A 55,865-nucleotide genomic window follows, 5' to 3' on the forward strand; every position below is an offset into this window, starting at 1 on the left:
CATCTACCGGCTGCTCGCCTGGGGACCGCTTCCGCTGGGCTCGCTGCTGGGGGGCCTCGTCGTCACCCTGTCCGCCCACCTGTCGACCCGGGAGACCGGCCTGCGCACCCCGCTGATCGTCGCCGCGCTGATCGCCGGAACCCTCACCGTGCTGGCGTTCAGCCGGCTCCGCGACGGCATCTGGTCGCCCGACTACCAAGCAGGCAATGGAGAAGAGACCTCATGACACTCCCCCTCCCGCCCCACCGCGACACCGGCTCAGGCGAGCCGGTGCTGCTGCTCGCCCCGGCCGCGACCCGGTCCGCGATCTGGAGCCTGCACCAGGAGCCCGCGCTGCGGGCGGCCGGGTACCGGGTCCTGGCGTTCGACCACCGGGGCAGCACCGAGGCGTACTGCCCCGAGGGGCCGGAACGCCTCGGCGACCTGGTCGCCGACGCCGCCCGGGTGGTCCAGGAGGTCGCGGGACGCCCCTGCCACGTCGTGGGCGCCTCGCTGGGGGCGATGGTGGCGCAGCGGCTGGCGATCGTCCGGCCGGACCTGGTCCGCTCGATCTCGCTGCTGGGCACCCGGGCCCGTACCCCCGCCTTCACGGCCGCGACGGTGCGGGAGGTGATCGACGCGGCCCGTTCCGGGGCGGTGCCCGCCGGGTACGCGGCGGCCTGCACCATGGCCCAGCTCTTCGCGCCGGAGAGGCTGCTGGACGACCGGTTCGCCCGGGAGTGGCTCGACCTGATGGCGATGAGTCCGGTACGGGGCGAGGGGGCCGCCCGCCAGTACCTCGCCACGCTGGCCGTGGACGGCTGGGCGGCCGAACTCGCCGCCGTCGACTGCCCGGCGCTGGTGGTCGGCTTCCACTTCGACACGCAGATGCCGCCGTCCCTCGTCCGGGAGGTGGCGGAGCTCATCGAGGGGGCCCGTTTCGAAGAGGTCGCGGACTGCGGCCACTTCGGCTTCCTGGAGCGGCCCGAGGTGGTCAACGACCTCCTGCTGGACTTCCTCGCCAAGGCGTCGCTCACTCCTCGACGCTGATCAGCCCCCGGTTGACCGCGGCCATCACGGCAGCGGTGCGGTCGTCCACCTTGAGTTTGCCGAAGATCCGCAGCATGTGCGTCTTGACCGTGGCCTCGCTGATGAACAGCGCCTCCCCGATCGCCGCGTTGGTCAGCCCCCGCGCCACCAGGCCCAGCACCTGGGTCTCGCGGGCGGAGAGGCTGTCGCGCTTGGGGGTGAGGACGCGCCGGCTGAGGCGGGCGGCGACCGAGGGGGCCAGGACGGTCTCCCCCCGGGAGGCGCTCCGGATCGCCTGGAGCAGGTCGGCGCGGTCCGCGTGCTTGAGCAGGTAGCCGGTGGCGCCGGCCTCCACGGCGCGCAGGATCTGGTCGTCGGTGCCGTAGGTGGTGAGCACGAGGACCCGGCTGTCCGGCTTCTCCACGGAGAGCCGGGCGGTGGCCTCGACGCCGCCGCCCGGCATCCGCAGGTCCATCAGCACGACGGCGGGGTCGAGGCGGTGGGTCATCTCGACGGCCTGGTCGGCGCTGCCCGCCTCGCCCACCACCTCGATGTCCTTCTCGTTGGCCAGCATGCCGCACAGCCCGGCGCGCACGACGGGGTGGTCGTCCACGATGAGCACGGTGATGGGCTGCGTCATCTCGGTACCTCCACGAGAACGGTGGTCCCCTCGCCGGGGGCGCTGTGCAACCGCCGGCTTCCGCCGACCTGTTCGACCCGCCTGCCCATGCCGACCAGTCCGTATCCATGGGGCCGGGCCGTGAGGTCCATGCCCCTCCCGTCGTCCCGCACGCGCACCACGACGCTCTCGTCCCGGTAGTCGAGCAGCACGTCGGCGCGGGAGGCGTGCGCGTGTTTGCGTACGTTCGCCAGCGCCTCCTGGGTGGCGCGCAGGATGACCACCTCGACGGCGACCGGCAGTGCCTCGGCCTCGCCGCGCAGGGCGAAACCGGTCCGGAGTCCGGTCCCCTCGGCGGCCCGTTCGGTGAGCCGCCGCAGCGCCTCGGGGAGCGAGGCGGCGTCGAGCGCGGTCGGCCGCAGGGCTTCGACCAGGGCGCCCGCCTCGGCGAGACTCTCCCTGGCGGTGCGGGCGACGAGGTCGAGCTGCTGCCTGGCCCGGTCCATCGACACGCTCTGCTCGGGGGGCACTGCGGTCACCTGGTCCAGGGTGGAACCGGTGGCCTGGACCAGCATCACGATGCTGCTCAGCCCCTGGGCGATGGCGTCGTGGATCTCGCCGGCCAGCCGCTCGCGCTCCGCGCCGATGCCGGCCCTTCGGGAAGCCTCGGCCAACTCTGCTCGGGTGGAGGCCAGTTGGTGGATGAGGACGGCGCGTTCCCGGCTCTGGTCGATGATCCGGTGGGTCCACGTCCCGAAGAGGGCGGAGAAGATGATGATCATCAGGGCCGTCGGGCCCTGGTCCGCGACGCTGCGGACGACCGCGCCGGTACGGAAGGTGTCGACCACCACCGGCACGGCGGCGAACACCACGACCGCCCCCGTCGCGTGGAGCGGCCGCAGCGTCCAGTACGCCTGCGGGATGATCATGACCAGGGCGATCGAGCTGGCCGAGGCGAAGGTGTCCGCCAGGGTGAAGAAGACCAGCAGGACGCCGAGGTAGAGCGTGCCGCGCCAGCTCTCGTCGTCGGCGCGCATCAGCCCCCTGCCGTATCCCGCGTACCAGGCGGCGCAGCAGACCAGCATGACCACGGCCAGCGACTGGCTCTTGGCGGTGGCGTCGTCGAGCGTCAGGACGAAGGCGATCGTCGCGCAGAACGCGATGGCGTAGTAGCAGTCCCAGGTCGCGTAACCGCGCAGCCACTCGTGGCCGGGGCGGCCTACCCCTGGCGGCTGTTCTTCCACCGGAAGGTCAGCAGACACAGCACCAGGCCCCCGACGCACCACGCCGCCAGAATCAATGCGGTCCGACCCAACTCCCATGAACCTGCTACCTCCTGGAAGGTCATCGAGTCCGGCAGGAAGACGGAGCGGAATCCCTGCGCCATCCACTTGAGCGGGAAGGCCGAACCGATCTCCACCAGCGGTGAGGACAGTTCACTGATCGGATTGAACAGGACGCCGGACACGAACTGTAGACCAATGAACGGCAGCATGATGACTGCGGAAGCGCTCTTGGCGGTGCGCGGCAGACTGCTGATCGCGATGCCCAGCAGCGCGCAGGAGACGACGCCGAGGACGAACACCCAGCCGAAGGTGAACCACTTGGCCGGGTCGGTCGGGAGCCGCAGGCCGAAGATGCCCCGGCCGATGGCGAGCAGCACCACGACCTCGGCGAAGCTCACCACCAGGACCATCAGCACCTTGCCGATGAAGTACGAGGCCATCGGGGTCGGGGTTCCCCGCAGCCGCTTGAGCGTGCCGTCGTCCCGGTCCTGGGCGATCCCGGTGCCCAGACTGACGAACGTGGTCGACATGATGCCGGCCGCGATCATGCTGGCGGCGAAGATCTGACTGGCCTTGACCCCGGTCTCCGGAACGGTGCCGCTGAAGATGCTGGCCAGCAGGAGCAGCAGCACCACGGGGAGCGCGAAGGTGAAGACGACCGCGTCGCGCTCGCGGAAGAACTGCTTGAGCTCCAGCGCGCCGCGGGCGACACCGACCTTGACCACGCCCGGGGGCGCGGGCCTCGCCTGCCGGGCGGGGGTGACCTGAGTGGTCATGCCGTTTCCTTCCGAAGCTCCGCGCCGTCCGCGGATTCACCGATCATCTGCAGGTAGACGTCTTCGAGGCTGGGCCGCTGTACGGAGAGTTCGGCCACGCCGCCCGGGTTCCGGCTGACCAGCCGGGCCACGTACTCCTCGGGGTTGGCCGTGGTCTCCTCCCGCAGCCGGCCGTCCTCGCGCCAGCTGACCACCGCGCCCGCGGTGGCCCGGCCGCCGAGCGTCGCCGGGTCGCCGACCACCTTCAGCCGGCCGCGGGCGATCACCGCGACCCGGTTGGCCAGCGCCTCCACCTCGTCCAGGTAGTGGGTGGTCAGCACGATCGTGGTGCCCTCCGCCGAGAGCTGGCGGACGAGGTGCCAGAAGCGCACCCGGGCCTCCGGGTCGAAACCGGTGGTGGGCTCGTCGAGGAAGAGGAGGTCGGGGTCGCCGATGATGCCCAGCGCCACGTCCACCCGGCGGCGCTGGCCGCCGGACAGCCTGCCGACCCGCTTCTTGGCGTGCTCCCCGAGGCCGACCTGGGTGATGACGGCCTCCGGGTCGCGGTGGCGGGGGTAGTAGGTGGCGAAGTGGCTCACCACCTCCCGCACCGTGAGCTCCGAGGCGTCCGTCGCCGTCTGGGCCACGATGCCGATCCGGCTGCGCCAGGCGCGCCCCGCCTTCCCCGGGTCCTCCCCCAGGACGGAGACGGTCCCGGCGTCCCGTGTGCGGTACCCCTCCAGGATCTCGACCGTCGTCGTCTTGCCCGCGCCGTTGGGCCCGAGCAGTGCGAAGACCTCGCCCTGGGCGATGTCGAGGTCCAGGCCGTCCACGACGGGGGCGCCGCCGTACCTCTTCACCAGTCCCCTGATGTGCACCGCTGCTTCGTTCATACCGCAAACCCTGGCAGCCGGGGGCTCCGGGCAGTAGCGACCGGAGGAAGGACCCGGCTGTCCACCGGTCGGTGGACAGTCAGCCCGAATCCCTCCCGGGAAGAATGTCGGGCACGCCTGATTCCTGCCGCCCGCAATTCACTCCGCAGCCGGATTCACCCATGATCGAGAGTGGCAATAACTCGCCATCCGCCTTCCCGACCCAGCCCCCGGGATGAAAATATGAAACTGGTGAAAAATTTGTACGCGACCCGGGAGAATTCTCTTGTTGCAGCGAATGGAAGAGCTGCGCGCCGCCATTGCGGAAACACCTGTTTCGGGTGTTGTCGTCGAATACCGCGGTCGCGTACACGAATTGTTGATCAAGCAGGAGAGCCTCAACCCCACCGGCTCCATCAAGGACCGGACCGCCACCGGCCTCCTGGCCGAGATCGACCGGAAGGAGCCGCTCGTCCCGGGAACGGTCCTCGTCGAGTCCACCTCGGGCAACCTCGGTCTCGCGCTGGCCAGGCTGGCCCGCCTCCTGGACTGCCGCTTCATCGCCGTCATCGACGAGAAGACGCCGCACCCGACGCGCCGGTCGCTGGTGGCGAGCGGGGTGGAGCTGAAGTTCGTGGACGAGCCCGACGGCCAGGGCGGCTACCTGCTCAGCCGGCTCAGGGCGGTCCGGGAGCTCTGCAGGGAGAACTCGGGCCACCGGTGGACGAACCAGTACGAGAACACGGCCAATCCGCGCATCCACCGGGAGACGACCGGCCCGGAGATCGCCCGCCAGGGCGGCGCCGAGCTGGACGCCGTGTACATCGCGGTCTCCACCGGCGGCACCCTGGCCGGCATCTCCGCCCATCTGCGCACGGTCCGCCCGGACGTCCGGATCGTGGCGGTGGACGCCACCGGATCGCTGGTCACGGGCGGCGCGGGGGGCGAGCGGCTGATCGCCGGGCTCGGGGCGAGCAGGGCCTCGACCTTCCTCGACAGCGCCTCCTACGACGCCGCCGCGCAGATCGACGCCGCACGCACGGTGGCGGCCTGCCGCATGTTCCTGGAGGACACCGGGATCGCCCTGGGCGGCTCCAGCGGCAGCGTCCTGTGCGGGTACCTGGGCGATCTGGACCGGGGGCGCCACCCCCGCCGGGCGCTGTGCGTGTGCCCGGACGGCGGGGGCAAGTACCTCGGCACCGTCTTCGACGACACCTGGCTGAACACCGTGAACATCGCCGGGGACGTGAAGCACGCCATCGACCTGTTCCGCGGCGACGGACTGCGCTTCCGCCTCGGCTGAACCGGGGGGTCCGGCACCGGAACTCTCCGGAGCCGCACACACCGAACCGATCACGCGAGTAGGGTGACCGCATGAAATCAAACGTGGGTACGTCACGCGTTCTGGCATCGCTGAGCATTCTGGCGAGCGCCGGCCTGGGGGCATTCGGATTGACCGTCCTGGTCCCCGGGACAGAAATCTCCGGGGGCCTGGAATTCTCCATTCCGGCAGCCGTCGCCATTGCCGCCATGCTCGGCGTGCATTACGTCGCCGATCCCCTCCTCACACGAAAGCGCGAGCTGTCGCCGCGCAACGTCTCCCGGCTCCTCAGCTCCATGACGCTGTCCCGTGTCGTGGCGGCCCAGTCCGCCACGGTCACGGGGCTCCTCGCCGGCGCGGCCTTCCAGTCCGATCCGGCGGTGCTGGTCGGCTGCGGGGCATCGGCGGTGATGCTCGCGCACTGGTGGCCGGGCAAGCAGTTCGTGAACACGGTCAGGGCGCGGCTTGCCCCGCGGGGACAGGCACACCTGGTCGACCCGGCGCCCCGGCCGATCGGCTAGCCGCCGGCCGCGCCCCGACCGGGCCGGGCTCCCCCTGCTGGGTGGTGATCCACCCCCGGTCGTGCGCCTCGGCCCCCGCCTGGAACCGGGTGGCGACGCCGAGGTAGTCGAGCAGCTCGGACACCCTCCTGCTGAAGGTGCGCGAGGAGAGTCCGAGCCGCCGGCTCGCCGTGGTGTCCGTGGCGCCGATCAGCAACTGCTCCAGGATGGGCTCCAGATGGGCCGGCGGCCGGTCGCGGCCGGCCCTCCGGCCGACCGGGCCGACGAGCCCGGGCCCGAAGGGCAGCGGCAGCGTCCGCACCACCTCGCTCCGGTCGTCCGTGCCCCGCTCCCGCCGCGCGACGGCCTCGCCGGGGCCCGCGCCCTCCGGGCCCGCCCCGTGCTCTCCGGCCCCGGTGCGCGAGGCCGCTTCCGTCTGCTCCGGCGCCCCGACGAGCAGGAGCCGGTACGCCTCCTTGAGTTCGGGGCTCAGGTCGAGGCCCAGCTCCTCCACGAGGATGCGGTACCCCTCGCGGTAGACCCGCACGGCCTCCTGGCGGCCGCCGGCCCGCCCCAGCGCACGGATGAGGTGCAACCTCAGCCGTTCGCGCAGCGGGTGACGCCCCACCAGCTCCCGCAGCTCGGGTATGACCTCGTGGTGCCGGCCGAGGATCAGATCGACTCCGATGCGTTCCTCGGTGACGGCGATGTGCCGGTCCTCCAGCTTGATGGCCTCAGCCCGGACACCGGGCGCCGACGCGTCCTTCAGCGGTATCCCGGCGAAGGCCGGTCCCTTCCAGAGGGAGAGGGCCGCATCGTAGTCACGGGCCGCGGCCGCGAACTCGCCCTCCGCGGAGGTCTGTCGGGCCTTGCGCGCATAGTGCTCGAAGAGCACCAGGTCGATCGAGCGCGGTTCGACGAACAGCAGGTACCCGCCGGCCTGGTCGAGCAGTTGGGGCCGCTGCTGGGCCGCACACCCGGCGAACGCCTGGCCGAGCAGTTCGCGGAGCTTCCAGATCTGCGTCTGGACCTGACGCAGCGCGGTCCTCGGCGGGGTCTCCCACAGTGCCGCCGCGAGCGCCTCCGCGCCGACCCGGCTGTTCGCCCGTACGGCCAGCGCCGCCAAAAGACCGCACTGCAGCGGATCACCGGCCGGAAACCGCTGTGCGCCGTTGACCAGCTCAGCACTTCCGAGAAGACGCAACTTCACCTCGGTCGGGGTGATCGCACCTCTCGGACGTCCACAATCCTTCAATTTTCCCCCATGTGCATACCGGAGAGCACGCCACGGCCCCCCGACCGTCCCCATTGACACACCACACGACGCGGCTACGGTTCCCGGCCACATCGCGGCATCGAAATTCTCAGGTGTCGCCCACACATCACCGCGTCCCCGTGTGGGCTCTCAGCGGCGCCGGCGCTTTGCTTGGCCTATACCCGCCCTTTGCTCCACCAAGTCCCTGACCACATGTTTCACATAGCCACCACAGACACGCAATATCAAGCCGTGAACTGACCGGAAATCACCCTCCGATCACCACGGTCCGAACCGCGGTTCCGCACCCCCCACCGCTCTAATCGGAGGCGGAAAAGGGGGCTTGCCCCGGAGACGGGAGACGCTTCGGAGCCCCAAGAGGAGGGCGCGCCCCGACCGGACGGAAGCGCCGGTGGGCGATACGAGAGTTTTCAGCCACCCCGCCCCCAGGTGGAGTTGGCCGAAACACCGCACTGACGGCCCATCAGCCACACGCGGCCGTCGGGGTGCCCGGGACACGGTCCCCCAACTCGTCGGTAACAGTGGCGAGTTAGCGCCAAGGCCCTTGCGGGCGATCGGCGCCGGGTGATTCTGTCGCGGCGCTGAAGCCCCGGACGGCCCGGCCCGCGGGGTCGCCCCGCCCACTCCCGAACGGCCGAGAACGAGCCCCGAGCGGTTGGACTGATCACTGAATGCTGCAATTCGAGGAATACCCGGATACGGAACTGGTCTACCTGTCGCGCGCCGACGTACGACTCGGCTCGACCGGCATCGACGTCGTCGGCGTGGTACGTGAGGCGATCACGCAGCACGCGAAGGGGCTCACCCTGCTGCCCGACGAGGCCTACATGGGCTGGCGGACCAGCGACGGCTTCGACGCCCGGTCGCTCGCGATGCCGGGCGGCATCCGGACCGAGCACGGTCTCGAACTGGGCTTGAAGGTCATCAACGGCTCGCTCGGCAACCCCGCTCGCGGCGTGGCCCGGTCGCAGGGGCTCATGATGCTCTTCGACCCGGAGCTGGCCTGGCCGCGCGTGGTGATGGAGGCCGCCTGGGTCAGCGCGTTCCGCACCGCCGCCGTGACCGCGGTCGGCGCGCTGGCGCTGGGGGTCCGCCCGCTGCGCCGACTGGCCGTGCTGGGCTGCGGAACGCTCGCCCGCGCCCACCTGCAACTGCTCTCCGAGGTCCTGGGCGACCTGGAGGCGATCACCCTGTACGACATCGACCCGGAGCGGAGCCGGGCGCTGGCCGCGACGCTCACCGCCGACCCGGACTTCGCCGGCCGGGAGATCGCGGTCGCCCCCGACGCCGAGCTGTCCGTGAAGGACGCCGAGCTCGTGGTGACGGCGACCGTCACCACGCAGGGCTACCTCCGGCCGGAGTGGTTCGCGCCCGGGGCGCTGATCGCACACGTCTCGCTCGACGACCTGCTGCCGGAGGCGGTGGCGGCGGCCGGTCTCGTGGTCGTGGACGACTGGGGCCTGGTCAGCCACGATCACCGCAGGCTGCTGGGCCGGATGTACCGCGAAGGCACGCTGCGCGCACCGGACGGGTCGTACTGCGGGACCGCGACCCCCGACCCCGCCGCCCGGCAGGTCGACGGCACGCTCGGGGACGTCCTGCTCGGCACGGCGCCGGGGCGGACCTCGGACAGCGAGCTGGTGGTCTGCAACCCGTTCGGCATGTCGATCCTCGACGTCGCCCTGGGCGGCGCCATCGCGAAGGCGGCCCAGGCCCAGGGCCTGGGCGCCCGCCTGGCGCGCTGACGCCGGGCCCTGCGCGGCCGCCCGGTCGGGCGACCGGACGACCGCGTCCCGCTTCCCACCCTCCGACCCGATCCAGGAGTGGCACCCCATGCGCAGATCCCGCGCCCTCATACCCACCGCCCTGCTCGCCCTGGCGCTGGGCACGACGCCCGCGGGCGCGGCCCCCGCGCCCGGCGCCGGCTCACCGTCGCCCGCCGAGCGGTCCTCCCGCACGCAGCCGGTCAGCCCCGTCTTCCGCTCCCAGCAGCTCGTCTGGCAGCCCTGCTTCCCCGGCCCCGGGGAGGGGCTGCCGCCCGGCGGGGAGCGGCTGGAGTGCTCGACCATGAAGGCCCCCCTCGACTGGAACGACCAGGGGCGGGGCAGCATCGATCTCGCGGTGAGCAGGCTGCGTCCGGTGGACGGCGAGCCGAAGAACCTGTTGCTGACCAACCCGGGCGGCCCCGGCGAGCCGGGGGTGGTCGTTCCCCTGCTGTTCCTCGACCCCGCGCACCGGGCGGTGGCCGACTCCTCGGAGATCGTGGGGATGGACGTCCGGGGCACCGGCGACAGCACGTCGGTCTCCTGCGGCGGCCGGACCATCGGCCGCGACCGGGACGTCCGCGACCGCAGCCGGGCCAACGTGGACGCCATGCTCGACTCGGCGCAGTCCATGGCCCGTGCCTGCCAGCAGGCTTCGGCGCCGCTGGGCGACTTCGTCAACACGGCGCAGACCGTACGGGACTTCGATCTGCTGCGCGCCCTGCTGGGCCACGAGCGCACCAACTGGTTCGGCTTCTCCGCGGGCACCTGGCTGGGGGCGCACTACGCGACGGCGTTCCCGGCGCGGACCGGCCGGTTCGTCCTCGACTCCAGCGTCCCGTTCACCAGGACCTGGCAGCACCACTACGCCTTGCAGCCCATGGGGTTCGAGCGCAGGTTCCGCCAGGACTTCCTGCCCTGGGTCGCCCGTTACGAGCAGGTCTACGGCCTCGGCGGCTCCGCCTCGTCCGTGCGGTCGGGGTACGAGCGCGTCCGGGCCTTTCTGGCCGGACAGCCGCTGCCCCTGGAGGACGGCACCGTCCTGACCGCGACGACGCTCGACTCGCTGATCGCCGGGAGCCTGTACAGCAAGGGGCTCTTCCCCCGGGGCGCCGAGCTGCTCGCCGGCCTGAACGCCGCGATCGGCGGGCCCTCGCCCGAGGCCGCCGGAAAGGGGCTGACGGCCGGGGTCTCCGCGCTGCGGTCGGCCGCCCGGATGCCCGGCGCACCGGCCGGGGCGCCGGACGCCGTCGACGCCACGTTCTACACCGTGGGCTGCAACGACACCCCCTGGTACGGCAACCGGCAGACCCTGGCGGCCACCTCCGCCGCCCAGGGGCGGCTGTTCCCGCTGATCGGCTGGCGCAGCATCGCCGAGCCCTGCGTCTTCTGGAAGCGTCCCGCCGTCCATCTCCCGAAGCCGACGGGGCGCGGCCTCCCGCCGGTGCTGATGGTGCAGTCGGAGCACGACCCGGCGACGCCGATGGAAGGCGCGAAGCTGGCCGCCTCCGAGTTCGCGAACGCACGTCTGCTGCGGGTCACCGACGAGGGCGACCACATGCTGTACGGCAACGGCAACGCGTGCGTCGACGAGGCCGTCAACGCCTACCTGGCCGACGGCGTCCTGCCCCGCCGCGACGCGACGTGCGCGGGCCGGCCCCTGCCGGCGCCCGGGGCCCCGGCCGCGGCGACGGCGGCGCCGGGCGAGCGGCACACCACCGAGCGGCTGGCCGGGTTCGCCGACCGGCTGTCCCGCTGAGGCGGGCCGGCCGGCGGCCCGCCCGCCGACGGCACTGTCCATCGATCGTCTGAATCTTCCGCCGATCTCGCACGAACCATTGCGAGCGGGCCGAGTCGAAGGGATACGCTGCACACGTGAGCGCATCAACTCCGAATTCACCTGGCCGTATTCCTTCCGAACGATTGGGAGTTGACAACGCAGAAATCGCCGGAGCGCTGGACGCCCGGAGATCTCTGGGTATCGAAGCGGAATCGGACATCATCGACAGTTTCATGGAGCGCGCTTCCGCCGCCATCGACGCTCGCGTCGATCAGCGCATCGCGGAATACTCTCCGGCGAGCAACGAGGGTTCGACGGACAGCGGCGGTTTCTGGCTGGCCGCCGTCTCCATCGGTATGGGAATTCCGATCACGGGCGTCGCCACGTCTTTCTCGGATTCCGGCAGCACGCTCGTGGCGGCCATCGCCTGGGCCGGTATCGCGGTGGTCAACGTCGCGTACAACTTCCGCCGGAACCGCTGATCCGGAGCGGTCCGCCCGGAGGCGCCGGGGCGGCGCCGGGCGCCGCTCCCGCCGGGCGGACGCCCCGCCGGCCTGCCCACGTGCACCGGGCGCCCCGGCCGGGGAACACTGTGCGGATGACCTCCGCACAGTGTTCCCCGGCACAGGAACGGGCCCTCCGGCATGTCACGGAGGCGGCGTCGGGTCCTCCGATGGACCCGGATCTGCGGGTGACGCTGAACTTCCACCCGGACCGCCTGCTGGGTACCCGGGCGATCCTGGACGCCACGGCCGCGGACGGCGTCTACCGTTCACAGTTCGTCACCCGGACCGGCAACGGCGGGTTGACCGCCCGTCCGGGCGGTGACCGGTGGCGTTGGGAGAGCCGGATCTTCGGTGGGGCGTACGACCGGGCGGCCGCAGAGGAGCGGCCCGTCTACGGGGCGTTGAACTTCCGCCGCAAGCCGGCCGGCGCGGCGCCGCGGTTCGGCTCGGCCCATTTCCGGCTCGCCGCCGAGACGCTGGCGCGCACCACGTTCTGCTACCCGGACAGCTTTCTGGAGCCCGCGGATTTCGGTGTCGCGGCCCGCATGGGGCTGATCGAACTCGCCCTGGCCGACCGGCAGGACGACCTCGACGACTACGTCGAGGCGCACGTCCACGGCCCGGTCCGGTTGCGGAGCGACGTGGAAGCGCTGGTCCTGGACCCCTGTTACCGGGGCACGGCGGTCGAGGCCGCGGCATCGCGCCTCGGCTGCGCGGTCGAGTGGCACCCCGGTTTCCGGCTCGGGGTCGAGGAACTCCGCCGCCACCCCGGCTACCGGGGCCAGGAGTACGTCGACCTGGGTGTGCGGATCGCGGTCGGAGGCGCGCTCGATCCGCACGTCCTCGGGAACGCCGCACACGCCGGGGACCTCGATCCGCAGGCGCTCAAGAAGGTGTGGCACTGTCTCGCGCGCTTCGGCGCGCCTCGGCCGGGGGCCGCGGCCTCCTGAGGCGTCGCCCTTTCCGGCGGAGGGGCCCCGGCCCGCTCAGCTCGGGCTCGGTGAGGCAGACCTCCGGCTCGCCCTCCCTTCATGAAGGCGCCGCACCCACCGCCTCGCGGCGCGGCCGCGAGGAGAGCCGGTACCGGCCGGTGAGCCGACGATCACGACGGTCGATATCCGCAGGTCAGCGATGCACCGGAGGCGCACGGCCCTGCCATCGCCCCGGTGCGCCCGGCCTGATGCGCCGCCCGGACCGCTTCACCTTTTGTCCCCTATCGCGCATTTTCTCCGTCTTTGCAACCATTGAGGAGATGTCCAGGAGGCGACACGACACACCTCCCCAGCAGGGCCGACCTAGGAGGAGCTTTGAGCGACTTCGAAAGTTCGAGCCGTCCGGACGACGGAACGACGGCGCAGACCGCACGGGACAAGGCCGGTGAAGGCGCCGGTCTGGTGGCCGCCAAGGCCGAGGACGTGGCAGGCACCGCCAGGGAACAGGCAGCCGACGTGGTGGGCGAGGCCACGGCACGGGCCCAGGACGTGCTGGGCGAGTTGCGGAGCCGGCTGGAGGAACAGGCGCGCTCGCAGACACAGCGCCTAGCGGACAACGTGCGGCGGTGGGCCGACGACCTGCACGACATGAGCCGCGACAGCGACAGCGACTCCTCCGCCGTCGGTGCGGTGAAGCAGATAGCGGACCGCGGGCACCAGGCCGCCGCCCGGCTGGAGGAGAGGGGGCCGGACGGACTGCTCAGCGATCTCCAGGACTTCGCCCGCCGCCGCCCCGGCGTCTTCCTGGCGGGCGCGGCGCTGGCGGGCTTCGCCACCGCCCGGCTCGCCAAAGGCGCCAAGGGCGCGGACGGCGGAGGCGGACGGCCTGCGGGCACGGGGGACGACCGGGCGGGCCGGGACGCGCCGCAGGACGGCGCGGGAGGGGCCCGGGGCCTCCGCCCGGCACCGGCCTCGCCGCCTCTCGGGCCGTCCCACGAAGGGGACGGCGTACCGGGACCGGTCCCGGTGAGCGGCCCGCGTTCGGACCTCCGTCAGCCGTAGGCAGAGAGGAACCCAGCCGTGGTCACATCATTTTCGGCACACACCACCGCCCAGCCGCACGCCCCGGCCGCCGGGTCCACCCGGACACCGTCGGCGGACCCTTCCGTCGGGGAGCTGGTCGGTGAAATCAGCGAGGACCTGACGCAGTTGGTGCGCAAGGAGGTCGAACTGGCCAAGGCCGAGGTCAAGGAGAGCGCGACCCGAGCGGGCAAGGCGGGGGGCATGCTCGCCGGCTCCGGGTATGCCGGCCACCTGATGCTGCTGATGGGCAGCCTGGCGGCCGTGTTCGGCCTCGCGCACGTGGTCGATCCGGCCTGGGCCGCGCTCATCGTGACCGGCTTCTGGGCGCTCCTGGCGGCTGTTCTCTTCGTGGTCGGCCGCAAACGCCTCAAGACGGTCAGCGCAAAGCCGGAACGCACTGTGGAAACGCTGAAGGAGGACGTGCAATGGGCACGCAACCCGACGAGTTGAAGTCCGAGGTGGAGGACGTCCGGGCCCACCTCACCCGCAACGTGGACCGTCTCGCGGACAAGGTCTCCCCGGGAAAGGCGGCCCGGCGCAAGGCGGATGCCACGCAGCGGCGGATCACCCGTGTGAAGGAGCGTGTGATGGGTGCGGCGAGCGATACCACGACTTCGGGCAGGCAAGGCGTCGCGGACACGGCCGAACAGGCGGGGGACGCGGTCCGGCACACCGCCGACCAGGTGGGCCGGTCCGTACGCCGGGCCCCCGACCGGATCACGAGCCAGACGCAGGGCAGCCCCGTCGCGGCGGGCCTCATCGCCTTCGGCGCCGGCATGCTCGCGGCCGCGTTGCTCCCCGCCACGGACGCCGAGGAACGCGTCGGCGCACGGCTCCGCGACCACTCCGACGAACTCCTCGAACCCGTGAAGCAGACCGCCCAGGACATCAAGGAGGAGATGCGCGAGCCTGCCGCGGAAGCCGTGGACGCGGTGAAGACCACGGCGCAGGACGCGGCGCAGACCACCGGACAGAAGGCACAGGACGCGGGGCAGGAGGCGGGGGCGGGGCTGCGTGAGGTCGGCCAGGACGCCGCCCGGCAAGCCCGGAGCTGACTCGTCCGCCCCACAGACCGGTCCCGCGAAAGAGGGCCCGGCCGGCGGCCCTTCGCCCCCCGGCCCCGGCCGACGGTCGTCCCGTCCGCTGGGCGGCATGAAGCGGCCGCGCGGTCGCCGGTCGTACACCGTTGAGGTGGTGTGATGCGCATGGTGAACGAACAGCATGGTCAGGGCGGCCCGGGCCCGGAGGGAAGCCGGCCGGGCGCCGGCTCGTCCGTGCGGGCGGACTCCGACCCGCCCGAATCGCCCACGAAGCTCGGCAAGAGGTCGTGGGGCGCGGTGCTGAAACGCACGGTGAGCGAGTTCAAGCGGGACGAGCTGACCGACCGGGCAGCGGCGCTGACGTACTACGGCATCCTGGCCCTTTTCCCGGCCCTGCTGGTCCTGGTCTCCCTGCTCGGCATCGCGGGCGAGGAGACCACCCGGACCGTCCTGGACAACATGCAGAAGCTCGCCCCGGGTGCGGCCCGCGACGTCCTCACCAACGCCGTGACCCAACTGCAGTCCAGCAGTGGAACCGGCTGGGTGATGGCCGTCGTGGGTCTGCTGGCCGCCCTGTGGTCCGCGTCCGGCTACGTGGCCGCGTTCATCCGGACGTCGAACGCCGTGTACGACGTGCCCGAGGGCCGTCCGGCCTGGAAAGTGCTCCCGGTCCGGGTCGGCCTGACGCTGGTGCTGATGGTCCTGGCCTGTGCCAGCGCGCTGATCGTCGTGCTGTCGGGGGGCATCGCCCGCCAGATCGGCACCGCCCTGGGCGTCGGCGACACGGCCATGACCGTCTGGTCGATCGCCAAATGGCCCGTCCTGGTGGTCCTGGTGACCATCATGCTGGCGCTCCTGTACTGGGCGGCGCCGAACGCCAGGGGCCGGGGCTTCACCTTCGTGTCCCTGGGCAGCCTGCTGGCGCTGCTGATCTGGATGGCGGTCTCGGCCGCCTTCGCCTTCTACGTCGCCAACTTCGGTTCCTACAACAAGACCTACGGCGCCCTGGCAGGCGTGATCATCTTCCTGGTCTGGCTGTGGATCACCAACCTGGCGATTCTGCTCGGATTGGAGTTCGACGCGGAAATGACCCGCGAACGGGCGGTCGTCGGAGGACACCCGCAGACGGAGGAGCCGTACGTCGACCCCCGCGACACCCGCAAGTGGACCGACGAGGACCGAAGGTCCATGGGCGACACCGGCCCCGCCGACCCGCGCTCGGACAGGGGCGGCCCCCGCTCGGACGGTAAGGACGACGGCGGCTGAGCCCGCCGGGCCTCCCGCCGCGGGGCCGGGCCGGACCCGGCAGAAGGTAGGTCTAGACCTTTCTGGGGCGGGTAAGCGGAGGAAGGGCCCCGGGGCGGCCCCCCTGAGAAGTCCGGCCGGTCCGCCCTCCGGCAGGACACCCGCCCCGGGGCTCCACCATCCGCGACCACCGCGGAGCGCTCGTCAGGCACAGGCCGGAGGAGCGCACCGCCGGCCGACTGTTCCGAATATCTGACCAAAACCCACGACGCAACGCCCGGCCGAATTTCCGATGGGATATTTTTCAGCGTCCCCGGAGCTCCTGACGCGTTGATTTCTGGATGCAATGCGCCCGCGTGCGCTGGTGGTGAAAAAGGAAGCCTTCCCTCTTCCCTTACTTACTTTCGAGCATGCATGCCTGCGAGTGGATTCCCCGGGGGATACCAAGCGGTTCCGGCCACCTGGCTTGATCGGAGGCGGACCCGCCGGGAACGCCGAACCGTGGAACTTTCAGAGCAACAGGAGCTGTCGAAGGGGCGGTTGACGCTGCACCACGGCAGGGGGGAGCCCTCCTCCCCCTCCTCCCGTAGAGGGTTGCCCGGACGCATGTCGAGGGGCCAAAACGGTGATTGCACTCCTCTGGTGCAGATGAATACCGTCATGCAACGCCACTTTTGTGCACCGGTATTCGCATTCCTATATCGGGGTTTGCATCCGCATGCAGGCTGCTACGGGCAGTGCGACGGGCATTTTTCGAGTGGCGCCCCCACGGCCTGCGGTCCCGCGTTATGCCGGGCCGCATTTCCTTCAGGAGTGGTCCGCTGATGACCATCACCGAACAACCCTTCCTCGGCTGGTCCCCCGAAGCCGTCGTCTTCGACTGCGACGGCACGCTCATGGACACCGAACAGCACTGGCAGGACGCCAGGGTCCGGGCATTGCGGGATTTCGGCCTCCGGCCGGCCCCGGGATTCGCCGAACGCGCCAAAGGCGTCCACTACCTCGCCTGCGGCCGGATGATGGCCGAGGAGGCCGACAAGCCGGAGCTGGCGCCGGAGCTCACCCGGTCCCTGCTCTCCCATTTCCTGGACCGCGTCGCCGACGACCCGGTGACCATGCCCGGCGCGGCCGAGTTCGTCCGGCGCCTGTCCGGCCGGCTTCCCCTGGCAGTGGCGAGCAACTGCCCTCTGGAAGTGGTGGAGCAGTGCCTGGAACAGGCCGGGCTGCTGGCGCACTTCCGCCACATCGTCGTCCCCGACGTTCCCGACGCATACGGTGCGACGCCGCAGAGCGGGGCCCCGGCGGACGCCGTCAGGCCCAAGCCGTGGCCGGACGTCTACGTCACCGCGGCGCTGCTCTGCGGGGCCCGGTGCGAACGGACGCTGGCGGTGGAGGACTCGCTGACGGGGATCGAGTCCGCCCGCCGGGCCGGGCTGCGCGTGGTCGGGGTCGGCCCCCGGCCCGCGGACGGCGGGGGTCCGGTCGACTTGTGGGTGCCCACACTGCGCGCCCCCCAACTGCTGGAGGTGCACTGGGTGCCCCCCGCGTAGCGGCCGCCCGCAAGCCCGGGCGGGCGGCGCACCGCGTCCAGGGGTGCGCCGGGGCCGGGCGCCCCTCGGTGGGCACAGGGCGGCAGGAGCCGCCGGCCTCCCCCGGTACCGGTACCGCCCCCGGTACCGGTACCGCCCCCGGTACCGCCGCAGTGCGGCGGTACCGGGGGCGGGGTACCGGTCACAACCCCCTGCCGCTCCGCGGCAGGCTGGTCGCTCGCGCGGTGGCGTCGTCCGGCCTCCGGCCCCGGGCCAGGGCGAGCGTGGCGGCCAGGACCAGCAGGCAGACCAGCGTGGCCAGTGCTGCGGCGAGGGTCGCGAGGACCCCTCCGCCGTGCAGCGCGGTGGCCAGGGTGGTGGCGGAGGCCTTGGGGATGATCACGTGTGCCGCTGCCAGCAGGCCCGTGAAGAGCACCCCGAGGACCAGGGCGGGCACGGCGTTGCGCAGCAGCATGCCCAGAGCCAGGAGGAGGCAGAGAGCCGCCGTGCCCGCGGAGAGCACGAGGCCGGCCGTGGAGAGGTCGGCGGGGTGGAGCGGGAAGTGCGCGGCGCCGCAGAGCACCAGGACGGCGGCGGCCGCCAGTCGGAGCCAGGGAAGGGTCGACGGACCGGGACGCGTCTCCGGGACGTCCTGGGGATCGGCGGACCTGCGGTCGCGGCCCGGGCGGGAGGAGCGCGCGGGGCCGGAGCCGGGCGGCGCTGCCGGCCGGTTCGCGGTGTGCTCCGGCGCGGCGGGCGCGGGAGCGGCGGCCCCCGGTGCGGGGCTCTGGCGCTCGGAAAGCGCGTCGGCGGCGCCGGCCGGGGACAGGGGCTGCTGATCCCGTGGGGCGGTCGTCGTGCGGTCGGACTGCAACTTACCGATAAGTTCCGCCAGTTCCTCGACCGTGAGCTCGGTGGCGGCGGCGTGCACCGCCTCCTCCCCGGCGTGCTGGTCGTGCGGCGGACGGTGGAGCAGGGCCATGAGCCGGCTGATGTCGCTGATCGGACGGAGTGCGGCTGCGGCGTGGATGGCCTGGTCGGCGCGGTCGACTTCCCGGGGGGCTTCGGAGAGGCGTGCCACCAGTTCGGCGACGTCGTCCACGGGGCGCTCGACGGCGGCGGTGCGTACGGTCTCCCCGGCGGCCTCGTCGCCTTCGGGGGCCTGCTCCAGCAGCCGTATCAGGGCGAGGACCTCGTCCAGGGACCTGATGGTGGCGGCGGTGTGCACGAGTCCGTCGACGGGGTCGGCGCAGACGGCGCAGTCCGGCCGGTCACAGGGGTCGTGCTCCGGCTCGGCGGGGGTGTCGCTCTCGGCTCCCGTCTCGTCTTCGGCCGGGGCCTGGCCGTCGGATTCGGCCTGCGCTGCTGCATCAGCACGGGCCTGGAGGCGGGCGTCGAGAGTTTCGACGGAGTCAGCGGCGGGGTGGACCGGCTGTATCGCCCCCAGGTCGTCGTCTTCTCCGGATGGGTGGATCGGAGAGGGAGTGGCTTCGCGAGGAGTCGTCATGATGACCTTCCGGTTCGCGTCTCCTCCCACCGGCGGCGAGAGGCGGGCATATGCACCCGAAACCTTCCTAAGGGGTGCGCCCGGAGACGGCCATCGGGCAGGGACCACCCGAGTGGCGAGAGCCCGGCGGGGACCGCGCGGCCGACGACCCGGCACAGGGGGAGGCGGCCCTCGGCGCCGGCGACCCCGCCGAAATCCTTCCCCCCCCGGGAGCTCCCCCGCTCGGCGTGCGACCACGGCCGCGCGGTGCGCGGCGCCGCGCCCCGCGCGGCCGGCGGGACGCGTCCGAAGCCCGTGCGAAAGCCCCGGACCCCGCATCGGTACGACGGGGCGCCCGGCCGGTCAGCCCAGGTACTGGCAGAGACCCCGGGGCAGGAACACCCCCCGGCCCGCCCGGCCCGCGTACGTGCGCCGGTCGATGACGACCTCGCCCCGGGAGAGGACGGTCTCGACCTGCCCGGTCACCGTCTTCCCCTCGTACGCCGAGTAGTCGACGTCCATGTGGTGGGTCTCGGCCGACAGCACCTGCGTGGCATGCGGGTCGTAGACGACGATGTCCGCGTCCGAGCCGGGCGCGATGGTGCCCTTGCGCGGGTAGAGGCCGAACATCCGGGCCGGGGACGCGCAGGCGATCTCGATCCAGCGGCGCCGGGAGATGTGCCCGTCCACCACCGCCTGGTGGAGGAGGTCCATGCGGTTCTCCACCCCCGGCAGCCCGTTGGGGATCTTGGAGAAGTCGCCCCGGCCCAGCTCCTTCTGTCCGGTGAAGCAGAAGGGGCAGTGGTCGGTGGAGACCACCTGGAGATCGTCGGTCCGCAGGCCCCGCCACAGCGCCGCCTGGTGCTCCTTCGGCCGCAGCGGGGTCGAGCAGACGTACTTGGCGCCCTCGAACTCCGGCTCGGCGAGGTTGTCGGTGGAGAGGAAGAGGTACTGGGGGCAGGTCTCGCCGAAGACCGGCAGCCCCCTGTCGCGGGCCGTCGCCAGCTCCGCCACCGCCTCCTCGGCCGACACGTGCACGACGTACAGCGGGGATCCGGCGACCCGGGCCAGCTGGATCGCCCGGTGGGTCGCCTCCGCCTCCAGGAGGGCCTTGCGGACCTCACCGTGGTGGCGGGGACCGGTCTCGCCCCGGGCGAGCGCCTGTTCGACGAGGACGTCGATCGCGATGCCGTTCTCGGCGTGCATCATGATCAGCCCGCCGGTCTCCCCGGCCACCTGCATCGCCCGCAGGATCTGGCCGTCGTCCGAGTAGAAGACGCCCGGATACGCCATGAACAGTTTGAACGAGGAGACCCCCGTCTCGATCAGCTTCGGCATCTCCCGCAGCGTGGACTCGTTCACGTCCGACATGATCATGTGGAAGGCGTAGTCGATCGCGCAGTTCCCCTCCGCCTTCTCCATCCAGGCGTCCAGGCCGGCCCGGAGCGCCTGCCCCTTCGCCTGCACCGCGAAGTCGACGATCGTCGTCGTCCCGCCCCACGCGGCCGCCCGCGTCCCCGTCTCGAACGTGTCCGACGCGAACGTGCCGCCGAAAGGCAGCTCCATGTGCGTGTGCGCGTCGACGCCGCCGGGGATCACGTACTTCTGCGACGCGTCGATCACCCGGTCCGCCGTCCATTCCTGCGTCCCCGGCGCCGCCAGCGCCACCACCCGGCCGTGCTCGATCAGCACGTCCGCGTGCACCTCGTCCGCTGCGGTGATCACCAGGCCGCCGGTCACCAGAGTCCGAGTCATTTTCCAGCATTCCCTTCACGCCGGCCACGGACCGGGCCACCGGGGGTGACGGTGCGGCTCATGGCGGCTCCTCGTCTGCGGGGCCGCTCCCGCCGGCCCGGTGGGCGCGGCACGGGGCGGCCCCGCGCGGTTGGTGTGCGTACGGACCGGCGGGGGAGGTCAGCCCGCCGCGTGCAGGGCGCCCGCGAGGATCGCCGCGCCTTCCTCCGCCTCCGCTACGGTCAGGGTCAGCGGCGGGGCGATCCTGAGGACGCTGGTGCCGTGTCCACCGCCCTTGCCGATGAGCAGTCCGCCCGCGCGGGCCGCTTCGAGGACGGCCGCCGCCGCCTCGGGGTCGGCCTCGTCGGTGCCGGGCTTCACCAGCTCGACGCCGATCATCAGGCCCCGGCCGCGCACCTCCCGTACGGCGGGGAACGCGGCGGTGATGCCGCGCAGCCGTTCGATGAGGAGTCCGCCGACGCGCCGGGCGTTGCCCTGGAGGTCGTGTTCCAGCAGGTACGAGAGGTTGGCGAGCGAGGCGGCCATGGTGACGGGCGAACCGCCGAAGGTGGAGATGGAGTTGGCGTCGAGGCAGTTCATCACCTCGGCGCGGGCCACCACACCCCCGACCGACATGCCGTTGCCGATGCCCTTGGCGAAGGTGAGGATGTCCGGCGGGCCGTGCTCGGCGTGTGCCTGCCAGCCCCAGAAGTGGTCGCCCGTGCGGCCCCAGCCGGTCTGCACCTCGTCCGAGATCCACAGCACCCCGTGGCGGTCCAGGACCTGCCGGAACGCGGCGTACAGCCCGTCGGGCGGAGAGGTGAACCCGCCGACCCCCTGAACGGGTTCGGCGATCAGGGCGGCGGGGCCGCGGGTGTGGCCGAGGAGGTCCTCCAGGTCGGCGACGCACGCCTCGATGAACCGGTCGTCGCTCAACTCGGCGTACGGTCCCCGGGTGCGGACGCCGCCGTGGACGTACAGCGTCTGGAGGGGGGACAGACTCGTGGGCGACCACGCCTGGTTGCCGGTGATGGAGACCGTGGAGAACGAGCGCCCGTGGTAGCTGTTGCGCATCGCGAGGATCTGGTTGGACCGGCGGTAGGCGGTGGCGAGCAGCAGGGCCGTGTCGTTGGCCTCGGTGCCGGAGGTGGTGAAGAAGACCCGGGCGTCGGGGATGCCGGAGAGGGCGGCGACCCGTTCGGCCATCTCCACCATGGGCCGGTTGAGGTAGAGGGTGGAGGAGTGGATGATCCGTCCGGCCTGCTCGGCGACCGCCTTGGTGACCTCGGGCAGGGCGTGGGCGGTCATGGTGGTGAGGATGCCACCGAAGAAGTCGAGGTAGCGGTTGCCGTCCGCGTCCCTGACGTACCGGCCTTCGCCGTGGGTGAGTTCGATGGGGTGGCGGTAGTAGAGGGTCAGCCACTCGGGGCTGACGGCGCGGTGGCGCCCGTACAGTCCGCTCACGGCTCCACCAGCCCCCCGTAGGCGTCGGGTCGTCGGTCCCGGTAGAAGGCCCACTGCGCGCGGACCTCCTCGATCAGGTCGAAGTCCAGGTCCCGGACGAGGAGTTCCTCCTCCTTGTCGCTGGCGACCTCCCCGACGAACCGGCCGCGCGGGTCGACGAAGTAACTGGTGCCGTAGAAGTCGTTGTCGCCGTACTCCTCCTGGCCGACGCGGTTGATCGCGGCGACGAAGTACTCGTTGGCGACGGCGGAGGCGGGCTGCTCCAACTGCCAGAGGTGGCTGGAGAGCCCACGCGACGTGGCCGAGGGGTTGTACACCAACTGGGCTCCCCCAAGCCCGAGTTGCCGCCACCCTTCGGGGAAGTGCCGGTCGTAGCAGATGTAGACGCCCACCTTGCCGACGGCGGTGTCGAAGACCGGCCACCCGGCGTTGCCGGGTTTGAAGTAGTACTTCTCCCAGAACCCTTTGACCTGCGGGATGTGGTGCTTGCGGTACTTGCCGAGGTAGGAGCCGTCGGCGTCGATCACGGCGGCGGTGTTGTAGTAGAAGCCGGACCGCTCGATCTCGAAGACCGGGACGACGATCACCATGCCGGTCTCGCGGGCCAGGTCCCGCATGCGGCGGACGGTCGGCCCGTCCGGGACCGGCTCGGCCCAGCGGTAGTGCTCGGGTTCCTGCACCTGGCAGAAGTAGGGGGCGTTGAACACCTCCTGGAACCCGATGATCCTCGCACCCTGCCGGGCGGCCTCGCGCGCGTGCTCCTCGTGCTTGGCGATCATGGACTCGGTGTCGCCGGTCCAGGTGGCCTGGACGAGGGCGGCGCGTACGACGTGGGACATGGGCTGCTCCTTCGACGCGGCGTCAGAGAGCCCTCGGCGTCTCTACGCACGTAGACCGGTGCATGGAGGGAGAACGTAAGCCCGTCCGTCCGGCGGGGCAAGACCATCGCCGTGAACCGGTGGAGTCGATCATGTTTCGCACCCGACCGGTCCACAACGGACACGCGCCCCCGTCGCCCGGCCCCTCCCGCCCCCGTGCGACGGCACGCCCCCGCGCAGCGGCACGCCCCCCGCGCGACGGCCGTCGCGCGGACCCGCGCCGCAGCGCTCCGGCCCTCTCGTCCCGCGCCCGGATCAGAAGGTGACGGCGATCCCGGTGTGCGGGCGCTTGCCGAGGCGGGCGATCGTGGACGGCCAGTCGACGAGCCGGAACTTCCAGGTGTACTTGCGGGCCAGAAGCTTGCGCACCGCGCGGGTGCCGTCCTCGTCGAGCAGCTTCGCCGTGCCCTCCGCGCTGGGGGCCCCGTCGGCGATCCTGCCGCGTACGTCGCAGACGGTGACGACGACCCTGTCGTTGGCGCGCAGCCGCTTGACCTTCCACGAGTCGGAGCGGGTCCAGACGTACAGCACACCGTCCTCGGCCGCGGCCCAGACCGGCGTCGCGACCGGGGTGCCGTTCTTCCGGTACGTGGTCAGGCTGACGTACTCGCTGCGGGCGAAGTCCTGGAGGGTCACGGCGCGACCCTACGCGCCCTCGGCGGCGCGGCGCGCACGGACCCCCGCCGCCCGCCTAGGCGATCAGCGGCTCGGCGGCCCGTTCCGGGGCGCAGCGGCCGAGGATGTCGTCCATGGAGAGGCCCAGCGCGCCGGCGAGGGCGGCCACCGTGAAGAAGGCGGGGGTGGGGGCGCGACCGGTCTCGATCTTCCGGAGGGTCTCCGCGGAGATGCCGGCGCTCGCGGCGACGGCCGCCATGCTGCGCTCCCCGCGCGCCGCGCGGAGCAGCGCGCCGAGCCGTTCGCCGCGCAAGCGCTCTTCGGGTGTCAGAGGGGTGCGGACCATGCTCCCACCCTACTACGGAACACCTTTTCTTATACCGTCATTACTATACCGCTTCGACCGGTATAGTAATGGGCATGGTGCACATCAAGACGGACACAGACATCGCGGCGATGCGCGAGGCCGGCCGGGTCGTCGCGCGGATCCTCGCCCGGGCGCGCGAGGTGGCGGCGGTCGGCGTGACCCCGCGCCGACTGGACGAGGCCGCCCGCGAGGTGCTGAGCGAGGCCGGCGCCTCCTCCCCCTTCCTGAACTACAAGCCGCACTTCGCGCCCACCCCCTTCCCTGCCGTGATCTGCGTCTCGGTCAACGACGCGGTCGTGCACGGCATCCCCTCCGCCGAGCCGCTGCGCGACGGGGACCTGGTGAGCGTGGACGCGGGCGCGCTCCTCGGCGGCTGGGCCGGCGACTCCGCGGTCAGCTTCACCGTGGGCGAGCCCCGCCCCGAGGACACCCGGCTCATCGCCACCGCCGAGGAGGCGCTGGCGGCCGGGATCGGCGCGGCCGTGGTGGGCAACCGGATCGGCGACATCGCCCACGCGATCGGCACGGTCTGCCGCGACGCGGGCTACGGCATCCTGGAGGGCTACGGCGGGCACGGCATCGGCCGGTCCATGCACGAGGACCCGTCGGTGCCGAACGAGGGACGGCCGGGCCGGGGCATGGTCCTGCGGCACGGGATGGTCCTGGCCGTCGAGCCCATGCTGCTCGCCGGGGGCCTCGACGAGTTCCGCCACGACGAGGACGGCTGGACGCTGCGGACCACCGACGGCAGCCGGGCCTCGCACGCCGAGCACACGGTGGCGATCACCGACGAGGGCCCGCGCGTCCTCACCGCGCTGTAGGCGGTCCGGGCGGGACGCGGTACGTGGCGTCGCACGCGGCGCGGACGGTGGATGCGGCGGACCGCGGGGCGGGCGAACGGGGGCGCGGCGTGCGGAGGGGCCTTCCCCTCCCGCGGCGGGGCGCATGCGGGCCCCGCCCCGTCTCCCCCCGGGACCGGTACCACGACGCGTCGCGCGGCACCGGCCCCGTCGCCCCTGCCGCGTCCGGCCGGGTCAGCGTCCGCCGCCCGGACGCACCACCATCGCCGAGCCGCCGCCCCGGCGCACCTTTTCGGCCGCCGCCAGCCAGCGGCCGTCCGGCAGCCGCTGCACGCCGGTGGCGGCTCCGATCTCCGGGTTCTGACGGAAGGCGTGGCCGAGCTTCTCCAGCTCCGTGCGGACCGGGCTGTTCCACAGCTCCGGCTCGATCTCGGTCGTCGGCGCGTTGCGCTGGCTGGCGCGCGGCGCGGCGATCGCGTCGACCAGCGGGAGCCCTCGGTCCAGGTGGCCGGTGAGCGACTGGAGGACGGTCGTGATGATGGTGGCGCCGCCCGGCGAGCCGAGGGCCAGCACCGGCTTGCCGTGCTTCACCACGATGGTCGGGGAGATCGACGAACGCGGGCGCTTGCCCGGGCCCGGCAGGTTCGGGTCGTGGACCGCCGGGTCGGCCGGCGCGAACGAGAAGTCGGTCAGCTCGTTGTTGAGCAGGAAGCCGCGTCCGGGCACGGTGATGGCGCTGCCGCCGGTGGACTCGATCGTCAGCGTGTAGGCGACGACGTTGCCCCACTTGTCGGCGGTGGTCAGGTGCGTGGTGTTCTCCCCCTCGAACGTCGTCGGGACGGCCGTGCCACCGCTGCCGCACCGCTCGGGGTTTCGCGGGTCGCCCGGCGCCAGCGGGCTGGTCAGCGCCTTGTCGTCGCGGATCAGGCACTCCCGGGCGTCCGCGAACCGCTGGCTCAGCAGTTCCTGGGTGGGGACGTCCTCGAAAGCCGGGTCGCCGACCCAGCGGCCCCGGTCGGCGAACGCGATGCGGCTCGCCTCGATGAGCCGGTGCAGGTACTGGACCCGGTCGGCGCGGGAGAGGTCGGTGGACTCCAGGATGTTGAGGGCCTCGCCCACACTGGTGCCGCCCGAGGAGGAGGGGGCCATCCCGTAGACGTCCAGACCCCGGTACCTCACCTTCGTCGGATCCTTGCGCAGGGTCCGGTAGGACGCCAGGTCCTTGCGGGTCAGGTCTCCGGGGCGGACGACCCGCGTGGCGTCCGGGTCGACGGGGGGCTTGCGCACGGTGCGCACGATGTCGTCGGCCAACTCGCCCCGGTACAGCTCCCCCACGCCCTCGCGGCCCAGTTTCTCGTACGTACGGGCCAGGTCGGGGTTCTTGAACACCGAGCCGACCGCCGGAAGTCGGCCGCCGGGGAGGAACAGCTCGGCGGAGGCGGGGAAGTCGGCGAACCGGGCCTGGTTGGCGGCCGTCTGCGAACGGAAGGTGTCGTCCACGACGAAGCCGTCCCGCGCCAGGCGTTCGGCCGGTTCCAGCAGCGTGCGCAGGGACTTGCTGCCCCAGGCGTCCAGCGCCCGCTCCCAGGTCGCCGGTGTCCCGGGGGTGCCGACGCCGAGGCCGCTGGTCATGCCCTCCTCGAACGGGATCGGCTTGCCGTCCTCCAGGAAGAGGGAGGAGTCGGCGCTGCGGGGCGCGGTCTCGCGGCCGTCGATCGTGCGTACGGTGCGGGTCTTCGCGTCGTAGTGGACGAAGTAGCCGCCCCCTCCGATGCCCGCCGAGTACGGCTCCGTCACACCGAGCGCCGCCGCCGTGGCCACGGCGGCGTCCACCGCGTTGCCGCCCTTGCGCAGCACCTCGATCCCGGCGGCCGAGGCGTCCGGGTCGACGCTCGCCACGGCTCCCCCGTGGCCCACCGCCACCGGGGACTTGGGTGGCGCGGGCCGCGCGGCGGTGGGCGGCGCCGAGGCCGCCGGGGCGGCGGCTCCCACCGACGCCACCACGGCGAGGACGGCCAACAGCGACGTGTTCCGGCCGACGGAACGGCGCATACGTACCTCCAGTCAACGGATCTCCCGCCGCAGGGTAGTCCCGGAGGGGACGGATCGTCAGGACCGCCTCGAACGGTTACCCGAATGACCGATACCATGCGCGCCCATGACGGACGACGTGCGCAACATCGTGCTGGGCGTGATAGCCACCGGGATCAGCGCCTCACTGGGCTGGATCGCCCGTACCTGGCTCTGGCGCCGGGGGCTCCGTCGCAAACAGGCGTTCTTCGGATTGCCGTCGCACTCCGAGTGCCTGCTCGTCGTCAACCGCTACGCCGGCGCCGAAGGGTCCGTCCACCGCCACGACGCCTTCGCCCTGCTCGAACTCTCCGCGCTCATCAAGGACTGCGGGGCCCAAGCCCGGATCGTCACCCACGACGCGGCGCGGCAGGGGTTCGGGGAGCGTACGGAGTTCTGCGTCGGCGGGCCGACGTCCAACCAGCGGATGGCCGCACATCTGCGGACCCTGCTGCCCGGGGTGCGGATCAACGTCGAACAGGAACCGGGCCCGGACCGGGTGGCGTTCCAGATCGGTTCGGAGCGCTACCGCATGGAGCCGGGGACCTCCGAGTACGTCCTGCTCGCTCGACTGACGGGCGGTCAGGACGCGCGTCCCGTCTTCCTGTTCTGCGGCCAGCGGGCCATCACCAACCAGGCGGCCACCCGTTATGCCGTCCGTCACCATGAGCGGCTGCGTCGCGAGCACGGCGCCGCGTCGTTCTGCCTGCTGCTGCGGGTCGTCAACTCCGATGCGTACGGCCCCGATGTGGTCGAGCTGGTCGGGGATGTGACACGCGAGGCCCAGACCCCCGCGCCCAGTGCCCCGGCCCCGCACCGGGCAGGCCGCTGACCCACCCCTGCCACCGCCATCGCCCGTGCCGCCGCGCCCGCACGGCCGCGGCGGCGATCTCGCCCACAACGCGCACGGGCCGACCGGAGCGCGGAGTGCGCCCCGAGGCGGTCCGGTGGCCCCGGTTCCGCCCTCCGACCGCTACTGACGCCGCGTCCAACAATCGTTACCTTCACGCAACGCACCCGGTGGTTACCAGCGGTAAACGACCGGGGTTACCGTCGGGTCACTTTGTACTGGCACGCCTGAGGAGTGACCCGTGGTTCGTCCGAAACCGGCACTGCGCACCACCGCTTCGATCACCACCGCCGCCGTCCTGCTCGCCGGGGCCGCGCTCGGCGCAGCCCCGGCCGCGACGGCCGCCCCCACCGGCGCTTCCGCTCCCACGAGCACGACGGCGAAGGGCCTGACGTTCCACGACATCCCCGGATCCGGCGGCATCACGCTCAAGGGCAACGTCGTCGCCCCCACGGGAGCGCCCGCGGGGGCGAAGCACCCCCTCATCGTCTTCCCGACGAGCTGGGCGATGCCGCAGATCGAGTACCTGGCGCAGGCCCAGAAGCTCGCCGACTCCGGTTACGTGGTGGTGAGTTACACCTCGCGCGGCTTCTGGCTCTCCGGCGGTGAGATCGAGGTCGCCGGTCCGCCGGACATCGCGGACGCCTCCGCCGTCATCGACTGGGCGCTGAAGCACACCTCCGCCGACCCCGACCGCATCGGCATGGGCGGCGTCTCCTACGGGGCCGGCATCAGCCTGCTGGCCGCCGGGCACGACCCGCGTATCAAGGCGGTCGCCGCCCTCAGCGGGTGGGCCGATCTGATCGACTCGATCTACAGCGGGCGCACCCAGCACCTCCAGGCCGCCGCCCTGCTCGGCGGCGCGGGCCTGGTCACCGGCCGGCCGAGCGACGAACTCACGCGGACGCTCAAGGACTTCCTCGGCTCCAACCTGGACAAGGAAGCGGAGATGATCGCCTGGGGGAAGAAGCGCTCCCCCGCCGCCCACCTGGACGCGATCAACGCCAACGGCGCCGCCGTCATGATGGGCAACGCCTGGGGCGACACGATCTTCCCGCCCAACCAGTACGCCTCGTTCTACGACAAGCTCACCGGCCCCAAGCGGCTGGAGTTCCGCCCCGGTGACCACGCCACCGCCGAGCTGACCGGTCTGTTCGGGCTGCCCAACGACACCTGGACGAGCACTCGCCGCTGGTTCGACCGCTACCTCAAGGACGAGCACAACGGCATCGACACCGAGCCACCCGTCCAGCTCAAGTCCCGTACGGGCGAGGGGTACGAGGGGTACCCGGACTGGAAATCGGTCGGCGCGGTGCGGAGCCGCATCCCGCTGGACGAATCCAAGAAGGTCTGGGCGAACGTCGATTCGGGGGCGAACGGCGGCATCACGCTGCTGTCCAACGCCCTGGACCAGTTCCTCAAGCTCCCGCCGACGGTCTCCGTGCCGCTGCTGCCGCGCACGTTCGCGAGCGTGTGGCAGTCGGAGCGGTACGCCACCGAGCAGCGCGTCCGGGGGACGTCCCGGCTGCACACCACGGTCACCAGCACGAAGCCGAGCGGCACCTTCGTCGCGTACCTCTACGACGTGGGGCCCCTCGGCGTCGGCAAGCTGGTGAGCAACGCTCCGTACACCTTCCACGGGCAGACGCCGGGCCGGCCGTTCCCCGTCGACCTGGAGCTGTACTCCACGGCCTACGACGTCCCGGCCGGTCACCGGCTCGCCCTGGTGATCGACACCGTCGATCCGCTGTACATCGAGCACAACCCGACCGGCGCGCAGCTGACCTTCTCCTCGCCCGGCACGGACCCGAGTCATCTCTCGGTCCCGCTGCGCGAGAAGTGATCACCGGCTGCTGCCGGGCGGGCACTGCCCGGCTGCTGCCCTCACGGCAGCAGCGTTCCTGGATCGGTCGGGCCCACCCCGACCGCTTCGGTCTTGAGGTTGCGCCGCTCCCTCCTGGCCACCCAGGTGGCGAACCAGGAGAGCAGCATGCACAACCCGATGTAGATCGGAGAGATCACCATCACGACGGGGATGAAGGGAAGATCGTAGTCGAGATTGGAGGCGATGAGCTTCCCGGCGTGGAGGAATTCCTCGTAGGTGATCAGGTAGCCGAGCGAGGTGTCCTTGAGCGCGACCACCAGCTGGCTGATGATGGTCGGCAGCATCGCGCGGACCGCCTGGGGGGCCAGGACGAAGGTGGTGACCTGCGTCTTGCGCATGCCGAGGGCGTACGCGGCCTCGCGCTGGCCCCGGTCCACGGAGTTGATCCCGGTGCGGAACACCTCCGCGAGGACGGAGCCGTTGTAGAGCGTGAGGCCGGCTACCAGGGCGGGCAGCGGCTGGACCTTCAGCGCCACGAAGATGAAGAAGATCATCACCAGCACCGGCATGGCCCGGAAGAACTCGACCAGGACCGTGGAGATCCAGCGCAGCACCCGGTGCTCGGAGAGCCGGCCGACCGCGAGGACCGCGCCGAGGACGAGCGAGAGGACCGCCGCGTAGGCGAACGCCTTGAGGGTGTTGCCGAGGCCGCGCAGCAGCAGTTCCTGAATGCCCTTGTACTCGAAGGGCGTCCACTTCTGCGCGGTGAACTGACCGGTGTCGAAGAGGAGGTAGACGATCCAGCCGAACAGCACGGCGATCAGGACCGTCGCGGCGATCCCGTACAGGCGGTGGCGTCTGCGGGCCACCGGGCCGGGGATGTCGTAGAGCGCGGTGGCGCCGGGCGCGGCCGGCCTGCGGTTGCGGGTCTTGGTCATCGTGCCACTCCCCAGCGCTTCTCCATCACGGTGAACAGCGCGCTGATGGTCAGGGTGATGATGAGGTAGCCGACGGCGATCCAGACGAAGGACCAGATGATGCTGTAGCCCAGCTCGTTGAGCGTCTTGTAGGTGCCGAGGAGTTCGGTGACGCTGAACGCCCCGGCGATCGCGGAGTTCTTCGCCAGCGCGATCAGGGTGGAGCCGACCGGCGGGATCACCGACCGGAACGCCTGCGGCAGGACCACGGCGGCCAGGGTCTGGCCGAAGTTCATCCCGAGGCTGCGGGCGGCTTCGCCCTGGCCCGTGGGCACGGTGTTGATGCCGGAGCGCAGCACCTCGCAGATGAAGGCCGAGGTGTAGCAACCGAGCGCGATGACGGCGAAGACCTGGAAGGGCAGGACCAGCCCGAAGCGGGGCAGGCCGAGCAGGACCGCGAAGAACAGCAGGGTCAGCGGGGTGTTGCGGAGCACGGTGACCCAGACCGTGCCGAGCACCCGGAGGGCGGCGACGGGCGCGACCCGGAAGGACGCCATCAGGAAACCGAGGACGAGTGCCAGTACCGAGGCGTAGACGGCGAGTTGGACCGTGCCGAGGAATCCCTTGCCGTAGAGGGAGAAGTTCTCTGTCAGTACATCCATGGGTGGCCGTCCCCTCAGGTCGCCGGGTAGCGGTCGATGGGCGGCGGGGCCGGGGCGGGCGCTCCGGAGAGCCCCAGCGTCGCTTCGTACGCCTTCTTCCAGTTGCCGTTCTTCTCGTTGGCCTCCAGCGCGTCGTTGAGCGCCTCGCGCAGGGCGTTGTCGGCGCGCGGGACGCCGATGCCGTACGGCTCCTTCGAGAAGGGCTTGCCGACGACCTTCATCTCGTCCGGCGCCTTGGCCGCGAAGCCCAGCAGGATCGCGTCGTCGGTGGTGACGGCGTCGACCTGGTAGGTGAGGAGGTTGTCGACGCAGATGGAGTACGTGTCGTACGCGACGAGGGTCGCCCGGGGGTAGTCGGCGGCGATCCGCTGGTAGGGCGTGGACCCGGCCGCCGAGCAGACGGTCCTGCCCCCCAGGTCCTGGGGCCCGTGGATGTCGTCCTCGTCGGTGCGCACGAGCAGCCCCTGGCCCGCCATGTAGTACGGGCCGGCGAAGCCGACGAGCTTCTTGCGCATGTCGTTGATGGTGTAGGTGCCGACGTAGTAGTCGATCTGGCCGTTCTGCAGGGCGGTCTCGCGGTTGGCGGAGGCGATCGTCCGGAAGCGGATCGACTTCGGTTCGAAGCCGAGGGAGGCCGCCATCATCCGGGCGATCTCGATGTCGAACCCGGTGTAGGCCCCGCTCGCCGGGTCCTTCTCCCCCAGGTACGGCTGGTCCTCCTTGGCGCCGACCGTGAGATGGCCGCGCTTCTTCGCCCTGGTCCAGGTGCGGGAGTCGGGCAGGTCGAAGCCGGTGTCGACCCGGTAGACGGGCAGCGCCTCGGCCTTGGGCCCCTTGACGGGCGGGCTGCCGTCCTTGCCGCAGCCGGCGGCGAGCGCGGCGAGCAGGAGACCGGCCACGAGGGCGGTGCCCGTACGCGTGTTCCTCGTACGCAACATGGAAGCCCCCCTCAGTGCTTGAGGATCTTGGACAGGAAGTCCTTGGCGCGGTCGCTCGACGGGGACGTGAAGAAGTCCTCGGGAACGCGGTCCTCGACGATGCAGCCGTCGGCCATGAAGACGACGCGGTTGGCGGCGGACCGGGCGAAGCCCATCTCATGGGTGACGACGATCATCGTCATCCCCTCCCGGGCCAGCTGCTGCATGACCTCCAGGACCTCGTTGATCATCTCCGGGTCGAGCGCGGAGGTGGGTTCGTCGAAGAGGAGCGCCTTGGGATCCATGGCCAGGGCGCGGGCGATCGCGACGCGCTGCTGCTGGCCGCCGGAGAGCTGGGCGGGGAACTTGTCGGCGTGGGCGGCCAGGCCGACCCGCTCCAGCAGCTCCCGGGAGCGCCGGTCCGCCTCGTCCTTCTTGCGCTTGCGGACCTTGATCTGGGCCAGCGAGACGTTGTCCACCACGGTCTTGTGCGCGAAGAGGTTGAACGACTGGAAGACCATGCCGACTTCGGCGCGGAGCTGGGCCAGGCCCTTGCCCTCGGCGGGAAGGGGCCGCCCGTCGATGGTGATGCTGCCGGACTCGACCGTCTCCAGCCGGTTGATCGCCCGGCACAGGGTGGATTTCCCGGAACCGGAGGGGCCGATGACCACCACCACCTCCCCGCGGCCGACGGTGAGATGGATGTCCTGAAGTACGTGCAACTCCCCGAAGTGTTTGTTGACGTCCCTCAGTTCGATCAACGGATCGACGGCCATGCGCTGCCCTACCCACTTGTCGCTGTGTCGAGGTCAGCGCAAACTATCCATCGCGAAAAGGGACTTCGCACCCGACACGCGTGAATGGTGCAAAAGGCTGTTTATCTCTTCAGGTGATGAGATCCGCGACCGATCGCCGCCGGGGAGGTCAGCTCTCGGCCGACTCCGCGTAGACCTGGGAGAGCTCGGGACTGCCGGACACGGCCCACTCCAGCCCGGCGGCGACCACGTCGATCTCCCGGCCGGACTCCAGCCGCACCACGGGCTGCCCGCTCGGCCAGACGTCCCAGGCCGCCCCGGGGACGGTCCGTACGATCACCGTACCGAGGTAGAGGCCGGCGTCGTTGCCGAGCCAGGGAAGCTCCTCGGGGTCGTCGCGCCAGCGGGGCGACAGCTGGTCGAGCGCGGCCAACGAAGCGGGGGCGTCGTCGAGTTCCAGCCCTTGCTGCCCCGCTCGGACACGCAGCAGCTCGCACTCGGCGAGCAGCTCGGCCACGCCGTCGGGATCCGTCTCGACGGCGGCGGCGAGCGCGGCCCCCCGCGTACCACCCTGACGCTTACGCCAGTTGTCCAAGAAAGGGATGTTCAACTCTCTGCCCCTTCAGATCGCGGATCGGCTGGATAGCAGGCACCCCTTGAAATTCACCCCGCCCGGGTTGCTCCGTCGCCTGACCCTGGTCAGCTCCAGTTCGCCCACACTCGCCATGATCATCTCCTACATGTCTCCCACTTGCCCCCACAGGAAGCAAGAGAGCAACTCCCCCTGAAGTGCAGCCATCGGTTCACCATGACACAAAACCGACCTCGGGTCGCCGCACCTTGGGGGTGTGGACCGCGACCCGAGGCCGACGAGGTACCCAACGGCGAGCGGGATGCCGCGTTGGTGACTTATTGAGCCGAACAGAAGTTCGGCGTAACGGGACCGCCCCGGCGTCCCCCGTTCACGCTCCACCCGAGACGGTGGCCGGACGAAGGGCGACGCCCCGTCACCACGGCCCCGACGAGGGACTCGGACGCTCCCGGGGCGGCCCGACCTGCAAGATCCACCTCGCCGGTGAGGGCGGTTGCCGCCCCATGACCCTCCTGCTCACACCGGGCCAGTGGGGCGACGCCCCGCAACCGGTCGAGGCCCTGGACCGGATCCGGGTGCCCCGGCCACGGGGCGGACGCCCCCGACCCCGGCCCGACCACGTCAGCGGTGACACGGCATACAGCTCCCGCCGCAACCGCCGCTACCTGAGAAGACGCCACATCCAGCACACGATCCCCGAACCGAAGGACCAGCGGGCCAACCGCCGCCGCATTGGCAGGAGGGGGACGATCGTGACCAAAGGTGGTCCGCCCAGTGGTCCGGAACGCCGATCCGCTTGGCCGTTCTCTGCTGCAGAGAGGGGTTCGAGCCCTGGGTGGTGCCCTATGACGTCGAGACGTCCCCATTCGACCCCCAGACCTTCTGATCACCTCTCCCCCGCTATTTGGTCACAACTCCGTCACTACCGGAACATGTGGCTCCCCGGGGTGTGGTCGGGTGGTTACGGTCGGATCTTCACGATCCGCACGTAGGGGGACACATGTCGTACCAGCACCCTGGCTGGGGGCAGCAGCCGTTCACGCCTGAACCGCCGAAGACCGGTGGGCCGAAGTGGGCGAAGAAGAGAGTGGTGATCCCCGCCGGGGCCGGCCTGTTCGTCATCGGCATCATGTTCGGCGCCGCCGGAAGCGGTGGCGCCGAGACCGCGGCGAGTAGCAAGCCGGCCCCGACGGTGACGAAGACCGTGACCGCCCAGCCGGTTGAGCCGGCGGAGGACAAGGCCGACGCCACGCCGGCGAAGGTCGAGAAGGCTGAGGAGCCGAAGAAGGCGACCCAGGAGAAGGCGAAGGTCCCTGACTTCGTCGGGATGGGCCTCCAGTTCGCACAGGACGCCGCCCAGGAGAAGGGCTTCTACTCGCTGAAGTCCCACGACAGTACCGGGCGCGACCGCATGCAGACGTTCGACCGGAACTGGAAGGTCTGCTCCCAGAACATCAAGGCCGGCAAGACGACCGCCACCGACACCACCCTCGACTTCGGTGCGGTGAAGCTGGAGGAGACCTGCCCGGCCGGCGACAAGAAGGCACCCGAGGCCGCGGGCGGGAAGATGCCCAACCTGGTCGGGGAGTCCGTGAACGCAGCACGGGGAGCCCTGGCCTCCGGTACGTCCATCACGGTGACCGATGCGGCCGAAGACCGGATGGTGCTGCTGGAGTCCAACTGGAAGGTCTGCTCCCAGAAGCCGGCCGCCGGGGCGGCGTTGAACGGGCAGCCGGTCGAGTTCACCGCGGTGAAGTTCGAGGAGAGCTGCTGATGCGCACCCGCACTGCTGCTGCGGCTGCCTTCTCCTTGCCTGTCTCTCACTGCTTGCGGTGGCAGCGATGATCCGGCCGCGCCGAAGTCCACGGTGAAGGCGTCGGCGCCTGAGCACGAGGTGGTGCTCGGACACGTCGCTGGACCAGGCGGACTGGATGGAGCACTGCTCCGAGGATGACGGAGCTGGAACAGGCGGGGGTGGCGGGCCTTCCACGGACCTGCCGTCCGGGAAGGCTTACGCCTGGCCGGACGGTTTGGAGGTCACCGTCCTTGACGCGAAGGCGTTCTCGGACTGGGACGAGTTCAAGGAGCCGAATCCTAAGGCACATGGGTTCCGGGTGCGGGTGAAGGTCGACGACAGGAGTGGGCAGGCCATCGAGCTGGACCAGGGGCCGGTCTCGGTGGACGGTGCGACGAACGGTGGCACCGCCGACCTGACGATCTTCTCGAAGAACAGTGCTCCGCTCGAAGGGCGGCTCGCGAAGGGTGTGCCGGCGGTGAAGACCAGCGACCACTCCCTGGAGAAGCGGTACGGCAAGGACGCTGTGGTGACGGTGCAACGCACCACCGCTGACGACGTCCCCGCCTTCCCGGAGTTCACCGGCACGATCAAGTAGGACCGGGCGGTGGGGCCTCGTCAGAGCTGGGTGACGATGTCGGTCGCGCCGGGCTGGATCTCCTACGGGTACGACGACGCGGGCGGCGTCACCTCCGTCCGCGAGCGCTCCCTCGGCATCGAGGAGCGGCAGTGCTTCACGTACGATCCGCTGGGCCAGCTGACGAAGGCCTGGACGCCGGAGGACCAGAACTCCTGCACCGCCGGGCCGTCCGGCCCTGACGGCACGTCCAACGCGACGGCGGGCCCGGACGGCTCCGGCTACTGGCAGGAGTACGAGTACGACCTGCTCGGCAACCGCAAGAAGCTGTCCGAGAAGGACCTGTCCGGTGACACCTCCAAGGACGCCGTCACCACCTACGCGTACGGCAAGGCCGACGGCAGCCAGCCGCGCACCCTCACCAAGCTGACGAAGAAGTACGTCACGCCGCAGGGCGCGCAGGTCACCGCCGCGGCGGAGCGGCTGTACGAGCTGACCGGTGAGGCCAAGACCGTCACCTCCGTGGGGACGGGCGACAAGCAGCAGCTCACCTGGACCAAGGACGGGGCCACGGCCAACACCACGCCGATCGCGCCGGCGGCCTGCGCCGGCGGCTCCGCCGCCCAGCAGTGGGAGGCGCAGAACGAGACCCGTCACATCTACGGGCCCGACGGCACCCGCCTGCTGACCGTCCAGGGAAGCAGGCCACCCTGCACCTGGGCGACTCCGAGGTCACGGTCCAGAAGGGCGGGATGCTGGTCAACACCCAGCGTTCCTACGCGACGCCCGGCGGCTCGGTCCTCCGCTACAGCTACGGCACCGGCGCTCAGCATCTGGTCGCCATCGCCACGGACCACCAGGGCAGCCCTTACGCCGAGGTCGCCCTCAACGACACGATGTCGGTCCGGGTCCGCAAGCAGGATCCCTTCGGCAACCAGCGCGGTGCGGCCACGCCCACCATGCAGAACCACGCCGGTTTCCTGGGCGCGGCCCGCGGCGACTCCTCCGGCTGCACGCCACTGGGAGCCCGCCTCTACGACCCGGTCGTCGGCCGCTTCCTCTCCGCCGACCCGATCCTGGACCTGGCCGACCCGTTGCAGTCCAACGGTTACGCCTATGCCCACAACAGCCCGGTCACCCTGTCCGACCCCACCGGCCTCTCGGTGACGCTGACCGCATCGGAGACGGCAGCGGCCCTCGCCGGCGCGGGCCTCAGCGCCGCACAGGTCTCCCGGGCCCAGGCGGCCATGGGCCGCTCGCTCACCTCGGTGATCCTCTCGGCGGCCTGGGGCGCGCTGAAGGACTTCATCGGCATCACCGACGCCATGAACTGCTTCGGCGGTGACATGTGGGCCTGCGGAAGCCTCATCATCGGGGCGATTCCCTGGGCCAAGCTGGGGAAGATCCCCTCGGTCCTGAAGGCGGTCAACCGCACGATCGCCGCGATCCAGGCATGGAGAACGGCGAAGAAGGCGGCCCAGATCGTCCTCGCCGCGGCGAAGGCGGCGGAAAAGAGAGCGCTCGACGCCAAGAAGGCGGCGATCGAGAAGGCCAAGAAGGCCGCACAGGCACAGAAGAAGAAAGCCGCCGAAAAGGCGAACACCACCAGTAACAAGGCGGTCAACCAGACAAAGAAGACCGGTAACCCGGTCCAGAAGCAGGCACAGGCGAAGGCGGCTCCGAAGGTCTCTTCGGCCGCGAGCGTCAAGAAGACGTCAGGGGGCGGCGGGAAGAGCGTCTCCAAGCCCGGTGGTTCCTCCGGTGGCTCGGCCCGATCCAAGGGCGGGACGAGCGGCAGCGGCGGGTCGGGGAAGACCGGCGAGGGTGCCTCCTGTACGACGAACAGCTTCACGCCCGGCACCAAGGTCCTGATGGCCGACGGTTCGGCGAAGCCGATCGAAGAGGTGAAGGCCGGCGACAAGGTCAAGGCCACCGACCCGGAGACGGGCGAGACCCGGGTCGAGACGGTCACCGCCGAGATCAAGGGCGAGGGCGCCAAGCGCCTGGTCAAGGTCGCCACCGACACCGACGGCGACCGCGGCTCGAAGTCCGCGGAGGTCACGGCGACCGACGGCCACCCGTTCTGGGTCCCCGAGCTCGGCGAGTGGATCGACGCCACGGACCTCCAGTCGGGCCAGTGGCTCCGGACCGGCTCCGGCACCCGGGTACAGATCACCGCGGTCGAGCGCTGGACCAGCTCTGGCGCAACGGTCCACAACCTCACCGTCGGCAACACGCACACGTACTATGTGCTGGCGGGTGCCATCCCGGTCCTCGTTCACAACTGCAACGTATCGCTGAGTCAGAGGGAGGCGAATACGCTGCGCGTCGGTCCTCATACCGATGAGTCGGTGCCTGCAACCGGGCCGGTCGTCACCTCCGAGCAGAGTGCGGCCATGCAGGGAAGGCCATGCCACTCCTGCGGTGGGAGCAGTCCGACTATGACGGGTGACCACCAGCCGTCTACTGGAATTGGACCGACTAGCCTTCCGCGCAGCCTGTTTCCTCACTGTGAAACGTGCAGTGATACTCAGGCGGTTGCTGTATCGAAAGCCCAGCAGATGCTGCGCAACCACGGCTATCACGATCCCACGTTTGCGGGGCTGCCAGGGATTCCGAGTGCAGCTGAGAAGCTAGCGGAGCTACTGCCAGGCCATACGCGGTAGTAGGGCCAGGGTGCGCCCGGTTGGCGATGGCGCTGACCGGGCGCACCATCAACCTTAGATCGGGTAGTTGGCGGAGAAATGCTCATTGGTAGTGCCGAGCTCTACTTGAACCATCGCGTGATCCGTATTGGATCGACAGCCCCGCCGGAGGAGGTTCTGGCGCTGGCCGGTGCGCCACTGGTGGTGTCTAGGAGTCACCTCCAGATCGCCGTACGTGCGCAGGTGGGGCTGGTCCGGGTCAGGCTGTGGAACAGGGCTGGCCCGGCCGAGGGCAGCGTCCTGTTCGACGGAGACTTGGTGCTCGACGACGGGGCTATCGGAGTCGGCGACATCCTCGGCGTGTCACGTTTCGTACAGAACGTCGGGGAGCCTGGCGTGCATCACATCCGAGTCGCTGTCGATGACCCCGGAATTGCTTCCCGAGTCGACGTAGTTATCGATTCCGGACGCGACGGGCAAGCACTGACAAGCGTGGACGGTTACCCCTTGCCCCAGTTTGTAGTAGCCGATAATTTCAATCTCGGTAAGTCTGATGAACTCGGACTGATTCTTTCGACTCACGATATGCCGCACAATCGCCTTGCCGCCTCGTTCAAGGTGATCAAGCTGGCCTCGGAGTCAGATCCTTTGGACCGCGTAGAAATTCTCAGGGATTTTCGAATGCGCATGGTCTGCGAGTGGCTTAGGTGGCTCACCCCCGTGGCCTCTGCGGATGCAGTGTCCGCGATGGCCGGTTACATGTCCGAACGTCTGGATGGAACGGCGACGGTAGGTCTCGACCACGCTTCAGCAGAGCTCGCTGCGGATGTACTTGCCCGGCTGTCCGGTGACCGCTAGTAGATGTTGCGCTGCTAGGGATCGTGATCAGTAGCAAATTTTAGTCCCGCCGAGCTATGTGCGGCGGGGCTGATTTACCGCCTGACGGCAGTAGTTGACGGCAACGGCGACGGACACAGGGGTGTCCGCCGCCGTCTGACTGTCAGGGGCGGCCGAGCGCGTGGCGAGCAGATCGATGGCGTCGCGCTGAGGGCGGATGCGTACGTGGGCGTAGACGCCGGCGGTGACACCGATGTAGGCGTGACCCGACAACTCCTTGATCACCAAGAGGTCGACGCCCTGTTCCAGAAGCAGGATGGCGGTCGAGTGGCGGAGGCCATGGAAGCGGATGCGTCGAAGTCCGGCCCGTTTGAGGAAGCCGCGGAAGCGGCGGGTGAGGTTGGCAGGGTCGAGAGGCCGGCCGGTGGGCATGGTGATTGCGGGCCCGCTGTCGCTCCAGTGCGCTGCTGTTGCCTCTCGCTCCTGGCCTTGCCGCCCTCTGTGCTCCTTGAGGGAGTGGAGGCATCCGGTCGGGGAGGGCGATGCGGCGTTCGGATGCCCAGGTCTTGGTGGGGAAATGTGTGAGGCCGCCGGTGCGGGTGCGCTGGAGTGAGGGGCGGATGATGGTTGTTCCTGCGTCGAGGCCGGGGTCTTCCCAGTGGAGCCCCAGGAGTTCGCCCTTGCGGAGTCCGGTTCTTCGGGCGAGTTCGTACAGCGCATGGAGCGGGTCGGCGCGGGCTGCATCGGGGAACTGGCGGCGACTTCATGTCACAGCCCGGTGTGACGACTACATCGGAGACAGCACTCGAGCCGAAATCGCCTTACGCCCGGTCGCTGGGCAAGCCCGTGCGGTTCATGCACCCCGAAGGCGACCCTGACGCCGGTCCGCCCGGCGAAGCCGCCGGGGCCCGGCCCGCGCGGGGCCTCGCAGACCGGTGTCCTAAGGTTCGGACATGAGTGCGCAGACGTATGTGTCGGACCTGTTCTCGCTGGCCGGGCGGGTGGCCGTCGTGACCGGGGGCAGTTCCGGGATCGGGCGGGCCATCACCGGCGCCCTTGCCCGGGCCGGGGCGAGTGTGGTGGTGGTGGCTCGGCGGGAGGCCGAATTGAGGACCACCGTGGAGGAGTTGGCCGCCGACGGGTGCCGGGCCGCCTGGGTGAGCGCCGACCTGGGGACCGGTGAGGGGGTGCGGACCGCGGCCGACGGGGCGGTCGCCGCCTTCGGGGAGCCGGACATCCTCGTCAACTGCGCCGGCATCAATCTGCGGCCGCCCATGGGCGATCTCGGCGAGGACGTCTGGGACACCACCATGGCCGTGAACCTCAAGGCCCCGTATCTGCTGGGAGAGCGGTTCGGGCCCGGGATGGCCGAGCGCGGGTACGGGCGGATCATCCACGTCAGCTCGCAGCAGGCCCACCGCGCCTTCGTGAACAGCGGGGCGTACGGGGTGTCCAAGGGCGGGCTGGAGTCGCTGGCCCGGTCGCAGGCGGAGGCCTGGTCGCCGCACGGCGTCACCGTGAACACCCTGGTGCCCGGGTTCGTGCTGACGCCGCTGAACGCGCGCCTCCAGTCGGACCCGGAGAAGGTGGCGGCGCTCGCCGCCCGGACCATGGTCGGCCGCAACGGCCTCGCCGAGGACTTCGCGGGGGCCGCGGTCTTCCTGGCCGGACCCTCGTCCGCGTACGTCACCGGACAGGCCCTCTTCGTGGACGGCGGCTTCTCGGTCCACTGACGTCCGGAGTGCTCCCGGCGCCCGGCGGCCGGGACGGGAGCGGCCCGGCCCCGGCGCCCGCGCGGCGGGCTCCCGGCGCACCGGGCCTCGCCCGACGTCCGGGCGGCGGGCCCACGGGCCCGCCCCCCCTCCCCCGGCCAGGACGTCAGGAGTCCTGCCGGGCCGACGAGGCGGCGACCTCGGCCACGGCCGTTTCCACGGCCTGCGAGGCGGCGTCCTTCTCCACGCCGAGGCCGGACAGCACGCCGGAGCCCGCCTCGAACTCCAGCAGCGCCAGCAGGATGTGCTCCGTGCCCACGTGGTTGTGGCCGAGCCGCAACGCTTCGCGGAAGGTCAGCTCCAGGACCTTGCGCGCGTCCGCGTCGTACGGGATCAGCTCGGGCACGTCGCCGGCGGCGGCCGGGAGCGCGGCGGAGGCGGCCGCGCGCAGGGCGTCGGGGGTGACGCCCTGGCCCGTGACGACCCGGGCCGCGATGCCGTCCGGCTCGGCGAGGAGGCCGAGCGCCAGGTGCGCCGGGGCGATCTCGGCGCTGCGGGCGGCCTGGGCCTCGTTGTTGGCCGCCACGACGACGTTGCGGGCGCGCGGGGTGAAGCGGCCGAAGCCCTGGCTCGGGTCCAGGTCGGGCGCTCCCTCGCCCTTCTTGGGCACGAAGCGCTTCTGGGCCGCCTGGCGGGTCACCCCCATGCTGCGGCCGATCTCCGTCCAGGAGGCCCCTGAGCGGCGCGCCTGGTCCACGAAGTGGCCGATCAGGTGGTCGGCCACCTCGCCGAGGTGATCGGCGGCGATGACCGCGCCGGAAAGCTGTCCCAGGGCGTCGTCGTCGGTCTTCTTGATGGCCTCGATCAGATCGTCGAGCCGGACGGGGGGCGTGGCGGGAAGAGGCTGCGTCATGCGTCAACCCTAAGTTGACACCCCATGAGTGTCAACCTTGGGTTGTCAATCGATGGCGGCCTCCTCCCCGTCCCGGCTCAGAGGTCCAGGTCGACGACCACGGGGGCGTGGTCGGACGCGCCCTTGCCCTTGCGCTCCTCACGGTCCACGTAGCTGTCCTTGACGGCCGCAGTGAAGGGCGGGTTGCCGTAGGTCAGGTCGATCCGCATGCCCTTGTTCTTGGGGAACCCCAGCTCCCGGTAGTCCCAGAAGGTGTACGCGCGGTCGTACTTGAGGGGGCGGGGCAGCACCTCGCCCAGCCCCTCCGCCTCCAGGGCGGCGAGGGCGGCGCGCTCGGCGGCCGTCACGTGGGTGGAGCCCTCGAAGAGCGCCGGGTTCCAGACGTCCTCGTCGGTCGGGGCCACGTTGAAGTCGCCCAGGACGGCGAACGGCAGGCTCCCCGCGGCGTCGGCCGCGACGGCCTTCCGCAGCGCCTCCAGCCAGCGCAGCTTGTACGCGTAGTGCTCGTGCCCGACCTCGCGGCCGTTGGGTACGTACACCGACCACAGCCGCAGCGGGCCGCAGGTGGCCGAGACCGCGCGGGGCTCCTGGACGCCGTCGTAGTCCGGGCCGCCGGGCAGGCCGACGACCACGTCGGCGAGGCCGACGCGCGAGAGCAGCGCGACCCCGTTCCACCGGCCCGTGGCGTTGACGGCGGACTCGTACCCCGCCTCGCGCAGGGCTTCGGCGGGGAACTGCTCCGCCGCGCACTTGGTCTCCTGGATGCACAGCACATCGGTGCCGCTGCTCTCCAGCCAGGCCAGCAGCCTCGGCAGCCGGGCGGTGATCGAATTGACGTTCCAGGTGGCGATGCGCATGGCCACCAACCTAGCCGCTCCCACTGACAGGCAGCGAAAACCCGCCGCCCCGTGGGGGACGGCGGGCCGGGCGGGACAGCGCGGGTGCGCGGGCGGCCCTACAGCTCGGTGACGCCGCCCGGGGCCAGCCGGCCGTGGTCCGCGCCGCCCAGCGCCCCGATCTGGTTGTCGTAGATCGGCCGCGCCAGATCGGTCAGCAGGGCGTCGTGGACGTCGATCGCGCGGCGCGGCTTCACCTCGCGTACGTAGTCGATGACCTCGGAGATCTTGCTCCAGGGGGCCATCACCGGCAGCAGGAGCGTGTCCACGGGGCGCTCGGGGACGGTGAGCGCGTCACCGGGGTGGAAGACCGAACCGTCCACCAGGAAGCCGATGTTGGTGATCCTCGGGATGTCCGGGTGGATCACCGCGTGCAGCTCCCCGTGCACGGTGACGTCGAAACCGGCGGCGGAGAACGCGTCCCCGTCGCCCACGGTGTGCACCCGCCCCGGAAACGCGGCCGAGAGCTGCTCCGCCACGCTGCGCAGCGTCCAGACCTCGGCCGCCGGGTTCGCCTCCAGGCCCGCCCGCAGCCGCGCCTCGTCGAAGTGGTCCGGGTGCTCGTGCGTGACCAGCACGACGTCCGCGCCGAGCGCCGCGTCGTCCTCGGAGAAGCCCCCTGGGTCGATGACCAGGACACGCCCCTCCTTCTCGATCCGGACGCAGGAGTGGGTCTTCTTGGTGAGGGTGAGTGCCCCGGGCGATGCGTTCATGGCTCCATCCTGCTACGCGGGCGGGGTGGTTTCCTCCTGGATCACCTCGGCCGCCACGGCGAAGGCGGCTCCGGCGGCCGGGAGGCCGCAGTAGACGGCGGTCTGGAGCAGGACTTCCTTGATCTCGGCGGGCGTCAGGCCGTTGCGCAGGGCGGCGCGGGTGTGCGCGGCCAGGCCCTCCAGGCGGCCGGAGGCGACGAGCGCGGTGAGCGTGATGCAGCTGCGGGTGCGGCGGTCGAGGCCGTCCCGGCTCCAGACCTCGCCCCAGGCGTACCGGGTGACCAGCTCCTGGAAGTCCTCGGTGAAGGCGTCGGACGCGGCGTTCACCGCGTCGACGTGGGAGTCCCCCAGCACCTCGCGGCGTACCCGTGCCCCCCGCTCGTACCGGTCGTCGGGCGTCGGTACGGCGGCGTCGGGCGCGGCGGCCGGGGCGATCTCGGCCACCGGGGCGAACGGGGCGGCGGAGGCGGCGGGCCCGGGGGCGTGGGGCAGGACGGGGATGGCGGCCGAGGTGTCCTGCTGCCAGCCGGTGGAGAAGTGCGTCAGCAGCAGGTCGCTGACGGCGGCGGGCTGCTCTACGGGCGCGAGGTGGGAGGCGCCGGGGACGAGCGCCAGGCGGGCGTCGGGTATCCCGGCGACCAGGGTGCGGGCCTCGGCGGGACCGGTGACCTGGTCCTCCGCCCCGACCAGCACCAGGGTGGGGACGCCGATCCGGCCCAGCGCGCCGCGGATGTCGAACGCCGCGAGCGCCTCGCAGGCGGCGATGTAGCACCCGGGGTCGGTGGTGCGGACCATCTGCACGGCCCACTCGACGATGGCGGGCTGCGCGGCGGCGAAGCCGGGGGTGAACCAGTGCTCGGGGGCGGTGCGGGCCATCGGCTCCAGGCCGTTGGTACGGACGATCACGCCGCGCCGCCGGAACTCGTCGGCCGTGCCGAACCGGGGCGAGGAGGCGACCAGCGCCAGGGAGGCGACCCGGTGCGGGTGGCGCAGCGCCAGGTCCGCGCCGACCGCCCCGCCGATCGAGCAGCCCGCGTAGCCGAACCGCTGGACGCCGAGCCCGTCCAGCGTCGCGAGCAGCCGGTCGGCCAGGTCGGCGACGGAGGCGGCGGCGTGGGCGGGCGCGCCGCCGTGGCCGGGCAGGTCGTAGCGGAAGACCCGCCAGTGCTGGGACAGCTCGGGCACCTGGCGGTCCCACATGTGCCAGGTCGTGCCGAGGGAGGGGCCGATGACCAGGACGGGGGCGTCCTCCGGCCCGTCGAAGCGGTACTGGAGCGTCCGGGGGAGCTCGCTCGGCGCGTGCGCCCCCTGGCCGCTGCCGGGCGACGCCTGCGAGCCGGGAGCCCCGTGCGGCGGCTGCGCGACCTGCGGCACGGGCGCGGCGTGGGCGGCCTGCGGTACGGGAGGGGCGTGCGGGGCGGCCCCGGCCTGCGGGGCGGGGGTTTCCCGCGGAGCCTGCGGTACGGGGGCGGCGGGCGCGGCCTGCGGCACGGGCGCGGCGGGCGCGGCCTGCGGTACGGGGGCGGCGGGCGGGCCGGACGACGCCCACGGCTCCTGGCCGGTCTCCGGGCCCGGAGCGGTCTGCGGTGTCGAGCCCGGCGGCGTCGGGCCGGGCGGCGGCGGGGCGAACGGGCCCTGCGCGGCCGGCTGCACCGGTGCCGGGGGGTGCGGGGCGAACGGGACGCGCTCCGCCTGCGCCGGGGCCTGCGGGAACCCGGGCGTACCGCCACCGCCGGGAGCCGGGTACGGGGACGCGGGGTCCGGGTACGGCTCCGGAGGCGCGGCGTCCGGTCCCCGGTGCGGGGCCGGGGCCGCCTGGTGAGGCGCTCCGTGGTGCGGGGCGGGACCGCCCGGGTGGGGGGCCGGCACGGGCTGCGGGGTCGTCTCGCTCACTTCGCTCACTCGCTCCAGGTTACTGAGCGCCCCTCCGGCCCCCGGGTCAGGGGGTCGCCGCCGATACGACGTACACGACAGGGCTGGCCGGATCGGTCATGTTGACCGTGATGTTCTGGGTGGGGCGCGGCTTCTTGTTGCTGTGCGTGGTGCCGGCCCAGCGCTCTCCGGCGCCGAAGGACCAGCCGGTGATCTTGATGTCCCGTTGGCTGATGGTGATGGTGTCCGGCTCCAGCGCGGCGCGTCCGGTGCCCACTCCGGACAGGAAGCGGTCGAGACCGGCGGAGGTCGTCCGGAACTTCGCGTACATCCGGCTGGCTTTCCAGTTGTTCGTCTCGTAGTACTGGACGCCCTGTCCGTTGCCGGGGATGGGGATCTCGAAGATCCGGCGCTGCATCTTGGAGGGCCAGCCCTCCCGGAGCCCCTGAGCGGCCGCCTCCGCCTCCTTGTCCTGGCCCGAGCGGCGGCTCTGGCCGGCCGAGATGAGCAGGTAGCCGGCCGGGATGCCGATCAGCAGCACGATGATCGTGGCGGTGATGAAGCGCCGCTTGACCACATGCCGCGGGTCCTCGGGCGGCTTGCCCTCGCCGTCGCCCGGAGACTCCGACTGGTGCGGCACCACGGGGTGCTCGGCTGCGATCATGATCAGGTGGTCCCTAGGGTGCTGCGGCGTGCGGAGGCGTGCGTACGGGAAGGGGGACGCCGGGGAGGGCGGCCGCGGTTCAGTCGGCGGTGCGGGTGGGCCGGGTGTTGCGGAGGGTGCTCGCCGCCTGGTCGTAGAACTGGGCGTACCGCTCGTACCGCTCGACCCGGCGCCGGTTGGCTCGACGGAAGCGGCGGGCGACCAGTCTGGCCAGGTCCGCGGCGCCGACCATACCCGCCTCGGGGCCGAGCTGCGCCTTCGCGATGCGGGCCTCGGGGCGGTAGCCGCGGCCGGTGAGGTGGCGTTTGAAGGCGTCGCGGGCGGGGTTGATCAGGAGGTCGTCGGCGGCGCTGACACCGCCTCCGATGACGAAGCAGGAGGGGTCGAGCGCGGCGGCCAGGTTGGCGATGCCGACGCCGAGCCACTGGCCGATGTCCTGGAGGAGTTCGATGCACATCGCATCGCCCTCGCGGGCCAGTTCGGTGATGAGCGGCCCGGTGATGTCGGAGACGTTGCCCTTCACCCGGTCCAGCAGGTAGTGCGCGACCGGGGAGTCGGCGGCGGCCAGCTCCCTCGCCTCGCGCACCAGGGCGTTGCCGGAGCTGTACTGCTCCCAGCAGCCGCGGTTGCCGCAGGGGCAGCGGTGGCCCGAGGGCACCACCTGCATGTGGCCGAACTCACCCGCCACCCCGTACTTGCCGCGCTTGACCCGGCCGTCCTCCAGGATCGCGCCGCCGATGCCCGTACCGAGGGTGATCATGACGAGGTGGTCCTCGCCCCGGCCCGCTCCGAAGCGCCATTCCGCCCAGGCGGCGGTGTTGGCGTCGTTGTCGACCATGACGGGGACCACGAGGCGGGAGGCGAGGGCGTCGCGGAGGGGTTCGTCGCGCCAGGCCAGGTGCGGGGCGAACAGCACCTTGGAGCGGTCGGCGTCCACCCAGCCCGCCGCGCCGATGCCCACCGCGTGGACGTCGTGCCGGTCGGAGAGGTCCAGGACCAGTTCGACGATGGTGTCCTCGACGACTTTGGGGCTCTTGGACTTGTCGGGCGTCTCGGTGCGCAGCTGTTCCAGGATGTTGCCGTCGGCGTCGACGACGCCGGCCATCACCTTGGTGCCGCCGATGTCGATCCCGACCGTGGGGACGCGGGGCGCGGAGAGGTGCGAGCGTCGTTCCTTGGTGCCGACGGTCTTGAGGACGGTGGCGCGGGCTGAGCCGCGGTGTGCGAAGTCGCGGTACGTGCTCATCGTCCCTGCGGGGTCTCGGGGGCCGGGCCGCTGTCGCGGTCGGCGGCGGACGGCGCCCGCCGCGCTCGATTCTGCCACTGCCCGGGCCCGGCGGCCGATGGCCGGGGTCGGCCGCGCCGGGGCGGAACTCCGGCGCGGCCGGGGCGGGCGGCGGGTCAGGGGGTGTCGTCGGCCGCGGTGGAGGCGCCCGGGAGGGTGGGGGCCGGGGTGCGCTCCAGCTCGTGGCTCAGCTCCTCCAGCTCGCTGCCGCCCGCCATCTGACGGGTCAGCTCGTCCAGCGTGACGTCGTCCTTGGTGTGGCTGGCGGACATCACGCCCCGCTTGAGGAGCACGAACCGGTCGCCGACGAGGTGGGCGTGGTGCGGGTTGTGCGTGATGAGGACCACGCCGAGCCCGGCGTCGCGGGCGGCCGCCACGTACTTGAGGACCACGCCGGACTGCTTGACGCCGAGCGCGGCGGTCGGCTCGTCCAGGACGAGGACCTTCGCCCCGAAGTAGACGGCGCGGGCGATGGCCACGCACTGGCGTTCGCCGCCGGACAGGGTGCCGATGGGCTGGTCGACGTCGCGCAGGTCGATGCCCATGCGGAGCAGTTCCCTGCGGGTCGTCTCGCGCATCGTGCGGACGTCGAGGCGCTTGAAGGGGCCGAAGCCGGTGGTGGGCTCGGAGCCGAGGAAGAAGTTCCGCCAGACCGGCATCAGCGGGACGACGGCCAGGTCCTGGTAGACGGTGGCGATGCCCCGGTCCAGGGCGTCGCGCGGGTTGGCGAGCGCGGTCTCCTCGCCCTCGATCAGGAAGCGCCCGGAGTCGTGCCGGTGCAGCCCTGCGATGATCTTGATCAGGGTGGACTTGCCGGCGCCGTTGTCACCGAGGACGCAGGTGATCCCGCCCGCGTGGACCTCCAGCGAGACGTGTTCCAGCGCCTTGATGTTGCCGTAGAACTTGGAGACGTCGTCCAGCTCGACCAGGGGCCCGGCGGTCGCGTCCGCGGTGCTGTCGGGGGTGGCCGTCATGTCGTCGCCTCCGCGCGCTTGCGCACCCACGCGTTGAGCAGGGTGGCCAGGAGCAGCATGGCTCCCAGGAAGAATTTGAACCAGTCCGGGTTCCACTCGGCGTACACGATGCCCTTGCTGGTCATGCCGAAGATGAGGGCGCCGACCGCCGAGCCGATCGCGGAGCCGTAGCCGCCGGTGATCAGGCAGCCGCCGATGACGGCGGCGATGATGTACGTCAGCTCGTTGCCGACGCCCTCGCCGGACTGGACGACGTCGTAGCTGAACAGCAGGTGCTGGCCGGAGACCCAGGCGGCGAAGGCGACGCCGAGGTACAGCCCGATCTTGGTGCGGACGACCGGGACGCCGACCGCGCGGGCCGCGTCGGCCTCGCCGCCGACCGCGAAGATCCAGTTGCCGAAGCGGGTGCGGAGCAGGATCCAGGTGGCGACGGCGACCAGGGCGATCCACCACAGGATGGTCACCTTGAGCTCGACGCCGCCGAGGGTCAGCGTGGAGGCGAACAGGGCGTGGGCCGAGTCGAAGCCCTCCATGTCGCCGATGGCCTTGGTGGAGACGGTGCCGCTGATGAGCTTGGTGAAGCCGAGGTTCAGCCCGGTCAGCATCAGGAAGGTGCCGAGCGTGATGATGAAGCTCGGCAGCTTGGTGCGGGTCAGCATGAAGCCGTTGAACGCGCCGACGGCGAGGGTGACCAGCAGCGAGACCAGGACCCCGACCCAGACGTTGGCCGTCATCTGGTAGCTGAACATCGAGGAGATCAGCGCGGAGCTGGTCACCAGGACGCCGGCGGAGAGGTCGAACTCGCCGCCGATCATCAGCAGCGCGACCGGGGCGGCCATGATGCCGAGGACGGAGGCCGCGTACAGCACGGTGCCGAGGCTGGATGGCTGGAGGAAGCTGTCCGCGACGATCGCGAAGAACAGGAAGACGGCCGCCGCGCCGACGACCGAGCCCAGTTCGGGGCGGCCGAGGAGCTTGCGCAGCGGCGAGGTGCGCACCAGGCGTTCGTCCGGCAGGTCCGGTGCGGCGGTGGAGCCGCTCATCGGGTGCCCCGCTTGGTGAAGTCGGCCAGGGCGTCGGCGTCGTCCTTGGTGATGACCTGGGGGCCGGTGAGGACGGGGAGGCCGCCGCCGAGGACGTTGCGGTTGGAGCGGTAGAGCCAGAGCAGGTCGACGGCCTGGTAGCCCTGGAGGTAGGGCTGCTGGTCGACGGCGAAGCCGAGCTTGTCGCTCTGGAGTCCGGTGGCGACCTTGGCGTTGAGGTCGAAGGTGTCGATCTCGGCCTTGCTGCCCGCCGTCTGCTTGGCCTGGGCGGCCGCGTCGGCGAAGGGGGCGCCGAGGGTGACGACCGCGTCGATGCTCTTGTCGGACTGGAGCTTGGCCTCGATGGAGGCGGTGACGTCGGGCATGTTGGTGCCGTCGACGTAGAGGTTCTGCAGGGTGCCGTCGAAGGTCTTCTTCGCCCCGGCGCACCGCTGCTCGTGGCCGACGTTGCCCTGCTCGTGCAGGACGCACAGGGCCTTCTTGCGGCCCCGTTCGTTCAGCTCGTCGCCGACGGCCTCGCCGGCGATGGCCTCGTCCTGGCCGATGTGGGTGAGCGCCCCGAACTCCTTGGACTCGGCGGAGCCGGAGTTCACGGTGACGACCGGGATGCCCGCCTTGACGGCCTTGGCGACCACGGCCTTCATGGCGTCGGGCTTGGCCAGCGAGACGATCAGCCCGTCGACCTTCTTGTCGATCGCGGTCTGGACGAGCTGGGCCTGCTGGTTGCCCTCGTCGTTGTGGGAGTAGAGGAAGTTGATGTTGTCCTTGAGGGCGGCCTGCTCGGCGCCCTTCTGGACGATGTCCCAGAAGGTGTCGCCGTCGCCCGAGTGGGTGACCATGGCGAAGGTCCAGCGCGGTGTGTTCACCGCGGCCCGTCCCTCGGCCGCGGCGGCCGCGCGCTCCTCGGCGCGCTTGCCGCCGGTGCTGCTGCATCCCGCGAGGGAGGCGACCAGCGCCACTGCCAGCACGGCGCCCATCGCGCGTACCCCTGTCCGAACCCTTGCCACGACGCCGTGCCCTTCTACTGCTGCTCGCTGTGCGCTTCGCTCGACCGGACCGGGGCGTGTACGGCTCCGGGCCGGCTGCCCAAGTATCCCCGAGCCCTGCCCGCTCCCGCCCGCGCCCCCGTCCGGTCCGGCGTTCACGGGCGCGGCCCGTGCCCGGTGAGCCCGACGGACACAGGAGCCTGGGGCACGGGACCGGGGGAACGCAACCCGTGTGCACACGGCGGTTGCGGGCGGGTGCGCCCGCGGGCGCGGGGGCGGCGCGGGGCCCGGCGGGGCGGGCGTCGAGCGGGGGCGGCCGCTCAGGGGCGGACGAGCAGCTGGAACTCGAACGCGTACCGCGTCGCCCGGTACACGTGCGAGCCGAATTCCACCACCCGCCCCGTGGCGTCGTACGTGATCCGTTCCATCGTCAGCAGCGGCGCTCCGGGCTGCTCGTCCAGCGCGCGGGCCTCCTCCGCCGTCGCGGCGCGCGCGCCCACCGACTGGCGGGCGCTGTGCAGGGTGATGCCGGCCGTCCGCATCAGCCGGTAGAGGCCCGTCGCCTCCAGGTCCTCGGTGCGCAGCGGCAGCAGCACCGGCGGCAGATGGTTGCGCAGCAGGGCCACCGGTTCGCCGCGGGCGCTCCGCAGCCGCTCGACGAGACGCACCTCGCCGCCCTCCGCGACGCCGAGCGCGGCGGCGACCTCCGCGTCCGCCGGCTCCGTGGTGACGCGCAGGACCCTGGTGGTGGGGTGCTGCCCTGCCGCCTCCAGGTCGTCGTAGAGCGAGCTGAGCTCCAGCGGGCGGCGGACCTGGCGGTGGACGACCTGGGTGCCGACCCCCCGGCGGCGGACCATGAGCCCCTTGTCGACGAGCGACTGGATGGCCTGGCGGACGGTGGGCCGGGACAGGCCGAGGCGCGCGGCGAGGTCGATCTCGTTCCCCAGCAGGGTGCCGGGGGCCAGGCGGCCCTCCTCCACGGCGGCCTCCAGCTGCTGTGCCAGCTGGAAATAGAGCGGCACCGGGCTGGTGCGGTCCACGCTCAGCGGCAGCGGCCGGTCGGTTCCATGTGCGGTCACGGAGCGAGCGTAGTTCGCTTGTCCGGACAAAGCCATGGCGCGTCGGAGCGCGGACCGCCGTCGCCCACTCCTCCATTTGTCAGGACAAACGCTTGACATGATGACCGGGCGAACGAGACCTTGGGCCCATGCGCATCGGACTGATCGGAACGGGGCGGATCGGCACATTCCACGCGGAGGTGCTGAGCCGCCACCCCGCCGTGGACGCCCTGCTGCTGGCGGACGCGGACCCCGAGCGGGCGGCGCGCGCCGCCGTACGGACCGGGGCCTCGGCGGTCCGGGTGGAGGAGCTGTTCACCGGGGAGGGCGGGGCCCGGGGCCTGCCCGACGCCGTGGTGGTCTGCTCGGCGACCTCGGCCCACGCCGGGTTCATCGCCCGGGGCGCCCGCGCCGGGCTGCCGGTCTTCTGCGAGAAGCCGATCGCGCTGGACCTGCCCGGCACCCTGGCCGCGCTGGCGGAGGTCGAGGCGGCGGGAAGCGTGCTCCAGCTCGGCTTCATGCGGCGCTTCGACGCGGGGTACGGCGAGGCCAGGGCGGCCGTACGGGGCGGGAGGCTCGGCCGGCTGCACACCGTGCGGGCGGCCACCTCCGACCCCGCCCCGCCGCCCGCCGCCTACCTCCCGCTCTCCGGCGGGCTGTACCGCGACTGCCTCGTCCACGACTTCGACATCCTGCGCTGGGTGACGGGCCGGGAGGTGAGCGAGGTGTACGCCACCGGGTCGGACGCCGGGCCCGCGATGTTCCGGGCGGCCGGGGACGTGGACACGGCGGCCGTCGTGCTCACCCTCGACGACGGGACGCTCGCCACCGCCACCGCGACCCGGTGCAACGGCGCCGGGTACGACGTACGGATGGAGCTGGCCGGGGAGCTGGACCAGATCGCCGTCGGCCTGGACGACCGCACGCCGCTGTCCTCGGCCGAGCCGGGCGGCCCCGGCGCCCCGGCGAAGCCCTGGCCCGGGTTCCTGGAGCGGTTCGCCCCGGCGTACGAGGCGGAGCTGGACGCCTTCCTGCGGGTGGTCCGCGGTGAGCTGGCCAATCCGTGCGACGGGCGCGAGGCCCTGCACGCCCTGCGGATCGCGGAGGCGTGCGAGGTCTCCCGCCGGGAACGCCGGCCGGTCGCGATGGTCGAGATCCCCGGCGGCTGAACCGGAACCACGTCCCGCGGGCCGGGGCCGTACCCGACCGGGGTCGTACCCGGCCGGGCTGGAGCCGTACCCGGCCGGGGCCGCACCCGGGCGGACCGGGGCCGCACCCGGGCGGACCGGCGGCGTACCCGGCCGGGGCCGTTCGCGTCGCGCTACCAGGCGACCGGCAGGCTCAGCGGCCCCCGCATGAGCATCCCCGTCCGCCAGGTGAGCGTCGCCGGGTCCGCGGCGGGCCGCAGGCCGGGGCAGCGCTCCAGCAGCGACCGGATGGCCGTCCGGGCCTCGATCCGGGCCAGCGGCGCGCCCAGGCAGTAGTGGATGCCGTGCCCGAAGGCGATGTGGCCCCGCGCCTCGCGGGTGATGTCGAACCGGGCTCCGTCGGGGTAGCGGGCCGGGTCGCGGTTGGCGTCCGACATGGCGACGAGCACCAGCTCGCCGCCGCCGGGGATCACCACCCCGCCGACCTCGATCGGCTCGGTCGTGAAGCGGTACGTGGGCGTCTCCACCGGGCCCTCGAACCGCAGGATCTCCTCGACCGCGTTGTCGATCAGGGAGAAGTCGGCGCGCAGGGCCGCCAGTTGGTCGGGGTGGGTGAGGAGGCTGTGCACGCCGTTGGTGATGAGGTTGACGGTGGTCTCGTGCCCGGCGACCAGCAGCAGCCACACCATGCCGATCAGTTCGTCGCCGGAGAGCCGGTCGCCGTCCTCGTCGGCGGTGTGGATGAGCGCGCTCAGCAGGTCCTCGCCCGGCTCCGCCCGCTTGTCGGCCAGCAGCCCGGTGATGTACCCGGTCATCGCCTCGGCGGAGGAGGCGCGCACGGCGGGATCGACGGAGGAGACCGCCTGTCCGGACCAGGTGCGGAACTTCTCGCGGTCCAGGAACGGGACGCCGAGCAGCTCGCAGATCACCGCCATGGGCAGCGGGAAGGAGAGCGCCTCCACGAGGTCCGCCGTACGGTCGGGGGCGGCGAGCATCGCGTCCAGCAGACCGTCGGTCATCTCCTGGACGCGCGGGGCCAGCCGCTCCATCCGGCGGGCGGTGAACTCGCGGGCGACCAGCTTGCGCAGCCGGGTGTGGTCGGGGGCGTCGGAGCTGAGCATCGAGGTGCCCGCCGACACCTTGCCGATCCCGAGCGCCGGTGAGGCCCGGCTCCACCGCTTGGAGAGCCGCTGATCGGCGAGGAGGTCGCGGCCGAGCTCGTATCCGACGACGAGCCAGGCGTCCGTGCCCTCGGGGATCCGCACCCGGTGGACCGGGCCCTCCTCCCGTAACGCGGTGTAGACGGGGTAGGGGTCGCGGGTGAACTGCTCGCCGAGCGCGGCGAGATCGACCAGGGGTTCGGTGGTCAACAGAGTGCCCTTCGTCAGGAGTTGCGTCGGATGAGCTCCGTGCGGGGTGCGGCGGCGGGCTTCACCAGCGCACCGGCAGCGCCCGCACGCCGCGCATCAGCAGGCCGGGCAGCCAGTCCGGTTCGCCGCCGGACGGGTCGCGGGCGAGGCCCGGGAAGCGTTCCAGCAGGGCGCCGATCGCGGTGCGCGCCTCCATCCGGGCGAGCGGCGCGCCCAGGCAGTGGTGCGCACCGTGGCCGAAGCCCAGGTGCCCCTGGGGCTCGCGACGGATGTCGAAGGCGTCCGGTCCGGGGAAGCGGGCCGGGTCGCGGTCGGCGGAGGCCAGGGCGACGAGCACCGCCTCGTCGCGGGGGATCACGGTGGAGCCGATCTTCACCTCCTCGCGGGCGAAGCGGAAGGTGGTGGTCTCCACCGGGCCGTCGTAGCGCAGCATCTCCTCCACCGCGCCGTCGATGAGCCCCGGTTCGGCCCGCAGCAGGGCGAGTTGGTCGGGGTGGTCGAGCAGGGCCCGGACCCCGTTGGCGATCAGGTTGACGGTGGTCTCGTGCCCCGCCACCAGCAACAGGAAGGCCATGCCGACCAGCTCGGCGGAGGAGAGACCGTCGCCGCCCTCGTCCCGGGTGCGGATCAACGCACTGAGGAGGTCGTCGCCGGGCGAACGGCGTTTCTCCGCGATGAGGTCGACGAGGTAGTCGCTCATCGCGCCGGCCGGGTCGGCGTCGCGCTGCTCCCGGGTGGGCGTGACGATGCCGTTCGAGAGCGTCCGGAAGGCGTCCCGGTCGATGTCGGGGACGCCGAGGAGTTCGCAGATCACGGTCATCGGCAGGGGGAAGGCGAGTGCGTCGACCAGGTCCGCGGAGCCCCGGGGCGCCATCGCGTCGAGGAGCCGCTCGGTGATCTCGGCGACGCGTGGGCGCAGCGCCTCGATGCGCCGGGCGGTGAACTCGCGGACGACGAGCCGTCGCAGCCGGGTGTGGTGCGGGGCGTCCAGTTCCAGCATGTTGGCGCTGAGCAGGGCCTCGGACGCCTCCCAACGCCCGGTGGTGCGCCAGTCCTTGCCGAACCGGTGGTCGGCGAGGACGGCGCGGCCCTCCTCGTACCCGACGACCAGCCAGACGCGCTCCATCTCGTCGGTGCGCACGATGTGCACGGGGCCCTCGGCGCGCAGCTCCGCGTAGTACGGATAGGGGTCGGCGGTGAAGTCCGGCAGGTTCCGCAGATCACGTACGGCCATGGGCAGGCAGCCCCTCTCCCGTCGCGGGCCCGTTCCGGTCCGGGCCGCTCCGGTCAGCCTAGGGTCTTCCTCCGGACCAGGTCCCGGGTCCGGAGGATCCGCCGGACGCGCCTCGGGCCGCGTCGCCTCCCCCGTCCGCGTCGAGGAGCCCCGCGTCGTGGGTCAACAGGGCTATCTGGACGCGGTTGTTGAGGCCGAGTCTGGCGAGAATCCGTGAGACGTGGGTCTTGACGGTGGCGACGCCGAGGTAGAGGGAGCCGGCGATCTCCGCGTGGGACCCGCCGCGCCGACGGCGACGGCGACCTCCTTCTCCCGCTCGGCGGGTTGGTCGAAGCGCCTGCGTGCGCGGTCGGCGCGGGCGGGCTGCTGTACGAGTGGACGGGCTGGTTCCGGTTCTGGACGGTGGTGCGGCACGTCGACTTCCTCGGCGACCGCATGCTGTTCGTCGACATCGTGCTGATCGTGGCGGGGGCGGCCGTGATGGTCGCCGCCGACGCGGTCAAGTCGTGACGGCGGCCGGCACGTCCTGACAGCGCGGCGGGCACGGGCCGAGGACGCCGGTCAGGTCAGGCCGCGGCGGCCGTCGCGTACGGGCCGGTGGCGGTCCAGCTCACGCCCCGGCGCGCTCCCGGTCCGCGCCCCGCCTGCCCCAGGCGGTGCCCGCCAGGACGAGCACCGCCCCGGCGGCGCCGAGCA

General features: G+C 71.7%; 52 protein-coding genes and 4 pseudogenes (2 of these 56 cut by a window edge). 24 read left to right on the plus strand and 32 right to left on the minus strand.

The features are described from left to right. Both ACH4K1_RS26890 and ACH4K1_RS26895 read left to right on the plus strand, forming a co-directional pair. Window positions 1-226, plus strand: the end of a protein-coding gene (locus ACH4K1_RS26890) for an MFS transporter (protein WP_398092154.1). It extends 1,070 nt beyond the left edge of the window; 226 of the gene's 1,296 nt are visible here — the last part of the coding sequence; its start codon lies off the left edge, out of view; it ends in the stop codon at window positions 224-226. Beyond that, complete coding sequence (locus ACH4K1_RS26895) at window positions 223-1,029, plus strand: alpha/beta fold hydrolase (protein WP_398092155.1); 807 nt, start codon at window positions 223-225, stop codon at window positions 1,027-1,029. The genes ACH4K1_RS26890 and ACH4K1_RS26895 overlap by 4 nt, the downstream gene beginning before the upstream one ends. On the opposite strand, the gene ACH4K1_RS26900 is transcribed toward ACH4K1_RS26895, so the two are convergent. From ACH4K1_RS26900 to ACH4K1_RS26915, 4 genes are read right to left on the minus strand one after another with little or no spacing between them, the layout of a single operon-like run. Continuing rightward, the gene (locus ACH4K1_RS26900; protein ID WP_398092156.1) at window positions 1,013-1,648 is read right to left on the minus strand and encodes a response regulator; all 636 of its coding nucleotides are present in this window, start codon (window positions 1,646-1,648) and stop codon (window positions 1,013-1,015) included. The genes ACH4K1_RS26895 and ACH4K1_RS26900 overlap by 17 nt on opposite strands. Continuing rightward, complete coding sequence (locus ACH4K1_RS26905; RefSeq protein WP_398092157.1) at window positions 1,645-2,889, minus strand: sensor histidine kinase; 1,245 nt, start codon at window positions 2,887-2,889, stop codon at window positions 1,645-1,647. Before ACH4K1_RS26905 ends, ACH4K1_RS26900 begins: the two co-directional genes overlap by 4 nt. Then, window positions 2,847-3,689 (minus strand): ABC transporter permease, encoded by an 843-nt coding sequence (locus tag ACH4K1_RS26910; RefSeq protein ID WP_398092158.1) that lies wholly within the window; start codon window positions 3,687-3,689, stop codon window positions 2,847-2,849. The genes ACH4K1_RS26905 and ACH4K1_RS26910 overlap by 43 nt, the downstream gene beginning before the upstream one ends. Then, on the minus strand, window positions 3,686-4,561 hold the full coding sequence (locus tag ACH4K1_RS26915; protein WP_398092159.1) for an ABC transporter ATP-binding protein: 876 nt from the start codon (window positions 4,559-4,561) through the stop codon (window positions 3,686-3,688). Before ACH4K1_RS26915 ends, ACH4K1_RS26910 begins: the two co-directional genes overlap by 4 nt. Before the next feature lie 355 nt (window positions 4,562-4,916). Here ACH4K1_RS26915 and ACH4K1_RS26920 point away from each other — a divergent pair, with 355 nt between their 5' ends. Continuing rightward, window positions 4,917-5,843 carry a pyridoxal-phosphate dependent enzyme gene (locus ACH4K1_RS26920; protein ID WP_398092160.1) on the plus strand — a complete coding sequence of 309 codons (927 nt, stop codon included), beginning with the start codon at window positions 4,917-4,919 and terminating at the stop codon, window positions 5,841-5,843. A gap of 71 nt (window positions 5,844-5,914) precedes the next feature. Further along, the gene (locus ACH4K1_RS26925; RefSeq protein WP_398092161.1) at window positions 5,915-6,382 is read left to right on the plus strand and encodes a hypothetical protein; all 468 of its coding nucleotides are present in this window, start codon (window positions 5,915-5,917) and stop codon (window positions 6,380-6,382) included. On the opposite strand, the gene ACH4K1_RS26930 is transcribed toward ACH4K1_RS26925, so the two are convergent. Next, window positions 6,315-7,565, minus strand: a complete 1,251-nt coding sequence (locus ACH4K1_RS26930; protein ID WP_398092162.1) for a BTAD domain-containing putative transcriptional regulator — start codon at window positions 7,563-7,565, stop codon at window positions 6,315-6,317. The genes ACH4K1_RS26925 and ACH4K1_RS26930 overlap by 68 nt on opposite strands. A gap of 743 nt (window positions 7,566-8,308) precedes the next feature. Here ACH4K1_RS26930 and ACH4K1_RS26935 point away from each other — a divergent pair. The 9 genes from ACH4K1_RS26935 (at window position 8,309) to ACH4K1_RS26975 (ending at window position 17,536) form a co-directional block, all read left to right on the plus strand. Beyond that, a complete protein-coding gene (locus ACH4K1_RS26935) occupies window positions 8,309-9,382 on the plus strand; it encodes an ornithine cyclodeaminase (protein WP_398092163.1) in 1,074 nt (357 codons plus the stop codon). 88 nt (window positions 9,383-9,470) lie between these two features. Continuing rightward, on the plus strand, window positions 9,471-11,159 hold the full coding sequence (locus tag ACH4K1_RS26940; RefSeq protein ID WP_398092164.1) for an alpha/beta hydrolase: 1,689 nt from the start codon (window positions 9,471-9,473) through the stop codon (window positions 11,157-11,159). Between the two features lie 116 nt (window positions 11,160-11,275). Continuing rightward, window positions 11,276-11,662 carry a hypothetical protein gene (locus ACH4K1_RS26945; protein WP_398092165.1) on the plus strand — a complete coding sequence of 129 codons (387 nt, stop codon included), beginning with the start codon at window positions 11,276-11,278 and terminating at the stop codon, window positions 11,660-11,662. A 191-nt stretch (window positions 11,663-11,853) separates the two neighbouring features. Further along, window positions 11,854-12,636, plus strand: a complete 783-nt coding sequence (locus ACH4K1_RS26950; protein ID WP_398092166.1) for a DUF3626 domain-containing protein — start codon at window positions 11,854-11,856, stop codon at window positions 12,634-12,636. Window positions 12,637-12,993: 357 nt separating this feature from the next. Then, window positions 12,994-13,680, plus strand: a complete 687-nt coding sequence (locus ACH4K1_RS26955) for a hypothetical protein (protein ID WP_398092167.1) — start codon at window positions 12,994-12,996, stop codon at window positions 13,678-13,680. A gap of 18 nt (window positions 13,681-13,698) precedes the next feature. Further along, a complete protein-coding gene (locus ACH4K1_RS26960; protein WP_398092168.1) occupies window positions 13,699-14,151 on the plus strand; it encodes a phage holin family protein in 453 nt (150 codons plus the stop codon). Then, window positions 14,127-14,756 (plus strand): DUF3618 domain-containing protein, encoded by a 630-nt coding sequence (locus ACH4K1_RS26965; protein ID WP_398092169.1) that lies wholly within the window; start codon window positions 14,127-14,129, stop codon window positions 14,754-14,756. Before ACH4K1_RS26960 ends, ACH4K1_RS26965 begins: the two co-directional genes overlap by 25 nt. A 150-nt stretch (window positions 14,757-14,906) precedes the next feature. After that, window positions 14,907-16,007, plus strand: coding sequence for a YihY/virulence factor BrkB family protein (locus ACH4K1_RS26970; protein ID WP_398092170.1), 1,101 nt, complete (start codon window positions 14,907-14,909; stop codon window positions 16,005-16,007). 803 nt (window positions 16,008-16,810) lie between these two features. Next, the gene (locus tag ACH4K1_RS26975) at window positions 16,811-17,536 is read left to right on the plus strand and encodes an HAD family hydrolase (RefSeq protein WP_398092171.1); all 726 of its coding nucleotides are present in this window, start codon (window positions 16,811-16,813) and stop codon (window positions 17,534-17,536) included. A gap of 181 nt (window positions 17,537-17,717) precedes the next feature. On the opposite strand, the gene ACH4K1_RS26980 is transcribed toward ACH4K1_RS26975, so the two are convergent. From ACH4K1_RS26980 to ACH4K1_RS27005, 6 genes are all read right to left on the minus strand, one after another. Then, a complete protein-coding gene (locus ACH4K1_RS26980) occupies window positions 17,718-19,022 on the minus strand; it encodes a hypothetical protein (protein WP_398092172.1) in 1,305 nt (434 codons plus the stop codon). A 342-nt stretch (window positions 19,023-19,364) separates the two neighbouring features. Further along, complete coding sequence (hydA, locus tag ACH4K1_RS26985; protein ID WP_398092173.1) at window positions 19,365-20,756, minus strand: dihydropyrimidinase; 1,392 nt, start codon at window positions 20,754-20,756, stop codon at window positions 19,365-19,367. Between the two features lie 159 nt (window positions 20,757-20,915). Then, window positions 20,916-22,199 carry an aspartate aminotransferase family protein gene (locus ACH4K1_RS26990; protein WP_398092174.1) on the minus strand — a complete coding sequence of 428 codons (1,284 nt, stop codon included), beginning with the start codon at window positions 22,197-22,199 and terminating at the stop codon, window positions 20,916-20,918. Next, window positions 22,196-23,038 (minus strand): nitrilase-related carbon-nitrogen hydrolase, encoded by an 843-nt coding sequence (locus ACH4K1_RS26995; RefSeq protein ID WP_228989053.1) that lies wholly within the window; start codon window positions 23,036-23,038, stop codon window positions 22,196-22,198. Before ACH4K1_RS26995 ends, ACH4K1_RS26990 begins: the two co-directional genes overlap by 4 nt. 294 nt (window positions 23,039-23,332) lie before the next feature. Next, on the minus strand, window positions 23,333-23,713 hold the full coding sequence (locus ACH4K1_RS27000) for a PPOX class F420-dependent oxidoreductase (RefSeq protein ID WP_398092175.1): 381 nt from the start codon (window positions 23,711-23,713) through the stop codon (window positions 23,333-23,335). A 55-nt stretch (window positions 23,714-23,768) separates the two neighbouring features. Further along, window positions 23,769-24,038, minus strand: a complete 270-nt coding sequence (locus ACH4K1_RS27005; RefSeq protein WP_398092176.1) for a helix-turn-helix domain-containing protein — start codon at window positions 24,036-24,038, stop codon at window positions 23,769-23,771. 74 nt (window positions 24,039-24,112) lie between these two features. Here ACH4K1_RS27005 and map point away from each other — a divergent pair, with 74 nt between their 5' ends. Then, window positions 24,113-24,880 carry a type I methionyl aminopeptidase gene (gene map, locus ACH4K1_RS27010; RefSeq protein WP_398092177.1) on the plus strand — a complete coding sequence of 256 codons (768 nt, stop codon included), beginning with the start codon at window positions 24,113-24,115 and terminating at the stop codon, window positions 24,878-24,880. Between the two features lie 213 nt (window positions 24,881-25,093). Here the strand turns inward: map and ggt are convergent, their stop codons facing one another. Further along, window positions 25,094-26,911: a gamma-glutamyltransferase gene (gene ggt / locus ACH4K1_RS27015; RefSeq protein ID WP_398092178.1), complete on the minus strand. Its 1,818-nt coding sequence runs from the start codon at window positions 26,909-26,911 to the stop codon at window positions 25,094-25,096. A 106-nt stretch (window positions 26,912-27,017) separates the two neighbouring features. Between ggt and ACH4K1_RS27020 the strand changes: the two genes are divergently transcribed. Both ACH4K1_RS27020 and ACH4K1_RS27025 read left to right on the plus strand, forming a co-directional pair. Next, a complete protein-coding gene (locus ACH4K1_RS27020; protein ID WP_398092179.1) occupies window positions 27,018-27,761 on the plus strand; it encodes a hypothetical protein in 744 nt (247 codons plus the stop codon). A gap of 259 nt (window positions 27,762-28,020) precedes the next feature. Further along, complete coding sequence (locus ACH4K1_RS27025) at window positions 28,021-29,622, plus strand: CocE/NonD family hydrolase (protein WP_398092180.1); 1,602 nt, start codon at window positions 28,021-28,023, stop codon at window positions 29,620-29,622. A 41-nt stretch (window positions 29,623-29,663) separates the two neighbouring features. On the opposite strand, the gene ACH4K1_RS27030 is transcribed toward ACH4K1_RS27025, so the two are convergent. From ACH4K1_RS27030 to ACH4K1_RS27050, 5 genes are all read right to left on the minus strand, one after another. Further along, entirely contained in the window at window positions 29,664-30,542 is an 879-nt protein-coding gene (locus ACH4K1_RS27030) for an amino acid ABC transporter permease (RefSeq protein WP_398092181.1), read from the minus strand. Further along, window positions 30,539-31,183: an amino acid ABC transporter permease gene (locus ACH4K1_RS27035; protein WP_398092182.1), complete on the minus strand. Its 645-nt coding sequence runs from the start codon at window positions 31,181-31,183 to the stop codon at window positions 30,539-30,541. Before ACH4K1_RS27035 ends, ACH4K1_RS27030 begins: the two co-directional genes overlap by 4 nt. 14 nt (window positions 31,184-31,197) lie before the next feature. Beyond that, a complete protein-coding gene (locus ACH4K1_RS27040; protein ID WP_398092183.1) occupies window positions 31,198-32,121 on the minus strand; it encodes a glutamate ABC transporter substrate-binding protein in 924 nt (307 codons plus the stop codon). A gap of 11 nt (window positions 32,122-32,132) precedes the next feature. Further along, the gene (locus ACH4K1_RS27045) at window positions 32,133-32,876 is read right to left on the minus strand and encodes an amino acid ABC transporter ATP-binding protein (RefSeq protein ID WP_228989044.1); all 744 of its coding nucleotides are present in this window, start codon (window positions 32,874-32,876) and stop codon (window positions 32,133-32,135) included. Between the two features lie 148 nt (window positions 32,877-33,024). Further along, window positions 33,025-33,465 carry a DUF6278 family protein gene (locus tag ACH4K1_RS27050; RefSeq protein ID WP_398092184.1) on the minus strand — a complete coding sequence of 147 codons (441 nt, stop codon included), beginning with the start codon at window positions 33,463-33,465 and terminating at the stop codon, window positions 33,025-33,027. Window positions 33,466-33,836: 371 nt separating this feature from the next. Here ACH4K1_RS27050 and ACH4K1_RS27055 point away from each other — a divergent pair. The 5 genes and pseudogenes from ACH4K1_RS27055 to ACH4K1_RS27075 all read left to right on the plus strand — a co-directional run. Then, window positions 33,837-34,235: pseudogene (locus ACH4K1_RS27055) on the plus strand (transposase); the annotation flags it as partial. A gap of 212 nt (window positions 34,236-34,447) precedes the next feature. Then, window positions 34,448-35,221, plus strand: coding sequence for a hypothetical protein (locus ACH4K1_RS27060; protein WP_398092185.1), 774 nt, complete (start codon window positions 34,448-34,450; stop codon window positions 35,219-35,221). A gap of 256 nt (window positions 35,222-35,477) precedes the next feature. Then, window positions 35,478-35,840 carry a hypothetical protein gene (locus ACH4K1_RS27065; protein WP_398092186.1) on the plus strand — a complete coding sequence of 121 codons (363 nt, stop codon included), beginning with the start codon at window positions 35,478-35,480 and terminating at the stop codon, window positions 35,838-35,840. Window positions 35,841-35,900: 60 nt separating this feature from the next. Then, a pseudogene (locus ACH4K1_RS27070) lies at window positions 35,901-38,113 on the plus strand (RHS repeat-associated core domain-containing protein); the annotation flags it as partial. Between the two features lie 450 nt (window positions 38,114-38,563). Beyond that, window positions 38,564-39,322: a hypothetical protein gene (locus ACH4K1_RS27075; protein ID WP_398092187.1), complete on the plus strand. Its 759-nt coding sequence runs from the start codon at window positions 38,564-38,566 to the stop codon at window positions 39,320-39,322. A 54-nt stretch (window positions 39,323-39,376) separates the two neighbouring features. Here the strand turns inward: ACH4K1_RS27075 and ACH4K1_RS27080 are convergent. Continuing rightward, window positions 39,377-40,058, minus strand: a pseudogene (locus tag ACH4K1_RS27080) (site-specific integrase); the annotation flags it as partial. Window positions 40,059-40,254: 196 nt separating this feature from the next. Here ACH4K1_RS27080 and ACH4K1_RS27085 point away from each other — a divergent pair. After that, window positions 40,255-41,034 (plus strand): SDR family NAD(P)-dependent oxidoreductase, encoded by a 780-nt coding sequence (locus ACH4K1_RS27085; protein ID WP_398092188.1) that lies wholly within the window; start codon window positions 40,255-40,257, stop codon window positions 41,032-41,034. A gap of 145 nt (window positions 41,035-41,179) precedes the next feature. On the opposite strand, the gene ACH4K1_RS27090 is transcribed toward ACH4K1_RS27085, so the two are convergent. From ACH4K1_RS27090 to ACH4K1_RS27135, 10 genes are all read right to left on the minus strand, one after another. Further along, complete coding sequence (locus ACH4K1_RS27090; RefSeq protein ID WP_398092189.1) at window positions 41,180-41,926, minus strand: Clp protease N-terminal domain-containing protein; 747 nt, start codon at window positions 41,924-41,926, stop codon at window positions 41,180-41,182. Window positions 41,927-42,003: 77 nt separating this feature from the next. Beyond that, window positions 42,004-42,783, minus strand: coding sequence for an exodeoxyribonuclease III (locus ACH4K1_RS27095; protein ID WP_398092190.1), 780 nt, complete (start codon window positions 42,781-42,783; stop codon window positions 42,004-42,006). A 98-nt stretch (window positions 42,784-42,881) separates the two neighbouring features. Beyond that, the gene (locus tag ACH4K1_RS27100; RefSeq protein ID WP_398092191.1) at window positions 42,882-43,535 is read right to left on the minus strand and encodes an MBL fold metallo-hydrolase; all 654 of its coding nucleotides are present in this window, start codon (window positions 43,533-43,535) and stop codon (window positions 42,882-42,884) included. A 12-nt stretch (window positions 43,536-43,547) separates the two neighbouring features. Beyond that, a complete protein-coding gene (locus ACH4K1_RS27105) occupies window positions 43,548-44,771 on the minus strand; it encodes an alpha/beta fold hydrolase (RefSeq protein ID WP_398092223.1) in 1,224 nt (407 codons plus the stop codon). Between the two features lie 703 nt (window positions 44,772-45,474). Further along, window positions 45,475-46,071, minus strand: coding sequence for a hypothetical protein (locus ACH4K1_RS27110; protein WP_398092192.1), 597 nt, complete (start codon window positions 46,069-46,071; stop codon window positions 45,475-45,477). A gap of 79 nt (window positions 46,072-46,150) precedes the next feature. Next, complete coding sequence (locus ACH4K1_RS27115) at window positions 46,151-47,317, minus strand: ROK family glucokinase (protein WP_073766875.1); 1,167 nt, start codon at window positions 47,315-47,317, stop codon at window positions 46,151-46,153. A gap of 155 nt (window positions 47,318-47,472) precedes the next feature. Continuing rightward, window positions 47,473-48,330 carry an ATP-binding cassette domain-containing protein gene (locus ACH4K1_RS27120; RefSeq protein WP_398092193.1) on the minus strand — a complete coding sequence of 286 codons (858 nt, stop codon included), beginning with the start codon at window positions 48,328-48,330 and terminating at the stop codon, window positions 47,473-47,475. Further along, window positions 48,327-49,373, minus strand: a complete 1,047-nt coding sequence (locus ACH4K1_RS27125; protein WP_398092194.1) for an ABC transporter permease — start codon at window positions 49,371-49,373, stop codon at window positions 48,327-48,329. The genes ACH4K1_RS27120 and ACH4K1_RS27125 overlap by 4 nt, the downstream gene beginning before the upstream one ends. After that, window positions 49,370-50,350, minus strand: coding sequence for a sugar ABC transporter substrate-binding protein (locus tag ACH4K1_RS27130; RefSeq protein ID WP_398092195.1), 981 nt, complete (start codon window positions 50,348-50,350; stop codon window positions 49,370-49,372). The genes ACH4K1_RS27125 and ACH4K1_RS27130 overlap by 4 nt, the downstream gene beginning before the upstream one ends. A 329-nt stretch (window positions 50,351-50,679) precedes the next feature. Next, a complete protein-coding gene (locus ACH4K1_RS27135) occupies window positions 50,680-51,438 on the minus strand; it encodes a GntR family transcriptional regulator (protein WP_398092196.1) in 759 nt (252 codons plus the stop codon). A 128-nt stretch (window positions 51,439-51,566) separates the two neighbouring features. Between ACH4K1_RS27135 and ACH4K1_RS27140 the strand changes: the two genes are divergently transcribed. Beyond that, window positions 51,567-52,586 (plus strand): Gfo/Idh/MocA family oxidoreductase, encoded by a 1,020-nt coding sequence (locus ACH4K1_RS27140; RefSeq protein WP_398092197.1) that lies wholly within the window; start codon window positions 51,567-51,569, stop codon window positions 52,584-52,586. 152 nt (window positions 52,587-52,738) lie between these two features. On the opposite strand, the gene ACH4K1_RS27145 is transcribed toward ACH4K1_RS27140, so the two are convergent. The 3 genes and pseudogenes from ACH4K1_RS27145 to ACH4K1_RS27155 form a co-directional block, all read right to left on the minus strand. Further along, on the minus strand, window positions 52,739-53,935 hold the full coding sequence (locus ACH4K1_RS27145; RefSeq protein ID WP_398092198.1) for a cytochrome P450: 1,197 nt from the start codon (window positions 53,933-53,935) through the stop codon (window positions 52,739-52,741). A gap of 61 nt (window positions 53,936-53,996) precedes the next feature. Beyond that, complete coding sequence (locus ACH4K1_RS27150; RefSeq protein WP_398092199.1) at window positions 53,997-55,169, minus strand: cytochrome P450; 1,173 nt, start codon at window positions 55,167-55,169, stop codon at window positions 53,997-53,999. Between the two features lie 58 nt (window positions 55,170-55,227). Beyond that, a pseudogene (locus ACH4K1_RS27155) lies at window positions 55,228-55,526 on the minus strand (response regulator transcription factor); the annotation flags it as partial. Between ACH4K1_RS27155 and ACH4K1_RS27160 the strand changes: the two are divergent. Continuing rightward, the gene (locus tag ACH4K1_RS27160; RefSeq protein WP_398092200.1) at window positions 55,494-55,679 is read left to right on the plus strand and encodes a hypothetical protein; all 186 of its coding nucleotides are present in this window, start codon (window positions 55,494-55,496) and stop codon (window positions 55,677-55,679) included. The pseudogene ACH4K1_RS27155 and the gene ACH4K1_RS27160 overlap by 33 nt on opposite strands. A 100-nt stretch (window positions 55,680-55,779) precedes the next feature. Here the strand turns inward: ACH4K1_RS27160 and ACH4K1_RS27165 are convergent, their stop codons facing one another. Beyond that, window positions 55,780-55,865, minus strand: partial view of a DMT family transporter gene (locus tag ACH4K1_RS27165; protein WP_398092201.1) — the 3' end only. 844 nt of this gene lie beyond the right edge of the window; only the last 86 of its 930 coding nucleotides appear in the window; the start codon falls outside the window, past its right edge; the stop codon is at window positions 55,780-55,782.

The sequence above is a fragment of the Streptomyces sp. NPDC017448 genome (assembly GCF_044330565.1).
GTDB lineage: Bacteria > Actinomycetota > Actinomycetes > Streptomycetales > Streptomycetaceae > Streptomyces.

Excerpts from the sequence above, each read along its gene's own strand:
- ACH4K1_RS26895 (WP_398092155.1), top strand. The coding sequence starts at position 223 with ATGACACTCCCCCTCCCGCCCCACCGCGACACCGGCTCAGGCGAGCCG.
- ACH4K1_RS26900 (WP_398092156.1), bottom strand. The coding sequence starts at position 1,648 with ATGACGCAGCCCATCACCGTGCTCATCGTGGACGACCACCCCGTCGTG.
- ACH4K1_RS26910 (WP_398092158.1), bottom strand. The coding sequence starts at position 3,689 with ATGACCACTCAGGTCACCCCCGCCCGGCAGGCGAGGCCCGCGCCCCCG.
- ACH4K1_RS26915 (WP_398092159.1), bottom strand. The coding sequence starts at position 4,561 with ATGAACGAAGCAGCGGTGCACATCAGGGGACTGGTGAAGAGGTACGGC.
- ACH4K1_RS26925 (WP_398092161.1), top strand. The coding sequence starts at position 5,915 with ATGAAATCAAACGTGGGTACGTCACGCGTTCTGGCATCGCTGAGCATT.
- ACH4K1_RS26935 (WP_398092163.1), top strand. The coding sequence starts at position 8,309 with ATGCTGCAATTCGAGGAATACCCGGATACGGAACTGGTCTACCTGTCG.
- ACH4K1_RS26940 (WP_398092164.1), top strand. The coding sequence starts at position 9,471 with ATGCGCAGATCCCGCGCCCTCATACCCACCGCCCTGCTCGCCCTGGCG.
- ACH4K1_RS26950 (WP_398092166.1), top strand. The coding sequence starts at position 11,854 with ATGGACCCGGATCTGCGGGTGACGCTGAACTTCCACCCGGACCGCCTG.
- ACH4K1_RS26965 (WP_398092169.1), top strand. The coding sequence starts at position 14,127 with ATGGGCACGCAACCCGACGAGTTGAAGTCCGAGGTGGAGGACGTCCGG.
- ACH4K1_RS26970 (WP_398092170.1), top strand. The coding sequence starts at position 14,907 with ATGGTGAACGAACAGCATGGTCAGGGCGGCCCGGGCCCGGAGGGAAGC.
- ACH4K1_RS26975 (WP_398092171.1), top strand. The coding sequence starts at position 16,811 with ATGACCATCACCGAACAACCCTTCCTCGGCTGGTCCCCCGAAGCCGTC.
- ACH4K1_RS26980 (WP_398092172.1), bottom strand. The coding sequence starts at position 19,022 with ATGACGACTCCTCGCGAAGCCACTCCCTCTCCGATCCACCCATCCGGA.
- hydA (WP_398092173.1), bottom strand. The coding sequence starts at position 20,756 with ATGACTCGGACTCTGGTGACCGGCGGCCTGGTGATCACCGCAGCGGAC.
- ACH4K1_RS26995 (WP_228989053.1), bottom strand. The coding sequence starts at position 23,038 with ATGTCCCACGTCGTACGCGCCGCCCTCGTCCAGGCCACCTGGACCGGC.
- ACH4K1_RS27005 (WP_398092176.1), bottom strand. The coding sequence starts at position 24,038 with ATGGTCCGCACCCCTCTGACACCCGAAGAGCGCTTGCGCGGCGAACGG.
- map (WP_398092177.1), top strand. The coding sequence starts at position 24,113 with ATGGTGCACATCAAGACGGACACAGACATCGCGGCGATGCGCGAGGCC.
- ggt (WP_398092178.1), bottom strand. The coding sequence starts at position 26,911 with ATGCGCCGTTCCGTCGGCCGGAACACGTCGCTGTTGGCCGTCCTCGCC.
- ACH4K1_RS27020 (WP_398092179.1), top strand. The coding sequence starts at position 27,018 with ATGACGGACGACGTGCGCAACATCGTGCTGGGCGTGATAGCCACCGGG.
- ACH4K1_RS27030 (WP_398092181.1), bottom strand. The coding sequence starts at position 30,542 with ATGACCAAGACCCGCAACCGCAGGCCGGCCGCGCCCGGCGCCACCGCG.
- ACH4K1_RS27035 (WP_398092182.1), bottom strand. The coding sequence starts at position 31,183 with ATGGATGTACTGACAGAGAACTTCTCCCTCTACGGCAAGGGATTCCTC.
- ACH4K1_RS27040 (WP_398092183.1), bottom strand. The coding sequence starts at position 32,121 with ATGTTGCGTACGAGGAACACGCGTACGGGCACCGCCCTCGTGGCCGGT.
- ACH4K1_RS27045 (WP_228989044.1), bottom strand. The coding sequence starts at position 32,876 with ATGGCCGTCGATCCGTTGATCGAACTGAGGGACGTCAACAAACACTTC.
- ACH4K1_RS27060 (WP_398092185.1), top strand. The coding sequence starts at position 34,448 with ATGTCGTACCAGCACCCTGGCTGGGGGCAGCAGCCGTTCACGCCTGAA.
- ACH4K1_RS27075 (WP_398092187.1), top strand. The coding sequence starts at position 38,564 with ATGCTCATTGGTAGTGCCGAGCTCTACTTGAACCATCGCGTGATCCGT.
- ACH4K1_RS27085 (WP_398092188.1), top strand. The coding sequence starts at position 40,255 with ATGAGTGCGCAGACGTATGTGTCGGACCTGTTCTCGCTGGCCGGGCGG.
- ACH4K1_RS27090 (WP_398092189.1), bottom strand. The coding sequence starts at position 41,926 with ATGACGCAGCCTCTTCCCGCCACGCCCCCCGTCCGGCTCGACGATCTG.
- ACH4K1_RS27095 (WP_398092190.1), bottom strand. The coding sequence starts at position 42,783 with ATGCGCATCGCCACCTGGAACGTCAATTCGATCACCGCCCGGCTGCCG.
- ACH4K1_RS27100 (WP_398092191.1), bottom strand. The coding sequence starts at position 43,535 with ATGAACGCATCGCCCGGGGCACTCACCCTCACCAAGAAGACCCACTCC.
- ACH4K1_RS27110 (WP_398092192.1), bottom strand. The coding sequence starts at position 46,071 with ATGATCGCAGCCGAGCACCCCGTGGTGCCGCACCAGTCGGAGTCTCCG.
- ACH4K1_RS27115 (WP_073766875.1), bottom strand. The coding sequence starts at position 47,317 with ATGAGCACGTACCGCGACTTCGCACACCGCGGCTCAGCCCGCGCCACC.
- ACH4K1_RS27120 (WP_398092193.1), bottom strand. The coding sequence starts at position 48,330 with ATGACGGCCACCCCCGACAGCACCGCGGACGCGACCGCCGGGCCCCTG.
- ACH4K1_RS27125 (WP_398092194.1), bottom strand. The coding sequence starts at position 49,373 with ATGAGCGGCTCCACCGCCGCACCGGACCTGCCGGACGAACGCCTGGTG.
- ACH4K1_RS27130 (WP_398092195.1), bottom strand. The coding sequence starts at position 50,350 with ATGGGCGCCGTGCTGGCAGTGGCGCTGGTCGCCTCCCTCGCGGGATGC.
- ACH4K1_RS27140 (WP_398092197.1), top strand. The coding sequence starts at position 51,567 with ATGCGCATCGGACTGATCGGAACGGGGCGGATCGGCACATTCCACGCG.
- ACH4K1_RS27150 (WP_398092199.1), bottom strand. The coding sequence starts at position 55,169 with ATGGCCGTACGTGATCTGCGGAACCTGCCGGACTTCACCGCCGACCCC.